Annotated in this window: 48 protein-coding genes; 17 read left to right on the forward strand and 31 right to left on the reverse strand. The window is 70.0% G+C overall.

Features of this window, described 5'->3' with window-relative positions:
* Positions 1-46: 46 nt before the first annotated feature.
* From GTY96_RS34615 to GTY96_RS34625, 3 genes are read left to right on the forward strand one after another with little or no spacing between them, the layout of a single operon-like run.
* Positions 47-664, forward strand: a complete 618-nt coding sequence (locus GTY96_RS34615) for a TetR/AcrR family transcriptional regulator (RefSeq protein ID WP_143908583.1) — start codon at positions 47-49, stop codon at positions 662-664.
* A 4-nt stretch (positions 665-668) separates the two neighbouring features.
* Positions 669-2,300 (forward strand): DHA2 family efflux MFS transporter permease subunit, encoded by a 1,632-nt coding sequence (locus tag GTY96_RS34620; protein ID WP_143908585.1) that lies wholly within the window; start codon positions 669-671, stop codon positions 2,298-2,300.
* 3 nt (positions 2,301-2,303) lie between these two features.
* On the forward strand, positions 2,304-3,536 hold the full coding sequence (locus GTY96_RS34625; protein ID WP_143908587.1) for an HlyD family secretion protein: 1,233 nt from the start codon (positions 2,304-2,306) through the stop codon (positions 3,534-3,536).
* 65 nt (positions 3,537-3,601) lie between these two features.
* On the opposite strand, the gene GTY96_RS34630 is transcribed toward GTY96_RS34625, so the two are convergent.
* The gene (locus tag GTY96_RS34630) at positions 3,602-4,084 is read right to left on the reverse strand and encodes a GNAT family N-acetyltransferase (protein WP_143908589.1); all 483 of its coding nucleotides are present in this window, start codon (positions 4,082-4,084) and stop codon (positions 3,602-3,604) included.
* Between the two features lie 5 nt (positions 4,085-4,089).
* Positions 4,090-5,376 (reverse strand): MFS transporter, encoded by a 1,287-nt coding sequence (locus GTY96_RS34635; protein WP_161666962.1) that lies wholly within the window; start codon positions 5,374-5,376, stop codon positions 4,090-4,092.
* 188 nt (positions 5,377-5,564) lie between these two features.
* Here GTY96_RS34635 and GTY96_RS34640 point away from each other — a divergent pair, with 188 nt between their 5' ends.
* The gene (locus tag GTY96_RS34640; RefSeq protein WP_161666963.1) at positions 5,565-7,130 is read left to right on the forward strand and encodes a glucan 1,4-alpha-maltotetraohydrolase domain-containing protein; all 1,566 of its coding nucleotides are present in this window, start codon (positions 5,565-5,567) and stop codon (positions 7,128-7,130) included.
* Between the two features lie 155 nt (positions 7,131-7,285).
* Positions 7,286-8,260, forward strand: coding sequence for a hypothetical protein (locus tag GTY96_RS34645; RefSeq protein ID WP_235686076.1), 975 nt, complete (start codon positions 7,286-7,288; stop codon positions 8,258-8,260).
* A 92-nt stretch (positions 8,261-8,352) separates the two neighbouring features.
* Here GTY96_RS34645 and GTY96_RS34650 read toward each other — a convergent pair whose 3' ends face one another.
* From GTY96_RS34650 to GTY96_RS34660, 3 genes are read right to left on the reverse strand one after another with little or no spacing between them, the layout of a single operon-like run.
* Complete coding sequence (locus GTY96_RS34650) at positions 8,353-11,511, reverse strand: efflux RND transporter permease subunit (protein WP_143908597.1); 3,159 nt, start codon at positions 11,509-11,511, stop codon at positions 8,353-8,355.
* 27 nt (positions 11,512-11,538) lie between these two features.
* Positions 11,539-12,717 (reverse strand): efflux RND transporter periplasmic adaptor subunit, encoded by a 1,179-nt coding sequence (locus tag GTY96_RS34655; protein WP_235686077.1) that lies wholly within the window; start codon positions 12,715-12,717, stop codon positions 11,539-11,541.
* Between the two features lie 26 nt (positions 12,718-12,743).
* Positions 12,744-14,174: a TolC family protein gene (locus GTY96_RS34660; protein ID WP_143908599.1), complete on the reverse strand. Its 1,431-nt coding sequence runs from the start codon at positions 14,172-14,174 to the stop codon at positions 12,744-12,746.
* A gap of 207 nt (positions 14,175-14,381) precedes the next feature.
* Between GTY96_RS34660 and GTY96_RS34665 the strand changes: the two genes are divergently transcribed.
* The gene (locus GTY96_RS34665; protein ID WP_235686079.1) at positions 14,382-14,768 is read left to right on the forward strand and encodes a MarR family winged helix-turn-helix transcriptional regulator; all 387 of its coding nucleotides are present in this window, start codon (positions 14,382-14,384) and stop codon (positions 14,766-14,768) included.
* A gap of 87 nt (positions 14,769-14,855) precedes the next feature.
* Here GTY96_RS34665 and GTY96_RS34670 read toward each other — a convergent pair whose 3' ends face one another.
* The gene (locus tag GTY96_RS34670; protein ID WP_143908603.1) at positions 14,856-15,149 is read right to left on the reverse strand and encodes an SPFH domain-containing protein; all 294 of its coding nucleotides are present in this window, start codon (positions 15,147-15,149) and stop codon (positions 14,856-14,858) included.
* 237 nt (positions 15,150-15,386) lie between these two features.
* Between GTY96_RS34670 and GTY96_RS34675 the strand changes: the two genes are divergently transcribed.
* Positions 15,387-16,460 carry a type IV pilus twitching motility protein PilT gene (locus GTY96_RS34675; RefSeq protein ID WP_143908605.1) on the forward strand — a complete coding sequence of 358 codons (1,074 nt, stop codon included), beginning with the start codon at positions 15,387-15,389 and terminating at the stop codon, positions 16,458-16,460.
* A gap of 30 nt (positions 16,461-16,490) precedes the next feature.
* On the opposite strand, the gene GTY96_RS34680 is transcribed toward GTY96_RS34675, so the two are convergent.
* The 7 genes from GTY96_RS34680 to GTY96_RS34710 all read right to left on the reverse strand — a co-directional run bounded on the left by GTY96_RS34680 (position 16,491) and on the right by GTY96_RS34710 (position 23,504).
* Positions 16,491-18,122: a fumarate hydratase gene (locus GTY96_RS34680; protein WP_161666965.1), complete on the reverse strand. Its 1,632-nt coding sequence runs from the start codon at positions 18,120-18,122 to the stop codon at positions 16,491-16,493.
* Between the two features lie 42 nt (positions 18,123-18,164).
* Complete coding sequence (locus GTY96_RS34685; protein WP_255442958.1) at positions 18,165-18,731, reverse strand: class I SAM-dependent methyltransferase; 567 nt, start codon at positions 18,729-18,731, stop codon at positions 18,165-18,167.
* Between the two features lie 38 nt (positions 18,732-18,769).
* Positions 18,770-18,943, reverse strand: coding sequence for a hypothetical protein (locus GTY96_RS34690; RefSeq protein ID WP_161666966.1), 174 nt, complete (start codon positions 18,941-18,943; stop codon positions 18,770-18,772).
* A 186-nt stretch (positions 18,944-19,129) separates the two neighbouring features.
* Positions 19,130-20,413, reverse strand: a complete 1,284-nt coding sequence (locus GTY96_RS34695; protein WP_161666967.1) for an MFS transporter — start codon at positions 20,411-20,413, stop codon at positions 19,130-19,132.
* A 72-nt stretch (positions 20,414-20,485) separates the two neighbouring features.
* A complete protein-coding gene (locus tag GTY96_RS34700) occupies positions 20,486-21,592 on the reverse strand; it encodes an isopenicillin N synthase family dioxygenase (RefSeq protein WP_143908611.1) in 1,107 nt (368 codons plus the stop codon).
* A gap of 109 nt (positions 21,593-21,701) precedes the next feature.
* The gene (locus GTY96_RS34705) at positions 21,702-22,331 is read right to left on the reverse strand and encodes a protease (RefSeq protein WP_161666968.1); all 630 of its coding nucleotides are present in this window, start codon (positions 22,329-22,331) and stop codon (positions 21,702-21,704) included.
* Positions 22,332-22,421: 90 nt separating this feature from the next.
* Positions 22,422-23,504, reverse strand: coding sequence for a M35 family metallo-endopeptidase (locus GTY96_RS34710; RefSeq protein WP_161666969.1), 1,083 nt, complete (start codon positions 23,502-23,504; stop codon positions 22,422-22,424).
* A gap of 223 nt (positions 23,505-23,727) precedes the next feature.
* On the opposite strand from GTY96_RS34710, the gene GTY96_RS34715 reads away from it, so the two are divergent.
* Positions 23,728-24,423 (forward strand): glutamine amidotransferase-related protein, encoded by a 696-nt coding sequence (locus GTY96_RS34715; protein WP_161666970.1) that lies wholly within the window; start codon positions 23,728-23,730, stop codon positions 24,421-24,423.
* A gap of 32 nt (positions 24,424-24,455) precedes the next feature.
* Positions 24,456-25,745 (forward strand): ATP-binding protein, encoded by a 1,290-nt coding sequence (locus GTY96_RS34720; RefSeq protein WP_161666971.1) that lies wholly within the window; start codon positions 24,456-24,458, stop codon positions 25,743-25,745.
* A 3-nt stretch (positions 25,746-25,748) separates the two neighbouring features.
* On the opposite strand, the gene GTY96_RS34725 is transcribed toward GTY96_RS34720, so the two are convergent.
* The 3 genes from GTY96_RS34725 to GTY96_RS34735 all read right to left on the reverse strand — a co-directional run bounded on the left by GTY96_RS34725 (position 25,749) and on the right by GTY96_RS34735 (position 29,694).
* Entirely contained in the window at positions 25,749-27,089 is a 1,341-nt protein-coding gene (locus tag GTY96_RS34725) for a hypothetical protein (protein WP_161666972.1), read from the reverse strand.
* 134 nt (positions 27,090-27,223) lie between these two features.
* Positions 27,224-28,243, reverse strand: coding sequence for a hypothetical protein (locus GTY96_RS34730; RefSeq protein WP_161666973.1), 1,020 nt, complete (start codon positions 28,241-28,243; stop codon positions 27,224-27,226).
* 161 nt (positions 28,244-28,404) lie between these two features.
* On the reverse strand, positions 28,405-29,694 hold the full coding sequence (locus tag GTY96_RS34735) for an OprO/OprP family phosphate-selective porin (RefSeq protein ID WP_161666974.1): 1,290 nt from the start codon (positions 29,692-29,694) through the stop codon (positions 28,405-28,407).
* Positions 29,695-29,870: 176 nt separating this feature from the next.
* Here GTY96_RS34735 and coaA point away from each other — a divergent pair, with 176 nt between their 5' ends.
* From coaA to GTY96_RS34750, 3 genes are read left to right on the forward strand one after another with little or no spacing between them, the layout of a single operon-like run.
* The gene (coaA, locus tag GTY96_RS34740; RefSeq protein ID WP_143908627.1) at positions 29,871-30,824 is read left to right on the forward strand and encodes a type I pantothenate kinase; all 954 of its coding nucleotides are present in this window, start codon (positions 29,871-29,873) and stop codon (positions 30,822-30,824) included.
* A 22-nt stretch (positions 30,825-30,846) separates the two neighbouring features.
* Positions 30,847-31,833 carry a cysteine synthase A gene (locus GTY96_RS34745; RefSeq protein WP_143908629.1) on the forward strand — a complete coding sequence of 329 codons (987 nt, stop codon included), beginning with the start codon at positions 30,847-30,849 and terminating at the stop codon, positions 31,831-31,833.
* A 39-nt stretch (positions 31,834-31,872) separates the two neighbouring features.
* Positions 31,873-32,493 carry an SgcJ/EcaC family oxidoreductase gene (locus GTY96_RS34750; protein WP_161666975.1) on the forward strand — a complete coding sequence of 207 codons (621 nt, stop codon included), beginning with the start codon at positions 31,873-31,875 and terminating at the stop codon, positions 32,491-32,493.
* Here GTY96_RS34750 and GTY96_RS34755 read toward each other — a convergent pair.
* From GTY96_RS34755 to GTY96_RS34770, 4 genes are all read right to left on the reverse strand, one after another.
* Positions 32,456-33,763: a DUF418 domain-containing protein gene (locus GTY96_RS34755; protein ID WP_161666976.1), complete on the reverse strand. Its 1,308-nt coding sequence runs from the start codon at positions 33,761-33,763 to the stop codon at positions 32,456-32,458. The two genes, GTY96_RS34750 and GTY96_RS34755, sit on opposite strands and share 38 nt — an antisense overlap.
* Positions 33,764-33,863: 100 nt before the next feature.
* The gene (locus GTY96_RS34760) at positions 33,864-35,321 is read right to left on the reverse strand and encodes a phosphatase PAP2 family protein (protein ID WP_235686080.1); all 1,458 of its coding nucleotides are present in this window, start codon (positions 35,319-35,321) and stop codon (positions 33,864-33,866) included.
* A gap of 32 nt (positions 35,322-35,353) precedes the next feature.
* Complete coding sequence (locus GTY96_RS34765; protein ID WP_143908635.1) at positions 35,354-36,265, reverse strand: fatty acid desaturase; 912 nt, start codon at positions 36,263-36,265, stop codon at positions 35,354-35,356.
* Positions 36,252-37,238, reverse strand: a complete 987-nt coding sequence (locus tag GTY96_RS34770; RefSeq protein WP_161666977.1) for a Rieske (2Fe-2S) protein — start codon at positions 37,236-37,238, stop codon at positions 36,252-36,254. The genes GTY96_RS34765 and GTY96_RS34770 overlap by 14 nt, the downstream gene beginning before the upstream one ends.
* A gap of 150 nt (positions 37,239-37,388) precedes the next feature.
* Between GTY96_RS34770 and GTY96_RS34775 the strand changes: the two genes are divergently transcribed.
* Together GTY96_RS34775 and GTY96_RS34780 are read left to right on the forward strand one after the other, a co-directional pair.
* Positions 37,389-38,576: a cyclic nucleotide-binding domain-containing protein gene (locus GTY96_RS34775; protein WP_143908676.1), complete on the forward strand. Its 1,188-nt coding sequence runs from the start codon at positions 37,389-37,391 to the stop codon at positions 38,574-38,576.
* 430 nt (positions 38,577-39,006) lie between these two features.
* Positions 39,007-39,324: a hypothetical protein gene (locus GTY96_RS34780; RefSeq protein WP_143908639.1), complete on the forward strand. Its 318-nt coding sequence runs from the start codon at positions 39,007-39,009 to the stop codon at positions 39,322-39,324.
* Positions 39,325-39,333: 9 nt separating this feature from the next.
* Here the strand turns inward: GTY96_RS34780 and GTY96_RS34785 are convergent, their stop codons facing one another.
* The 7 genes from GTY96_RS34785 to aspD all read right to left on the reverse strand — a co-directional run bounded on the left by GTY96_RS34785 (position 39,334) and on the right by aspD (position 47,790).
* Positions 39,334-40,695 carry a hypothetical protein gene (locus tag GTY96_RS34785; protein ID WP_161666978.1) on the reverse strand — a complete coding sequence of 454 codons (1,362 nt, stop codon included), beginning with the start codon at positions 40,693-40,695 and terminating at the stop codon, positions 39,334-39,336.
* A gap of 54 nt (positions 40,696-40,749) precedes the next feature.
* Positions 40,750-42,828 carry an ATP-binding protein gene (locus GTY96_RS34790; RefSeq protein WP_407926993.1) on the reverse strand — a complete coding sequence of 693 codons (2,079 nt, stop codon included), beginning with the start codon at positions 42,826-42,828 and terminating at the stop codon, positions 40,750-40,752.
* A 169-nt stretch (positions 42,829-42,997) separates the two neighbouring features.
* Positions 42,998-44,179, reverse strand: a complete 1,182-nt coding sequence (locus tag GTY96_RS34795; RefSeq protein WP_161666980.1) for a hypothetical protein — start codon at positions 44,177-44,179, stop codon at positions 42,998-43,000.
* A 2-nt stretch (positions 44,180-44,181) separates the two neighbouring features.
* Positions 44,182-44,919 carry an ImmA/IrrE family metallo-endopeptidase gene (locus GTY96_RS34800; RefSeq protein WP_161666981.1) on the reverse strand — a complete coding sequence of 246 codons (738 nt, stop codon included), beginning with the start codon at positions 44,917-44,919 and terminating at the stop codon, positions 44,182-44,184.
* Complete coding sequence (locus GTY96_RS34805; protein ID WP_161666982.1) at positions 44,916-45,281, reverse strand: hypothetical protein; 366 nt, start codon at positions 45,279-45,281, stop codon at positions 44,916-44,918. The genes GTY96_RS34800 and GTY96_RS34805 overlap by 4 nt, the downstream gene beginning before the upstream one ends.
* A complete protein-coding gene (locus tag GTY96_RS34810) occupies positions 45,268-45,870 on the reverse strand; it encodes a sigma-70 family RNA polymerase sigma factor (RefSeq protein WP_161666983.1) in 603 nt (200 codons plus the stop codon). The genes GTY96_RS34805 and GTY96_RS34810 overlap by 14 nt, the downstream gene beginning before the upstream one ends.
* 237 nt (positions 45,871-46,107) lie before the next feature.
* Positions 46,108-47,790, reverse strand: a complete 1,683-nt coding sequence (gene aspD, locus GTY96_RS34815) for an aspartate 4-decarboxylase (RefSeq protein WP_161666984.1) — start codon at positions 47,788-47,790, stop codon at positions 46,108-46,110.
* 270 nt (positions 47,791-48,060) lie between these two features.
* Between aspD and hrpA the strand changes: the two genes are divergently transcribed.
* The 3 genes from hrpA (at position 48,061) to GTY96_RS34830 (ending at position 53,508) form a co-directional block, all read left to right on the forward strand.
* The gene (hrpA, locus tag GTY96_RS34820; protein WP_161666985.1) at positions 48,061-51,771 is read left to right on the forward strand and encodes an ATP-dependent RNA helicase HrpA; all 3,711 of its coding nucleotides are present in this window, start codon (positions 48,061-48,063) and stop codon (positions 51,769-51,771) included.
* A gap of 167 nt (positions 51,772-51,938) precedes the next feature.
* Entirely contained in the window at positions 51,939-52,733 is a 795-nt protein-coding gene (locus GTY96_RS34825) for a GNAT family N-acetyltransferase (protein WP_161666986.1), read from the forward strand.
* 85 nt (positions 52,734-52,818) lie between these two features.
* Positions 52,819-53,508, forward strand: a complete 690-nt coding sequence (locus GTY96_RS34830; RefSeq protein ID WP_161666987.1) for an iron-containing redox enzyme family protein — start codon at positions 52,819-52,821, stop codon at positions 53,506-53,508.
* 19 nt (positions 53,509-53,527) lie between these two features.
* Here the strand turns inward: GTY96_RS34830 and GTY96_RS34835 are convergent, their stop codons facing one another.
* The 4 genes from GTY96_RS34835 to GTY96_RS34850 all read right to left on the reverse strand — a co-directional run.
* Positions 53,528-54,613: a helix-turn-helix transcriptional regulator gene (locus tag GTY96_RS34835; RefSeq protein WP_143908662.1), complete on the reverse strand. Its 1,086-nt coding sequence runs from the start codon at positions 54,611-54,613 to the stop codon at positions 53,528-53,530.
* Positions 54,614-54,715: 102 nt separating this feature from the next.
* Positions 54,716-55,555: an alpha/beta fold hydrolase gene (locus tag GTY96_RS34840; protein WP_161666988.1), complete on the reverse strand. Its 840-nt coding sequence runs from the start codon at positions 55,553-55,555 to the stop codon at positions 54,716-54,718.
* On the reverse strand, positions 55,555-56,331 hold the full coding sequence (locus GTY96_RS34845; RefSeq protein WP_161666989.1) for an alpha/beta fold hydrolase: 777 nt from the start codon (positions 56,329-56,331) through the stop codon (positions 55,555-55,557). The genes GTY96_RS34840 and GTY96_RS34845 overlap by 1 nt, the downstream gene beginning before the upstream one ends.
* Before the next feature lie 28 nt (positions 56,332-56,359).
* On the reverse strand, positions 56,360-56,986 hold a 627-nt coding region (locus GTY96_RS34850; RefSeq protein ID WP_235686081.1), incomplete at its 5' end, for an AMP-binding enzyme.

The raw sequence follows: 56,986 nt of genomic DNA on the forward strand, positions 1-56,986 counted from the left end.
TCCGATTTGACTCCGGGCCGCGAAGGGTTAAATCTCCCTTCAGGAAATGAATCGAGATTCAAAAACTGAGGCGCCCGTCAAAAGGCTGCGCTCGCGCCTGAAGGAAGCCACCTCCGACGCCATCCTGTCGGCGGCCGCGGAGGTGTTCGCGCGGGACGGCCTGCACGCGGCGAAGATGGAGACCATCGCCGAGCAGGCAGGCGTGTCGGTGGGGACGCTCTACAACCACTTCACCGACCGCGCGGCGCTGCTGGACGCGCTGAGGGACCGGCGCCGGCAGGTGATGTTGGAGCGGCTGGACACCGCCCTGAAGCCCGCCGAGGGGCTGCCCGCCAGCGCGCAGCTGCGGGCCTTCGTGACGGCGGTGTTCGCCCACGTCTCCAAGCACGACGCCTTCGTGCGCGTGCTGATGCAGCTGCCGGAGGATCCGGCGCGCAAGAGCCGCATCCTGGCGGAGATGCACCGGCGGCTGGCGGTCATCCTGGACCGGGGCATCCAGTCCGGCGAGTTCCGCGCGGAGGGCCGTGCCATCTACCCGGTCCTGCTCATGGGCATGGTGCGCGGCGCGTTGGACCGCCTGCGCGAGGAAGGGACCGCGAACCCTCCGGCCGCCGCCTGGGCGGATGAAATCGTCCGCGTCTTCCTGAAGGGAATCGAGGTCTAGCGACATGGCCACATCCGTCGCATCACCGGAAGTGCTGGCGGCGGCGACGCCCAAGGCGCCCGTCAACAAGTGGCTCGTCACGCTGTCGGTGACGTTCGGCACGCTGATGGGCGCCATCGACTCGTCCATCGTCAACGTGGCGCTGCCGCAGATCCGCGGCGCGGTGGGCGCCACGGTGCAGGAGATCACCTGGGCCACCACCGGCTTCGTCATCGCCACGGTGATGGTGATGCCGCTCACCGGCTTCCTGGGCCGCATGTTCGGCCAGAAGCGCGTGTACCTGGCGTGTCTGGTGCTCTTCGTCGCGGGGTCGTTCCTGTGCGGCCTCGCGTGGAACCTGCCCACGTTGGTGCTCTTCCGCTTCCTCCAGGGACTGGGCGCGGGCGCGCTGCAACCCACCGAGCAGGCCATCCTCCGGCAGACGTTCCCGCCCAAGGAGCAGGGCACCGCGATGGCCATCTTCGGCATGGCCGTGATGGTGGGCCCGGCCATTGGCCCCACGCTGGGCGGCTACATCGTGGACAACTGGCACTGGTCCTGGATCTTCTTCATCAACGTGCCGGTGGGCATCCTGGGCTTCTTCATGGTGGCCCGCTTCGTCCAGGAGGACGAACAGCTTCGCGCCACCGCGCGCGTGGAGGCCGAGCGCCAGCGCAAGCACATGGACTGGGCCGGCATCACGCTGCTCTGCATGGGCCTCGCCGCGCTCCAGTACTTCCTGGAGGAGGGGCAGGCGGATGACTGGTTCCAGTCCCCCGTCATCGTCATCTGCGCGCTCTTCGCGGCCACGTGCCTCATCGCCTTCGTCATCCGCGAGCTGACGGCCGTGGCGCCCGCGGTGAACCTGCGCCTGTTCAAGGACCCGGTGTTCGCCTCCGGCACGATGCTGGGCGCGCTGGTGTTCGCGGTGCTCATGGCCAGCATGTTCCTCCTGCCGGTGTTCATGCAGGAGCTGCTGGGCTTCACCGCGACCCAGTCGGGGTTCGCGCTGATGCCCCGCACGCTGGTCATGATGCTGATGATGCCCATCGTCGGGCGGCTGTACGGCAAGGTGCCGGCGCGGGTCCTGGTGGGCATTGGCATCGTGTTCGCGGGCTTCGGCGCGTTCGAGATGAGCCACTTCTCGCTCGCCACCGGCTCCAGCAACATCATCAGCGCCATCGCGCTTCAGGGCGTGGGCTTCAGCCTGATGTTCGTGCCGCTCAGCGCGACGGCGCTCACCAACATCCCGCGCGAGCGGATGGCGGACGCCACGGGCCTCAACTCGCTGCTGCGCCAGATTGGCGGCTCCATGGGCCTGGCCATCTTCACCACGCTGCTGTCGCGCTACTCCGTGCAGGCCAAGGCCTCCATCGCGGCGCACCTGAACCCGGAGCGGTGGGAGGTGGCCAGCCGCATGGCCGCCACCCAGAAGGGGCTGATGCAGCACGGCCTGGATGCCGCCGGCGCCAACATGGCCAGCCTCCAGATGATGGTCGGCAACGTCACCCGGCAGGCCATGGTGCTCGCCTTCGACAAGCTGTTCGTGCTCGCGGCGCTGATGTTCGTGGTGGTGCTGCCGCTCGTCTACTTCCTCAAGGCCGCCCCTGGCGGCGGGGGCTCCCACGAGAAGCCCCACATCGACGTGGAGATCTGAACCATGGCAACGACAACGACCGCTCCCCAACTCGTCCCCGAAGCGGCGCCCGCGCCCGCGGCCGAGGCACAGGCGAAGCGCGGCAAGCGGGGCTTCCTCGTCCTGGGTGGCATCGTGGCCGGCATCCTGGTCGCCATCGGCGGCTTCAAGATCGTCACCGCCGGCCAGGAGACCACCGACGACGCGCAGGTGGAGGCGGACGTGGTGCCCCTGTCCGCGCGCGTCTCCGGCCCGGTGGTGAAGGTGGGCGTGCTGGACAACGCCACCGTGCACCAGGGCGACGTGCTCCTCCAGGTGGATCCGCGCCCCTATGAGGCGCGGGTGAAGCAGGCGGAGGCGGAGCTGGAGTCCGCGCGTGCCCAGGCTGCCGCGGCGGATGCGCAGGCCACGGTGGCGGCGGCCGGCGCCAAGGGCGGCTTGTCCAGCGCCAAGGCGCAGGTGTCCACCAGCACGTCGGCGGTGAGCGGCGCGCAGGCGCAGGTGGCGGCGGCCCGCGCGGCGCTGACCCGCGCGGAGTCCCAGGCCCGCAAGGCGACGCTGGACCTGGAGCGGGCGCAGAGCCTGCGCGCGCAGAACGTGGTGGCGCAGAGCGCGCTGGATGACGCGCAGACCGGCAACGAGACGGCGCAGGCCGCGCTGGAAGGCGCCCGCGCGCAGCTCGCCCTGGCGGAAGAGGGTCGGCGCACCGCGGAGAGCAAGGTGGCGGAGGCGAAGGGCCAGCTGGACGTGAGCGCCCCCATCGACGAGAAGATCGCCGCGGCCCAGGCCAACGCGTCGCTGGCGCACGCCCGGGTGAAGGGCGCGGAGGCCGCGCTCGACCAGGCGAAGCTCCAGCTGGAGGACACGCGCATCGTCGCCCCGGCGGACGGCCAGGTGTCCAAGCTGTCCGTGCACGCGGGCCAGCTGCTGTCCCCCGGTCAGGCCGTGGCGGAGCTGGTGCCGCTCACCACCTACGTGGTGGCCAACTTCAAGGAGACGCAGGTGGGCCACATGCGGCCCGGCCAGCGCGTGGAGGTGTCGCTGGACGCCTTCTCCGGAGAGAAGCTGGAGGGCGAGGTGGAGAGCCTCTCCGGAGGCACCGGCTCCCGCTTCTCCCTGCTGCCGCCCGACAACGCGTCCGGCAACTTCGTGAAGGTCGTGCAGCGCGTGCCCGTGCGCATCCGGTGGGTGCACCCGCCCGAGGGCCTGACCCTGCGCGCCGGCCTCTCCGCCGACGTCACGGTGCACACGAAGTAGTCCGCCGGAGGGCTCGACCCCCAGGCGCCGCGGCTCCCCAGGGGCCGCGGCGCTTTTTCATGCCCTCACAGCTCGAGGGCCATCTCCACGTCCGCGCGCGAATAGCCCGTCTCCCGGACCAGCTCCGGGCCGCTGCGCGTGGTGACGAAGCCGTGCTTGCGGTACAGGCCCAGGGCGGGCCCGAGCGCGCTGTTCGTCACCAGGTACAGCCGCTTCACGCCCCGCTGGCGGGCCCAGTCCAGCGCGGCCCGCATCAGCGCGTCCCCCAGGTTGCGGCCCCGCGCCTCGGGCGCCACCGCCATCTTGCACAGCTCGAAGGTGTCCGCGTCCTCGCGCCGCAGCGCGCACGTGCCCAGCACCGCTCCCTCCACGAGCGCGAAGAGGACCTCGCCGCCCGGGGCCACGAACACGCCGTGCGGATCCGCCAGCGAGGTCGCGTCCGAGCCCTCGATGTGGAAGTCCTGTTCAATCCACTGCCGGTTGAGCCGCTCGAAGTCCGCGCGGAGCTCCGGCCGGTAGGGGACGACTTGGACGGGGGAGGGGGCCATGGCGCTCACGCGGGGGAGGGGGCCGCCGCGGGCTTCTTGCGCAGGAAGAGCACGAAGATGAGCGCGACGATGGAGATGCCCATGACGGTGATGAGGCCGTCCGCCGCGATGGTGGCCCGCGTGCCGATGCCGCGGAACTCCGACGCGTGGCCGTCCAGCGCGGTGGTGTAGCTGATGGCGAAGTTGGAGGCCGCGACGAAGAGCGAGTACTTCGTCGTCACCGCCGCGCCCTCGCTCACCATCTCCAGCACCATGCCGGCGAAGGCCGCGAAGCCCGCGCCGTTCGCCAGGCTGTACGCGAGCGAGCCCCAGATGTACGTGGTGGTCGTCATCGGGCCCGCGGCCATCGCGAAGGCGCACAGCGCCGTGGCGCCGCCCATCAGCGCGTACGCGAGCTTGCGGTTCATCCGGTCCGACAGCCAGCCGCCCACCAGCGACCCCAGCGCTCCGGTGATGCCCATGCCCAGGCCGTTCACCAGCTCCACCGTGTGCTCCGGTACCTGGTACGCGCCCGCCATCGCGCTGAAGAGGTTGGTGAGCGCGCCGCAGCTCACCGGCGCCAGGCACAGGATGAGCATGATGAGCCCGTCGCGGCTGAAGGCCGTCTTCGCCAGGTCCACCACGATGCTCTTCACCCGCTCCAGCGCCGCCCGGAACAGCGGCCCGGAGGGGATGGCGGACGGGTCGTTGCGCTCGGTGATCCAGAAGATGCCCGCGCCGCTCGCCAGCACCAGCGTGGCCAGCACGATGCCCGCGACCTGCCGGGAGAACTGGCTCGCCAGGAAGATGGCCAGCGCGCCCAGCAGGCTCGTGGAGCCCACGTTGCCCGCCATCTGCCAGCCGCCCGTGCGCCCCTTGTCGGACGGCTTGGACGTCGTGGCCATCAACGCGTTGAGCGCCGCGTGCGCCGTCGTCGCCGACGCCTGCAGCCCGGTGAGCATCAGCGTGAGGACGCCCAGGTGCTGCGCGGGCTCCGGCAACAGCGCGCACGCCAACAGGAGCAGCGCGGTGAGCAGCGTGCTCACGCCGTACCAGACCCGCCGCCACGGCCCCAGGTCGATGAGCGGCACCCACAGCAGCTTCCACGCGTGGGGCGAGAACGCGGTGCCCGACAGCACGCCAATCTCCGCCAGCGGCATGCCGTCCTTCGCCAGCCAGTACGGCACCGCCGTCTGCAGGTAGCCCACGGCGGCGCCGAACTGCACCTCCAGCAAGCCGAACAACGGGGGCCAGGACCAACGCTCTTCGGCGGCGGGGACCGGGGCCGGAAGGGCGGTCTCTTGTTCAATCAAGGTCGACACCTGCGGGGTGGGGGGATGGCGGAGGGGGATTCTAGACACCTCCCGCCTCCTGCACAGCGCGACGCGACGCGCCAAGAGGGCGGGCGCCCGCAGGGCCCGTGGCTCGAACGGGGAGTCCTGGTTCATAAGGGAAGCCAGGATTAGCTTGCCCGGGCTTCCTCCCCAACCCCGAGGTCCCGATGACGTTGAAGACCCGCCTGCTGGTCGCCTCCGCGGCCGGCCTGTTCGCCGCCACGCCCGCCATGGCCAAGCCGCTGGATGGCGCCAGCACCGATGTGATGATCCAGGGCTTCCACTGGAACTCCGCCAGCGCGGGCGGGTGGTGGAACACGGTGAAGAACAACGCGGCCACGCTGAAGGCCGCGGGCTTCACGATGGTGTGGCTGCCGCCGCCGTCCGACGCGGCGTCCATCCAGGGCTACCTGCCCCGGCAGCTCAACGTGCTCAACTCCAGCTATGGCACGGAGGCGGAGCTGGCCGCCGCGCTGGCCGCGCTCAACGCGCAGGGCGTCAAGCCCATCGCGGACATCGTGGTGAACCACCGCGTGGGCACCGCCAACTGGGCGGACTTCACCAACCCCACCTGGCCGGGCTGCAACGCGGTGGTCCAGGGCGACGAGTGGACCAGCGCCTGCGGCAACGCAGACAGCGGCGAGGGCTACGCGGCGGCGCGCGACCTGGACCACTCGCAGGCGTTCGTGCGCGCGGACCTGAAGACGTGGATGAACAGCCGCCTGAAGGGCGTGGGCTTCGCGGGCTGGCGGTTCGACTTCGTGAAGGGCTTCGCGGGCGGGTACGTGAAGGAGTACGTGACGGACACCGCGCCGTGGTTCTGCGTCGGTGAGTACTGGCCCACCAACTCCTTCGACGCGAACAACCCCAACGACTGGAAGCAGCAGATCGTCAACTGGGTGGACGCCACCACCGGCACCTGCGCCGTGTTCGACTTCGCCACCAAGGGCCTGCTCAACGACGCGCTCACCAACAACAACTACGCGCGCCTGAAGGCCTCCGACGGCAAGCCCGCGGGCGTCATGGGCTGGTGGGCCAGCCGCTCCGTCACCTTCGTGGACAACCACGACACCGGCCCCAGCGAGTCCTGCGGCAACGGGCAGAACCACTGGCCGGTGCCGTGCGCCAAGGTGATGCAGGGCTACGCCTACATCCTGACCCACCCGGGCATCCCCACCGTCTACTGGCCGCACTACTTCAACTGGGGCCTGGGGGACGCCATCAAGACCCTCATCGGCATCCGCAAGAGCGCGGGCCTCACCTCCGAGTCCACCGTCAGCATCCAGCGCGCGGAGAGCGGCCTGTACGCGGCCATCATCGGCGGCAAGGTGGCGATGAAGATCGGCGCCACCGCCTGGAGCCCCGGCACCGGCTGGACCCTGGCCGCCTCCGGCACCGACTACGCCGTCTGGACCACCGGCACCACGCCGCCCCCCACCACCGCCAACGTGGAGTTCGTCTGCAACAACGGCACGACCGTGCTCGGCCAGAACGTCTACGTCACCGGCAGCATCGCGGAGCTCTCCAACTGGAGCCCCACCACCCCCAACATCCTCAGCCCCACCGCGTACCCCACCTGGCGCGGCACCTTCGCCCTGCCCGCGAACACCGCCCTCCAGTGGAAGTGCCTGAAGCGCGACGGCAGCGGCAACGTCGTCTGGCAGGGCGGCGCCAACAACACCGTCACCACGCCCGCCGCGGGCGGCAGCATCACCGCCACCGCCACCTTCTAAGACGGCGAGACAGGCGCCCCGGTTGCACGGCTTGCACGGGGCGCCTGTGTTTCACCTGTTACTTGAGTTTCAGTCTTCAAGCTGTCACAGGGGCCGTCTAACCCGGGGCGGCACCCCCGCCCTCCTGACCGAAGGCGGAAGCGATGAAGCGTGGAATGGCTGTGCGGAGCGCGGTGCTGTGGATGTCCGCGGTGGGCCTGCTGGGCGCGTGTGGCGAGGGCCTCGCGCCGGTGGGCGATGAGGCGATGGCGACGGCGAGGCAGTCGCTGGTGTCGCCCCCGCCCACGCCGCTGGGTGGCTTCACCAGCTACCTGCGCACCCTGACGGTGGGGGGCGCCGTGCAGTCGAACACGGGGACGCTGCCCGACTACGAGGGCTACAAGCTCACCGTCGCGGCGCACACGCAGGTGGCGCTGGAGGTGACGCACCTGGGCACCGGCATGGGCGTGGACACCGGCCTGTTCGTGTACGGGCCCAAGGACGCGAGCGGCAGCTACGGCACGCGCGTGCTCTTCCAGGACGACGACTCCGGCTACGGCGAGCTGAGCAAGATCGCGCTCGCCACGTTCGATGACGCGGGCGAGTACCTGGTGGTGGTGGGCTGGAGCAACGGGCTGGGCAAGCAGTACCGCCTCCAGGCGTCCTGCGCGGGCGGCGCGTGCGTGTCCAGCCCCCCGGCCGCCCCGGCGGGCGCCCCGGTGACGCTGGCGCAGTTCCCCACGGAGCCCAGCCTCCAGGCGCAGCTGGCCACGGCCAACGCGTACCGCGAGGACATGTGGTCCTACCTGGACCGGTACGACTTCGCGTGGTCGTACTCCACGCCCGCGACGCTGGACGCGGCCGCCGCGGCGGTGCTGGCCAAGAGCGAGTACAAGGGCTACCGCTCCGACGCCGCGCCCGTCACCTCCACCTACGCGGCCTTCCAGTCGCGGATGTACCTGCAGTACCAGTCGCTGCACCCGGCCATCCTGGCGGCCTACGGCGACAGCGGTGAGAACGTGCAGGTGAAGAGCTACTCGCGTCAGTTCAGCACCGGCCCCAACGGCGACAACTGGCGCACGCTCAACATCATCCTCTTCCCCAGCTCCTTCCACGTCATCGTGTACGAGCAGACCGCGCACGAAATCTGACGCGCGCCGCGGAGCCCGGAAACACCACCGCCCTCCTCTTCGCGGGCCGGAAGGGGAGGGCGGTGTGTTTTTTCCAGGGGGCTCGCCTCAGCTCACGGTGAGTGGGCGGGGGCGGGCTCGTGGGGCGTGGGCGTCTCTTCGTCACCGCTGGCGCGCGTCGCGTTGCCGCGCACCTTCTGCATGAGGACGTAGAGGCCGGGGATGAAGATGAGGTTGACGACGGTGGACACCAGCATGCCGCCGAACACCGCGGTGCCCAGCGAGTTGCGCGCCGCCGCGCCCGCGCCGGACGCCGTCATCAGCGGCACGACGCCCAGGAGGAACGCGATGGACGTCATCAGGATGGGGCGCAGGCGCACTTCCGCCGCCGTCACCACCGCCTCCAGGGCGCTCTTGCCCTGCTCACGCAGCTGCTCCGCGAACTCCACGATGAGGATGGCGTTCTTGGAGGACAGGCCCACCAGCATCACCAGGCCCACCTGGCAGAACACGTCGTTGGCGTAGCCGCGCGCCACCTGCAAGCCGAGCGCGCCCATGATGGCCAGCGGCACGGACAGGATGATGACGAACGGGAGGCTGAAGCTCTCGTACTGCGCCGCCAGCACCAGGAACACGAAGAGGATGCCCAGGGCGAAGATGATCATCGTCTGCCCGCCGGACTCCTTCTGCTCCAGGCTGATGCCCGTCCATTCGGAGGCCATGCCCTGGGGCATCGCCTGCTGGGCCACCTGCTCCATGGCCTCCAGCGCCTGTCCGGACGACACGCCGGGGGCGCCCTGGCCGTTGATCTCCACGGAGCGGAACAGGTTGTAGTGCTTGATGACCTGCGCGGAGACGATGGGCGTCACCTTCACCAGCGACTCCAGCGGGATCATGTCCCCGGTGTCCGTGCGCGCGTAGAACGAGCCGATGTCCTGGGGGCTGTCGCGGAACTGCTGCTCGGCCTGGACGTACACGCGGTAGGTGCGGCTGGCGTAGTTGAAGTCGTTGACGTACTGGCTGCCCATGTAGAGCTGCATCACGCCGAAGATCTGCTCGATGGGCACGCCCAGCGCCTTGGCCTTCTGGCGGTCCACCTCCACGTCCAGGATGGGTGTGTTGGCGTTGAACGGGGTGAAGACGCCGCGCAGCCGCCCCTCCTCGTTGCCCTTCTGCACCATCTCCTGCGTGGCGTTGGCCAGGTCCTCCAGCGAGTGGGTGCCGGCGATGTCCTCCACGATGAACTGGAAGCCGCCCACGCTGCCCACGCCGCGGATGGCCGGGGGCTGGAAGGGGATGACGCGCGCGCTGCCAATCTTGCCCAGCGGGCCGCGAAGCCGCTCCACCAGCGCGGCCACGCTCTGGCCCTTGCCCTTGCGCTCCTCCCACGGCTTCAGCGCCGTGAAGACGGTGGCGTAGTTGGACCCGTTGCCGTTGGGAGAGAAGCCACCGATGGCGAACATCACGTTCACCTCCGGCTGGGCCTTGAGCACGGCCTCCGTCTCCTGGAGCACCTTCTCCGTCTGGGCCAGCGACATGCCCTCGGGCCCCTGCACGGAGATGATGACGTAGCCCTGGTCCTCGTCCGGGATGAAGCCCGTGGGCGCCGCGCGGAAGAGCATCACCGTGGCGCCGATGCAGGCGAGGAACGCCACCAGCACCACCACCGGGTGGTTGAGCAGCTTGCGCAGCCCCTTGCCGTAGACGTCGCGCGTCCAGTCCAGCGCTTGGTCCACCTTGCGGAAGAAGATCCACTTGGTGCCGTGGTGGTGCTTGAGCAGCCGGGCGGACAGGGCGGGCGTCAGCGTCAGCGCGCAGAAGGTGGACAGGGCCACCGACGCGGCGATGGTGAGCGCGAACTGCCGGTAGATGGAGCCCGTGGTGCCAGGGAAGAGCGCCACCGGGACGAACACCGCCACCAGCACCACGGAGATGGCCACCACCGCGCCGGCCACCTCCTTCATGCCTTCCCGCGCCGCCTGGAGCGGGGTGAGGCCCCGCTCCGCCATCAGGCGTTCGATGTTCTCGATGACCACGATGGCGTCGTCCACCACGAGGCCCGTGGCCAGGGTCAGGCCGAACAGGGTGAGCGTGTTGATGGAGAAGCCCATCAGGTAGACGAACGCGAACGTGCCCACCAGCGACACCGGCAGGGTGAGCGCGGTGATGAGGACGCTTCGCCACCCGTGCAGGAACAGGAAGATGACCAGGATGACGAGCGCGATGGCCTCGATGAGGGTGTGGATCACCTCGTTGACGGAGGCGCGCACCGCGAGCGTGGTGTCCGTGCCGGTGCGGTATTCCAGGCCCGGCGGGAACGCCAGCGACAGGCGGTCCAGCTCCTTGATGACGCCGTCGCGCACGTCCAGCGCGTTGGCCGTGGGCAGCTGGAAGATGGCCAGACCCACGCCGGTGCGGCCGTTGAAGCGCAGCAGGGTGCCGTAGTTCTCCGCGCCCAGCTCCACGCGGCCCACGTCCTTCACCGTGACGGCGCGGCCGTCGTTGTTGCGCATGAGGACGATGTCGCCGAACTCCTCCGGCTCCACCAGGCGGCCCCGGGCGCGCACGGCGATCTGATAGGGCTGCTCGTCGCTGGAGGGCGGCTGGCCCACCTGGCCCGCGGCCACCTGGAGGTTCTGCTCCTGGAGCGCGCGCACCACGTCCTGCGGCGTCATCCCGCGCCGGGCCAGCTGCGAGGGGTCCAACCACAGGCGCATGGAGAACTTGCGCTCACCGAAGATGCGCACCTCGCCCACGCCGCGCACGCGCTTGATGGCGTCCTTGAGGTTCACGTCCGCGTAGTTGGAGAGGAACTTCGCGTCGTAGCGGTTGTCCGAGCTGGAGAGGCCCACCGTCAGCAGCATCTGGCTGGAGGCCTTGTTGACCACGATGCCCGTCTGGTTCACCTGCGCGGGCAGGCGGGCGGCGGCGCGGCTGACGCGGTTCTGCACGTCCACCGCCGCCACCTCGATGTTGCGCGTGGGGGCGAAGGTGACGGTGATGGTGCTGGTGCCGTCGTTGCTGCTGGTGGAGGTGATGTAGCGCATGTCCTCCACGCCGTTGAGCTCCTGCTCCAACGGGATGGTGACGGCGGACTCCACCACCTCGGCGCTCGCGCCGACGTAGGTGCTGGTGACGGTCACCTGGGGCGGCGCCAGGTCCGGATACTGCGCGATGGGCAGCGTCGGAATGGCGATGACGCCCACCAGCGTCAGGATGATGGAGCAGACGATGGCGAAGACAGGCCTGCGGATGAAGAAGTCGACGAACACGGTGTGGCGCCTCTCTGGAATCGCCTGCTAGCGGCTGCCGCCGGTGACGCCGCCGGTCGCGCCCCGGGGCGCCTGGGCGCTGGGGGGCACGTCGTCGGCGCTGGCGGTACCCGGCGCCTGGGGGGCTTCGTTGTTCAGGGTGACCTGCTTGGGGATGACGGCCATGCCGTCGCGCAGCATGTGCAGCGACGACACCGCGACGAGGTCGCCCTGCTTCAGGCCGCCCTCCACCACGTAGGACATGTCGCCCAGCGCGCCCAGGGCCACCGGGCGGCGCTCCACCTGCGTCTTGCCCTCCTTCGTCTCCACCACCATCGCGAAGGGCTGCCCGCTCTGGCGCACCACCGCGAGCGCGGGAATCTGGAGCGCGTCGCGGGTGGAGTACACCAGCCGCGCCCGCAGCAGCTCGCTGGGGCGCAGGCCCACGGTGTTGCGGAAGGCGGCCTTCACCTCCACCAGCTGCGTGCGCGGATCCGTCTGCGGCGACACGTAGAAGACGGTGCTGGAGAGGATGACCCGGCCCTGTTGATCCAACAGCTCCAACTGGGTGTCCGGCTTGAGCGACCGGGCCCGGAAGGCCGGCACCGACACGCTGACCTCCAGCGCGTCCGCCTGGGCCACCGACGTGAGCGTCGTGGTGGCGCCCACGAAGTCACCCACGCGCACCAGCACGTCGCCCATGGTGCCCGCGAACGGCGCGCGCACCACGTGGTACTGCAGCTGCACCTGCCGCTGGGCCACCGCCGCGCCCGCCGCGCGCGACGCCGCCTCCGCGGCCTTCACCGCCGCCTGGGCGCGCTCCAGCTCCTGCACGCTCGCCAGTCCCTCGCGGTTGAGGGACTCCGTGCGCGACAGCGTGCGCCGCGCCAGCTCCAGCTCCACCGTGGAGGAGCTCTGCTGGGCCTGGGCGCTGTCCAGCGCCGCCGTCTCCACGCGCGCGTCCACCTCCAGGAGCGGCGCGCCCGCCTCCACCTTCTGGCCCGGCTTCACCAGGATCTTCCGCACGTACCCGTTCACCTGCGGCAGCACCGACACGCTCTGCCGGGACAGGAGCGAGCCCAGGTACTCCCCGGTGTCCCGCACCTCGTGCGGCGCCAGCGCCACCACCTGCACCTCGCGCGGCGGCGGGGCGGCCTTCGCCTCCGGCTTCCCAGAGCACGCGGCCGCGCCGGCCACCAGGGCCGCGCCAAACAGCGTCTTCGTCATCAGCGCCTTCAGGGGGCGTACCCTCGTCACAAGTCGCACCGGGCCTCCGTCAGGAACGCGTCCAGGCGGGCCTGGACGAGCTCGAATTCCCTCAAAACCAACGCGAGCTGGGCCTGCCGGAGCGCGGCTCCGCTCTGCACCAGGTCCAAGCTGCCACCTCGTCCCACCTCGAACGCCCGCCGCGTCAACCGATCCGTCCGGTCCGCGAGCTCCAGGGACTCCGCCGCGGTCTTCAACAGCGCCTCGGCCACTTCCACTCCACGCCGGGCGCGGGAAATCTCCACGCTGACATTCCGGCGGGTGGCCTCCAGTGACTGGGCCGCCTGCTGCTCCACGCCCTCGCGCTCGCGCACGAGGCCGCCGCGGCTCCCACCCTCCCACAGGGGAACGGACAGCACCGCGGACACGTTCCAGGTGGCGAAGCGTCCGAAGCCGGGGTCGGTGGTGAACCCGAAGAGGGTGCTGCTCAGGCCCAGCGTGGGCAGGTAGCCCGCGGACGCCTGTCGCCGGCTCTCCCGGGCCGCGTCCACGTTGGCCCTCAAGGCGACCAGGTCCGAGCGCGCGCCCGGGTCCTGCAACGGGGTGCATTCCCGGTGGGTCTGGTCCACCAGGCCCCCCAGGTTGAACTCCGGGTTGACGCCCACGGCGTGGTCCTCGCCCAGCGACAGGCCCAGCGACTCGCGCGTGCGGCGCAGCTGCTCGTCCCCGGCCACCAGCGACTGCCGGGCCACCGCCACGTCCTGTCCCACCCGCACCACGTCCAGCTGCGTGCCGGCGCCCAGCTCGAACGAGCGCTGGGCCAGGGCGTAGCGCTCCAGGGCCTGGCGCAGGCCCACGCGGTTGATCTCCGCGGCGCGCTCGGCGGCCACCGTGGCCACCAGCACCTGCGCCAGCCCCTGGGTGAGGCGGCGCTGCACGTCCTGGAGGCCGGCCACCGACGCGGACTCCGACGCCTTCGCCGACGACAGGCCCCGCCAGGAGCTCACGTCCACCAGCGTCTGGGTGAGCGACGCGGACAGCGTGCCCAGGGGGGCGCTGGGCACCTTCGCGCCGGTGCCCGTGTTGGAGCCGCCCACGAAGCCGCCGCCCGCGGCGGAGGGCACGTCCGGGTGGAGCACATCCACGCCCAGGCCCGCGGTGGCCCGCGCGTTGGGCAGCAGCAGCCCCAGGGACTGCCGCCACCGTCCCTGGGCCCGCGTCACGCCGGCCTCCGCGGTCCGCAGGTCCGTGGACTGCTGGCGCACCCGGGTGAGCGCCTCATCCCACGTCTTCACCTGCTCCTGCGCGGGTGGGACGGGGGTGAGCATGGGGTCGTCCACCTTCGGCTGGAAGGGGACGGGGGGAAGAGGAGTGGCGGCCGCGGCGGACTCCGCTTGCTGCGGAGCCGCGGGCGTCGCGGGCTGGGACTGCGGCGCGGCGGCGAGGACAAGGACGAGGAGGGCGCTGGGGGAGGCCATACTCTGGAGCGGCAGGGCTTTCTGGCAGGAGCGTGTGGTAGACCCCACCCACCGGTCCCTGCTTGCGGTCAAGATGTAATTGACAACCGTTGTTGAATGCAATCATCTCTTACGCCCATGACCCTTGCTGAGCAAGTGGCATCAACGCGACGCGCAGTGGTCCGCCTCCTCACCCAGAAAGTTGGTGAGCAAACGGATCGTCCGCTCATGCAACTGCTCGTGCTGAAGTACATCGGCGTCCTGGGCATCCACAGCCAGGCGGTCATCGCGGAGCGGCTGCTCACCGACGCCCCCGCGGTGAGCCGGCTGGTGGATCGCCTGGAAGAGGATGGGCTGGTGGAGCGCCGCGCGGGGGAGAACCGCCGCTGCGTGCGGCTGGAGATCACCGAGGCGGGCCGCAAGGAGTACGAGGCCCTGCGGCACGCGGGCGAATGGGTGGACAGCGAGGCGCGCGAGCTGCTGGCGCCCTCCGAATTCGAGGAGCTGTCGCGCCTGCTGGAGAAGCTGCAGACGGGGCTCTTCCAGCGGCTCGCCGCGCCCGCGCGCAAGGACGAACCCGCGTGGCGCCCCGTCCCCCCCAACGACGACGGGTGACGACGGGAGGTGGAGGACGGGACCCTGTCCCGCCCACCACCACCCCGCCGCCACCCGTGGCCCGTGCCCGGGGGGATGGGACGAGGGCTAGCGCTGTCGGGGAATGGTGCGGGCCACGTGCAGGGCCCACGCCTCCGCCGAGTCCAGCTCCGCGCGGGCTTCCGCGAAGCGGTCCTTCGCGGCGTCGCTGCAGTCATTGGCGAAGATGGCGTCGTGCAGCTCCTTCTGCGCTCGCGTCAGCCGCAGGCTGGTCTGCAACCACAGCCGGGCCGCCATGCGCGGCGTGATCACCACCTGGGTGGGATCCCAGACCTCCAACGTGGCGTAGTCAGCGGAAGACAGCTCTTCGGCGTGGGGCGCCTGCTCGGTTCGTGCGTTCATGCCCGGATGTTCGCCATGGATTCCGGGCAGGGCATCCCGGCCCTCCGGGCAGGAAGACAGCCACTGGTGAGCAGTCGAGGACAGTTCCATCATCCCCTTGGGTACGTAGATTCCATGGTTTGCGGGAAGATTCAATACAGTGAGGATGGGGAAATGCTTCCCACACTGCAATCATGGAGGGATTTCGCGTCCTTCTCCTAGAATCCTCCGCTCCATTCGTGACGTGAGAGGGATTCCCTGGACCTGAACACCCTGAACAAGCTGCTGACCGTCGGCGTCCAGAACGGGGCTTCGGACATCCATTTCCGGCCGGGTGACCCGCCCATCTACCGGGTGAACGGGGTGCTGCGGCCGTTGAAGATGGAAAAGCTGCAGGCGGATCACACCAAGCAGGTGGCCCTGCACGTGATGAATGATCCGCTGATGAAGGCGCAGGTGGACAGCGTGCAGGAGTGCGACTCGTCCTACAGCCTGCCGGGCGTGGCGCGTTTCCGGGTGAACATCTACCGGCAGCGCGGCTCGCTGGCGTGCATCCTGCGCATCATCCCGGATGAGATTCCCAGCATCGATGGGCTGGGATTGCCGCAGGTGCTCAAGACCATCGCGGGCAACGAGCGGGGGTTGGTGTTGGTGACGGGCGCGACGGGCTCCGGCAAGAGCTCCACGCTGGCGTCGATGATCAACCACATCAACCACACGGAGAGCCTGCACATCCTCACCATCGAGGACCCCATCGAGTTCATCTACAAGAACGTGAAGTCCTCCATCTCCCAGCGGGAGATTGGCCCGGACACGCAGAACTTCGCCATCGCGCTGCGCGCGGCGCTGCGCCAGGACCCGGACGTCATCCTGGTGGGAGAGATGCGCGACACGGAGACCATCGACATCGCGCTGAAGGCGTCGGAGACGGGGCACCTGGTGCTGTCCACGGTGCACACCACGGACGCGTCGCGCACCATCAACCGCCTGGTGTCGGTGTTCCCCGCGGAGGAGCAGACCATGGTGCGCATGCGCCTGGCGGACTGCCTCAAGGCGACCGTGTCCCAGCGCCTGCTGCCGCGCGCGACGGGCAAGGGGCGCACCGTGGCGCTGGAGATCATGGTGCAGACGAAGACGGTGGAGCAGTACATCCGGGATGACCGCGCCGCGGAGCTGAAGGACGTCATCGAGAAGGGCCGCGACATGTTCGGCATGCAGTCCTTCGATCAGCACCTGACGCAGCTGTACCGCAACGGCGACATCACGCTGGAGACGGCGCAGAGCGCGGCCTCCAACCCGGCGGACTTCCAGCGCGCGCTCGAGTTCGACTGAGCGGCGCGCCGGAAGCGGGCCGGTGGGGCGCTACTTCTTCGCGGACGGCTTGTTGATGTTCGCGAAGAAGTCGTTGCCCTTGTCGTCCACGACGATGAAGGCGGGGAAGTCCACCACGTCGATCTTCCAGACGGCCTCCATGCCCAGCTCGGCGTACTCCAGGACCTCCACCTTCTTGATGCAGTCCTGGGCGAGCCGTGCCGCGGGGCCGCCGATGGAGCCCAGGTAGAAGCCGCCGTGCTTCTTGCACGCCTCCGTGACGGCGGGGGAGCGGTTGCCCTTGGCGAGCATCACGAAGCTGCCGCCCTCCGCCTGGAATTGATCCACGTACGCGTCCATGCGGCCCGCGGTGGTGGGGCCGAAGGAGCCGGACGCGTAGCCCTCCGGCGTCTTCGCCGGGCCCGCGTAGTAGACCATGTGGTCCTTGAGGTACTGGGGCATGCCCTCGCCCTTGTCCAGGCGCTCCTTGATCTTCGCGTGCGCGATGTCGCGCGCCACCACCAGCGACCCCGACAGCGACAGGCGCGTCTTGATGGGGTAGCGGGACAGCTCCGCGCGCAGGTCGCTCATGGGGCGGTTGAGGTCCAGCTTCACCACGTCGCCGGACAGGTCCGTGTCCGTCGTCTCCGGCAGGTACTTCGCGGGGTCCGTCTCCAGCGCCTCCAGGAAGACGCCGTCGCGGGTGATCTTCCCCAGCGCCTGGCGGTCCGCGGAGCAGGAGACGGCGATGGCCACCGGGCACGAGGCGCCGTGGCGCGGCAGGCGGATGACGCGCACGTCGTGGCAGAAGTACTTGCCGCCGAACTGCGCGCCAATGCCGGTGCGCTGGGTGAGCTTGAGCACCTCCTGCTCCAGATCCACGTCGCGGAAGCCCCGGCCCAGCGCGTTGCCAGAGGTGGGCAGCGTGTCCAGGTAGCGCGCGGAGGCGTACTTCGCCGTCTTCAACGCGAACTCCGCGGACGTGCCGCCCACCACGATGGCCAGGTGGTACGGCGGGCACGCGGCGGTGCCCAGCGCGCGGATCTTCGTCTCCAGGAACGCCAGCAGGCTCTGCGGGTTGAGGACCGCCTTGGTCTCCTGGAAGAGGTAGCTCTTGTTCGCGGAGCCGCCCCCCTTGGCCATGAAGAGGAACTTGTAGGCGTCGCCGTCGGTCGCGTAGAGCTCGATCTGCGCGGGCAGGTTGTTGCCCGTGTTGACCTCCTTGTACATGTCCAGCGGCGCCATCTGCGAGTAGCGCAGGTTGGAGGTCAGGTACGTGTCGAACACGCCCCGGGAGATGGCCGCCTCGTCGCCGCCCTGCGTGAGGACGTACTGGCCCTTCTTGCCCATCACGATGGCGGTGCCGGTGTCCTGGCAGGAGGGCAGCACGCCGCCCGCGGCGATGTTGGCGTTCTTGAGCAGCTCCAGCGCCACGAACCGGTCGTTGGCGGACGCCTCCGGGTCCTGGAGGATGAGGGACAGCTGCTTCAGGTGCCCGGGCCGCAAGAGGTGGGAGATGTCCCGCATGGCCTCGCGGGTGAGCAGCGAGAGCGCCTCCGGTTCCACCTGGAGGAAGGACCGGCCGCCGGCCTCGAACGTGGAGACGTGCTCCTTCGTGAGCAGCCGGTAGGGCGTCTCGTCCTTGCCAAGCGGCAGCATGTCCTGGAACTGGAAGTCACTCATCGCGGGCGGATCTCTTGAAGAAGGGGGGGACGGCGGGGAACTCTAACCAGGAGGCGCGCGGGGCGGCACTTCGTAGAGGTAGACGGGCGTGCGGTACAGGTCCGTCAGCCGCACGCTGCGCGCGGGTGGCCACCCCCGGAGTCCGAAGGTGTGGCTCAGGATGCGTGCCCCGGGGGGCAGCTCGGCCGAAAAGCGGGGCGCCAGGCGGGCCATGATGCCCGGCGACAGGTAGCAGACGACGCAGCTTGCGTCCTGGAAGGACGCGCCGAAGAAGTCCCCGCGGCGCAGCGTCAGGTTGGCGCGAGGGAACAGGCGCTGGCGCAGCCGGCTGAAGAGCCAGGGCAGCCAGGACAGCTCGTAGGCGACGACGCGAGCCTGGGGGCAGTGGTCCGCCAGGGCGAAGGCCACGTCCCCCCAGCCCGAGCCCAGGTCCAGCACCGTGCCCTGGGTGTCGCCGGGCAGCATGGCGAGCAGCGCCCGCCGCACCCGGGGCGAGCTGGGCATGGGCGGCGCGCCGGTGCGCAGCGTGGAGACGACGATGGACAGCACCCCCGCGAGGAGCACCGCCCAGAGCAGCAGGAGGAGGAGGGGGCCTGTCGCGCTCGCCACGGCGCGCATCATCGCGCGGGGGCGCCCGGCGGGGGGACCTACTTTCGCGGGTGGTGCCCCGCGTCCATGCGCACCACCCGGGGCGGCGCGGGCTCAGCGGTCGTGGCGGCGCGGACGGGCTCGGGCTCGGTGTCCTCGAAGAGGGCGCGGCCCAACACGAAGCAGAGCGCCACCCCCACGCACAGTGCCACCACGTTCCAGTAGTACCCCATGGGCATCCGGCTGAAGCACGGACCGTACCAACCAGGTCGCCTGCTCTGGGGGTTGGGGTGCGTGGACCCCATTGTGTCCCCAGGCGCTACAACGCGAGGCAACGGCGTGGCCCCCCAGGCAACAGGGCTTCACTGGGAGTTGACCCGGTGGCGGGCCGGGACTTCACGCCGGGCGCGGCGCCCCGGTCAGAGCGAGGGCGCGGATTCGGTGGGGTCCTCCTCGGGCACGGGCGGGCGGTGCGCGGCGGACTCCAGCCGGTCCACGTTTCGCAGCTCGGGGAAGAGCCAGGCCCAGAGCCCCACGACGACGAGCGTTCCCACGGCGCCAATCACCACCGCGTGCACGGCGCCCAGGGCCTGGGCGAGTGAGCCCGCGCGGAACTCGCCCAGCTCGTTGGAGGCGCCGATGCACATCATGTTCACCGCGCCCACGCGGCCGCGCATGTCGTCCGGCGTGGAGACCAGCTCCAGCGTGTGGCGCACCACCACGCTCACCATGTCCGCCGCCCCACCGATGGCGAGCGCGGCGAGCGACAGGGGCAGGGACGTGCTCAGGCCGAACACCAGCGTGGCCGCGCCGAATACGGCCACCGCGCCGAACATCTTCCACCCGGCGTGGCCACCCAGGGGACGGAAGGCGAGCAGCACCGCCACCACCGCGGCGCCCGCGGCCGGAGCGCTGCGCAGCAGGCCCAGGCCCCAGGGGCCGGTGTGCAGCACGTCGCGCGCGTAGATGGGGAGCAGCGCCACCGCGCCGCCCAGCAGCACCGCGAAGAGGTCCAGGGTGAGGCTGCCCAGCAGCAGGCGCTTCTGGCGCACGAAGCGCAGGCCCGCGACGAGCGTGGCCAGGGAGATGGGCTCGCGCGACGCGCTGCCGGTGCGCACCTTGAGCGAGAGGATCCACACCACCGTGAGCGCGCACAGCGACGCGGACGCGATGTAGACGCCCTTGCCGCCCAGCCACCCGTAGAGCAGGCCGCCCACGGCGGGGCCCGCGATGGTGGCCACCTGCCACGTGGTGGAGTTCACCGCCACCGCGCGCGTCAGCTCGTCCGCGGGCACCAGGTACGGCGTGAGCGCGGAGCCAGCGGGCGCGTAGAAGGCCCTCGCGGTGCCGAACAGCACCAGCACGCCATAGACGAACCGCACGTCGGTGATGTGGCCCAGCGTGAAGGTCAACAGCAGCAGGCTGCACACCAGCATCACGCCCTGGCAGATCGCCAGGATGCGGCGGCGGTCGAAGCGGTCCGCCACCTGTCCGCCCAGCAGGCTGAAGGTGAGGAACGGGACGAACTGGGCCAGGCCGGTGTAGCCCAGCGCGAGCGCGCTCCCGGTGAGCTCGTAGACCTGCCAGCCGATGGCGACGGATTCGATCTGCGCCGCGAGCACCGCGCACAGACGGGCGATCTGGTACAGCCGGAAGTCGCGGTGGCGGAAGACGGAGGCGCCGAGGACGGAGGGTGTGGCCATGGAAGTGGCTGCGCTGTAATGCAGCCCGTCCCCCTCCGCCAGCGACAAGGGGCGCGCGGCCCCGGGCCCGTCTTATGACGTCGCGCGCATCCGGTTGAGCCGGTCGTAGTGGCGGTAGCCCAGCTTGTCGAGCGCGGCGGGCGGCGCGAGGCCGATGTCCACCAGCGTCTTGATGTCGTAGGTGCCCGCGAGCACCGGCGGCGCGTAGTTGGCCACCGCCTCCGGCGTGCGGAAGCCCGGCAGCGGGAAGAGCACCTGGCTGGTGTGCACGTGCATGAAGTGCGCGGCGGACTGGCGCTGCCACCCGGGCACGCCCGGCGCGGTGATGACGTGCGGGGTGGCCAGGAACGTGCCGCCCGTGAGGATCTCCAGCTGCTGGCCCACCTGCGCCACGATGCAGCCGGCGGGCGCGGTGCCGCGCACCATCAGGCCATTGGGCGCGTCCGGCGTCGCGCGCGTGCGCAGGTACAGGCCGCTCTGGTCATCTGGCTTGGGCGCCGGGCGGCCCTCGGGGTCGAGGAAGCGGCCCCCGGGCAGGAGCGTGAGCAGGTTGAAGTCGGTGTGCTCCTCGCCCCAGAGGATGCCGGTGTTCACCTGGGACGGACCCAGGGGCAGGTACTGGAGCGCGCGCGTGACGTGGGGCGCCTTCTCGCACGCGTCGGTGAAGGTGGACTCGGGGAGCTTCAGCGCCAGCGCGGCGCCGCGCAGCAGCTTGAGGCCGGCCTCGTGCAGCGCGCGGCCCATGGTGAGCAGGCCCTCCTGGAAGAAGGGCGGCGCGTCGTCCGGCCAGATGTTCTCCGGGTACAGCTCCGGGAACTCCATCGCGGATTGCGCGTCCGTGGGCGTGGGCGCCGCGAAGTAGCACTCCTTGAAGTCCGGCTGGCCGTTGCCGGCGACGGCGACCTCCGTGTTGGGAGGCGTCCAGCCGCGCTGGTACCAGAAGTCCGCGCGGCCCAGGGGGCGCTTCTGCGCGTCCGGCCGGGCGACGAAGCTGGAGAACGCGTCGTAGAAGCGCTCCAGCGCCGGCGCGTCCACGCCGTGGTTCTTCACGAAGACGAGCCCGAAGACGCCAAAGGCCTCGCGAAGGGCCGCCGCGGCGCGCTCGAGACGGGCCGGTTCACCCGACGCGAGGTCCGTGAGGTCGACCGTCGGGATGTGGATCGAGGAGGTGTCCGCCATGATGGGCCCAGGTGTATCGCGCCTGGGCCCGGCTGAGGAGGGGGAGCGTGCCTGTCCGCCCTCCTGTTCCGGGAAAGTCCGGGAGAAGGCCCCTTTCCCGGCGCGGCCCTCAGCGGGCGGCGAGCGTCACGTCCACCGGGGCGCACGTCACCGGGGTGGACTTGAAGTCCCCGCCGGGCGCGGGCACGTCCTCCTTGCGAGTGGCCACGTCCATCAGCTCGTCGCGGAAGGCGATGCGGTAGGTGCCGGGCTTCTGGAAGTCATAGGCCTGCGTCACCTCCACGCGGTTCTCCACCGTGGCCCCCGGAGCGATGGCCACGTAGCTGTCCGCGTTCGGCGCGGCGCGCTTCGCCATGGGGCCCTGGTAGGAGACCTCCTCGCCGTCGCGGGTGACCTGGAACACGGTGCCCAGGAAGCCCTCCAGCGGGGTGTGCCACTTGAGGACCCACACCGGCTGGTCGGAGCGGTTGGTGAGCTTGAAGAGGACCTCCACGGGCTCGCCGACGCGGGCCTTCGCGGGCGCGCTCAGGGCGCACTCCAGGTTCACGGGGTTCTTCACGGCGGTGGGCTCCGGGGCGGCAGGGGGCGGCGTGGACGGCGGGGGCGGGGTGGGCGTCGTCGGCGCCGCGGCCACGGGGGCCTGCTGCTGCGCGGGCGGCTCCGCGGGCTTCGTACAGGCGGTGACACCGGCGGCGGACAGCACCGCGAGCCATGCGAGGTTCCTTCGTCCCAGCCCCATCACGTGTCGCTCCTTGTGTTCGTGCGGCGAAAAGAAAAGGGGACGCGAGGCCCGTGGCCCGCGTCCCCCGGTCAACGACCCGCCGTCACCTTACGGCAGCGAGGGGTTGTTCTCCGCGAAGTATTCGTGGCTGTCCGCGTTGTCACGCGCGTTGGTGGGGTTGGACTTCGCCAGGCTCTTGGCGGCGCTCTGGCCGTAGGCCCAGTCGTCCGTGCCGGCCACGACGGTGAAGTGGCTCATCTCGTGGACCAGCGTGCCGGCCTTGGAGTCCGTGCCCGTGGTGGGGGCGCTCCAGAAGGCGCCGCACACGTAGATCTTGTACGGGGAGCCCGGGTACACGTACGCGTAGGTGCCGCTGTCGGTGCAGCTGCAGTCCACGGTCACGGCCGCGGAGGCGAACGCGTTCTTGATGCTGTTGAAGTGCGTCTTGATGACGTTCCAGTTGGAGCTGGAGTAGGTGCCGAACCAGGTGGTGTAGCGGCTGGTCGCGGACGGCGTGCCGCTCAGGTAGGTGTACGCGTTGTTGGAGTACGTCTGCGCGCCGCTGAACGCGGAGGAGATGGAGCTCTTCTGCGACGTGGTGCAGGCGCCGGAGTACGCCAGGCTCTCGCCCGTCACCTCGCGCATCGCCTCGGCCTCCTCGCGGCTGTTGCGGCGGCCCTCGATGAAGACGGTGACCTCATTGGAGGCCAGCGCCTGCACGCTGGAGCGCGACGCCAGCTCGTAGCGGATGCTGTACGTGCCCGTGCGGGACAGGTCGTACGCGTCCGAGACGACGACCGGGCCGGAGATGCTCTGGCCGGGAGCGAGCGTGATGAGGTCCTCGGCGCGGCCCAGCACGCGCTTGAAGTGCGCGCCCGTGTAGGCCACGGGCGTGCCGTCGCGCAGGACGGACAGACGGCCCTCGGTGAGGCCCGTGCCCGGCGCTTCCCACTTGTAGAGGCTCACCGGCGCGGACGAGGTGTTGGTCAGCGTCACCTCCACCGTCACCGTGTCGCGAGCGGCCATGGAGGCCTTCGCCACGGACACCTGCGCCGTCAGGGCGCCCTGGGCCTGCTCGGAGGCCTCCGTGGGGGACTGCTCACCATCCGCCGGGGCGCCACAGGCACCCAGCAGGGAAACGCCGACCACCGTGCCCACCAGCCACTTGAAACCGCGAAGGCTCTTGCTCACGAGGAACTTCCTTTCGGAAACGACGCGACGAACACCCAAGGGGGGAATACCCTGGTCCACCTGTTTATAGGGGAATTCGGGCCCAAGGATGATAACATAAAATACTTTGAAATGTGCGCTGACTGACAATTCACGTTCGTGCCGCATCTCGGCGGAGTGCGGCTGGGAGCGTTAGTCTGAGTGCGGCACTTAGTACGGGGCTGAACGAAAGGGGTTGCGGGCGATGCGCGCGGTGGTGTTCGAGCATGAGGAGCACGAGGGCCCCGGGCTGCTGGGCCCTGCGCTGGAGGCGGCGGGGTTCACGCTGGTGCGGCGCTTCCGCACGGTGAAGCGCGAGGACGTGGATGCTCCGCTGGTGGTGGTGATGGGGGGCGGCATGGGGGTGTACGAGGCGGACGCCCATCCGTTCCTCAATGAAGAGCTGGCTTTGCTGGGCGAGCGACTGGCCAATGACCGCGCGTGCGTGGGCGTGTGCCTGGGCGCGCAGCTGCTGGCGGCGGCGGCGGGGGCGACGGTGTCTCCGGGCAAGAACGGCTTCGAGGTGGGGGTGGGGCCGGTGCGCTGGACGCAGGACGCGCTGAAGGATCCGGTGGTCGGGGGCGCGAAGGCGCGCACGGCGGTGGCGCACTGGCACGGCGACACCTACACGCCGGTGCCCGGCGCGACGCTGCTGGCGTCCACGGACCGCTACACCCAGCAGGCGTTCCGGTTGGGGCGCTCCTATGGCTTCCAGTTCCACCTGGAGCTGACGGCCCTGGAGCTGGGGCGCTGGCTGGAGCTGGGCGCGGAGGACCTGCTCACGCGGGGCAAGGACCTGGCGGCGCTGAAGGCGCAGCTGCCCAAGCTGAAGGCCTCGGAGGTGGAGAACACGGAGCTGCTCCACCGGCTCGCGCACCAGCTGGCGAAGGGCCTACGCTGAGGGCTGCTTCCTCCGGAGGTCCGGACGCCGCCATGAAGCTGACCCGCCTGCACGTGCACCACTACCGCGGGCTCGCGCCGGATACGGTGCTGACGTTCGGTCCCGCGCTCAACGTGGTGGTGGGCGCGACGGGCAGCGGCCGCACGACGCTGCTGGAGCTGGTGTCGGCGGTGGTGTGCTCGGACTTCTCCGGGCTGCTGCGCGAGCCGTTCGCGCTGGACTACGCGCTGCGCTTCGACGCGTTGACGGTGGACGTGGCCGTGCGCAACGAGCCCCCCGCGGCGCTGCCGGCGACGGCGGGCGAGGGCGGGCCCGGAGACGCGCTGGCGCTGCCTCCCGGGGCGCTGGCGCATGGGCTGATGCCCTCCATCGTGGCGACGGTGCGGTGGGACGCGGCGGAGGACGCGCGGCTCGTCATGCGCGCCAGCGCCACGGGCTTCGCGTGCGAGGTGGCGGGCGCGGCGGGCTTCTCCAAGCGCATGCACTGGTCGGTGCTGGACCGGTCCGTGTGGACGCTGCTCTTCATGGCCGCGCAGTACCTGGAGCCGGGCGTGAAGGCGCGGCTGAAGGACCTGCTGCGGGAGACGTTCCTGCTGGCACCGCCGCGCTTCGACGAGGCGCTGGGCATGTTCGAGCGCATCGGCGCCATCCGCTACGCGATGGAGCAGCGAGGAGAGGAGCTGTTCCCGCTGGGCCTGATGGCGCTGCCCACGTGGATGCCCGGCTGGCTGAGAGATCAGGTGGAGCGCGAGCCCGTGCCTCCGGCGCTGTTGCTGCGGCACGATGCGCGGCCCCAGGGCTTCCTCGCGCGCTTCGTGGCGCTGGCGGGCTTCGCGTCCGGCACGCTCAGCGTGGACGTGACGGAGGGAGGGGCGCCGCTGTCGCAGGGGGGCCGGTTGGGCTTCAGCGGCTTCCGGTTCGCGTTCGTGCGCGCGGACGGCGGCCCGGTGACGCAGGAGCAGCTGGGCTACGGCCAGAAGCGGCTGTTGTCCTTCCTCTACTACCTGGATGTGCACGCGGCGTTCGTCATCGCGGACGAGCTGGCGGACGGGCTGCACGCGGACCTGGTGGGCGCGTGCGTGGGGGACCTGGGCGGACGGCAGGCCTTCGTCACCAGCCAGAGCCCGCTGCTGTTCGAGCACCTGGTATTCCCCAGCGCGGAGGCGCTGCGCACGTCGTTGATCCGCTGCGAGGTCCGCGCGGGCCCGGGCGGCTGGCGTTGGACCCAGCCGACCCCGGAGGAGGCCGCGCGGTGCTTCGCTGCCTACCGTTCGGGCTCCCTGCCGCTGGGCGCGGCGCTGCGCGCCCAGGGCTTCGGGTGAGCCTCAGGGGCCCGTCCGCGTCTTGAAGAGGAAGACGTCCTCGAGGCCTCGCGAGGTGTAGTCGGCGTCGAAGTGGACGGTGCCCGTGAAGGAGCCCAGCGCCACGAACTCCCCCTGCTTGTTCACCGCCAGGTCCGTGAAGGACGGGCGCTGGGTCGCGTCGTAGCGGCGCAGCCAGTGCTGCTGCCCCTGGAGGCGCTCGAGCCTCGCGACGAAGAGCTTGTGGCCAGAGGGGCCCGGCGAGGTGGAGTGGCCTCCCACGACCACGCTGTCATCCTCGCCCATGGCGACCGCGCTGACGACCTGTTCGAAGCTCTGGCCCCAACGCTCCTCGCCAGCGCGGGTCCAGGCGACGAGGAAGCCCCCGTTGCCCGAGGAGGGGTTCGGGACGGTCCGCCCCGCGAACGTGAAGGGGTTGTTGAACTGTCCCCCGGCCACCACGCGGTTGCCGTGCACCGCCACGTCGAGCACGCCGCCGGACGCGCCGTTCAAGGTCCGCTGCCACGCCACGGTCCCCGAGGAGGTCACCTTCCAGAGCTCCGGGTCGGGGTACCAGTGGCCCGCGAGGTAGAGCGCGTCCTCCTCGTCCACCGCGACGCTGGTGCCGCTGCTCAGGTCCCACATCTCCATGACGCTCCATTGGGGCGCGCCCGCCGCGTTGAACTTCGCGAGGAAGGCGACCTGCGCGTCCACGGAGGGCGTGATGGGCCCCTGGCCGAAGTCCACCGTGCGGTAGGCATTGCCCACCATCGCGATGGCGTCCTGCGAGTCGGTCACGAGGCTCCGAGGCCCCAGGTTGCCCGTGAAGTGCCGGGCCCACTGGAACTGCCCCGTCTTGCGCAGCTTCAGGAGGAAGGCGCCCGGCGGCCGCACCCCCGCGCCCAGGTTGATGGGCTGGCTCGCGACCCCTCCGACGAGGACGTTCCGTTCCCGGTCCACGGTGAGCGCCGGCGCGCTGACCCGTGAAATCGGGTCACCGGGCTGGGGCGTGGCCTCGAAGGCGCGGGTCCACAGCAGCGCGCCCGCCGACGTGTACTTCGCCACCGCGAAGCCGTACCGGTTGGGGTCTCCGGAGCCGATGAGACCCCCGCCCAGGTCCACGCTGCCCTGGTATTCAAACAGCATGAGGATGTTGCCATCCCGGTCGAACGCCACCGAGGAGGCGCCATCCTGTCTGGCATTGCCCAGGTGCTTGAGCCAGGTGATGTCACCCCCCGCGAGCCCGGCCTGGAGCGCCGCGCCCTCTCGCGTGACGGATGGCGGCTCGGGGGTTTCCGGCGGGGCGCACCGGCTGAGCGTCACCACCGCCACGACAGCCCAGAGGAACCGCCAACCCGTCGCCATTCGTGTCCAACCCATGTGCACCCCCGCTGTCCACGAAGGCAGACAGCCAGGGCGAGTTAGGGACGACGCGGGGCCGGGGCCACTGCCCCGGAGGGCAGTCTGGGTTTGAGGATTGGACAGTCTTCCGGGGGCGCTCAGCCGCCGGAGAGCAGCTCCGTGCTGAACGAGAACCCGCCCAGCAGGTAGGGCATGGCGCTCGTGCGGTTCTCATGGTTGAGGTACCAGCCCGCGATGAGCAGCACGGTCGGCTTGGTCATCACGCCGCCCGGGTGGGTGTCAAAGGCATACGCGACGAGCGGGCCCACGCGCATGTGCTTGTTGGTGGGCAGGCGCTGGCCGGGCAGCGGCTCCACCGCGTTGGCGTTGTCGTTGTAGCGTGGCCACACCGCGGAGAACCTGGCGCCCAGCGTCCACTTCCCGGCCAGCCACAGCAGATCCGTGTCATTGGCGAGCACCCAGCCCTTGCCGGGCACCAGCGTGTCCAGCGTCGGCTCATAGAAGGTGCTGCGCGGGCCGCCGTCGTGCAGGTCCACGTTCCAGTACTCGATGGCCAGCTTGGTGCGCAGCGCCACCGACTTCACCTTCGCCTGGAGCATGGGCTCCAGGAAGAAGTGGTGTCCGGAGGTGCCGTAGGCCGCGTCCTTGGTCACATCGCGCACGTCATCGGCGTAGTTCTGGAAGGAGTCCGGGTAGGACTGGACGCTGCCGAAGGTGCCGAAGTACTGGACGTATTCGTAGCCGGCGCGGAGGTTGAACACCGCCAGGGGCTGGAGCTCCACCACGGGGCCCAGCTTGAAGAAGGCCGGGCTCACCTTCAGGCTCGCGGCGGCGCTGGCGTACGTGTCGCGCAAGAGCAGCGAGGGGCTGTCGAACAGCCGCTTCTGGTACACGAGCCGGTTCTGCGACTCGAGCCCCAGCGGGTTGTAGCGAATCACGTTGAGCGTGGTGAAGAAGACGCGGCGCTCCGGCATCGGTGGCAGCACCGGGGGCGGCACGTTCTGCTGCACGTTCTCTTGAGGGGGCGCTTCGGGTTGTTGCGCGGCCGCGGGCGTGCCCAGCCCCAGCAGCGCGAGCATCGCGGCGCGAGGAAGCCACTTCGACGAGGCAGGGGGGCGGACAGACGTCGGGCGCTGCGGGAACACGTTCGCGGGCATGCGTCCTCTTCTGCGGGAGTCCGCGACAGGCGGCCCTTGGGAAGGGCGACCCGTCGCGGGCAGCGGGAGCGTCGTGCACCGGGTGTCCCCGCTTCAAGACGCACCAGGACGAAGCCGGGTGACGTGGAGCGTCAAGCAGCCTGTGTTTCAGGTGGCGTGTTTCAGAACGTGAGCTGGAAGCGGGACAACACGACGTTCTCGGGCTTGCGGTCGCCTCCGTTGGGGGCACCGCCCTGGTAGTTCGTGCGGTGGTAGTTCACCGCGAAGCGCACGCGCCGGTTGAAGGCGAAGGTGGTGGCGACGCCGAAGCCCTTCGCCGTGCGCACCGAGCGCGCGGGGTTCGCGAAGCGGGGGAAGGCGGCCTCGTCCAGGTCCAGCGCGTGGTAGCGCGCCGCCACCTCCAGCGCGCCGCCCTGGCCCGTCTTCGGATCAAAGGGCTTCGTTGGCCTCGCGCCCTCGAACGAGGCCCTCCCCCCGAAGACCCACGACGCGGACGCCTGCCACGCGTGGTTCCGCAGCCGGGCGCGCGCGTCCGCCACCTGCACGTCCTGTGTCGAGCGCACGTACTCCGCGAGAACACCCAGCGAGCCCCAGTAGAAGTAGCCCTGGGGCGACACCCGCAGGTGCTGGCCGTGCGCGACCACGGTCTCGCCCGTGTCCGCGTTGCTCAGGTAGCTGAAGATGACCTCCTGGCCCGTGCTGCGCTGGGGCACGAGGCCGGTGTTGGTGGCCGAGCCGAATTGCAGCCCGCGCGTCACCGCGAAGCCCAGGCCCAGCCCCTGGAGGAACGAGGGCTCGTGACCCTTGAAGGGCAGGGCGAAGACGCGGGCGACCAGGTCGAAGCTGTCGTCCCCGTTGAAGTCGGTGCTGGTGCCATCTGGATCGCCGTTGACCACCGCCAGCGAGTACTGCCACCGGCCCCCCTGGCCCTCGCCGTGGAGCTCCAGGCCCTCGTCGCGATTGGGGACCAGGTCCACCGTGAGCGAGCGTTCGATGAAGGGGTTGTCCATGTCCGACTGGAGCAGCTCCAGCCCGAACGGCGTCTTGAAGCGCCCGGCCCGCAGGCGGATCCACTCGCCCGGCCGGAAGTCGATCCACGCATCCTGGATGAGCGGCTGTCCGTTGCCGAAGTCGGGCATGAAGCGGAAGTCGATGAAGCCGAAGAGCGTCCCGTCCAGGATGGGGCGCACGCGCCTCATGACGAACGTGTTGGTGCCGGTGCGGTCCGTGTCGTCGAAGTAGAAGCGCCCGTCGCCCTGGAGCTGTCCGCGCGGCTTGAGCACGAAAGCCTTGTCCGCCGACGACAGCGAGAAGCCGTCCTCCGAGGTCTGGACGACCGGGGGATCCACGGCCCTGGGGGGCTCGGCGGCCTGGGACTGGGCGTGCGCCAGGGGCGCGCCGAACAGCAGCCCCGTGGCGGCGAGGAGGACTGGACCGTGGAGGACGGACACGCGGGACCTCGGAGAAGCGGGGCGCCAGGGGGGGAGCCCCCCGTTCCAGGCGGACCGGGACTGGGCGCGGACCGGCACGTTCCGCGCGTGAATGTCGTGCTGTCAAGGAGCCCGGGGAAGACCTGTTGTCGCCTTCACTTGCGGGAGCCGGGAAGGTCTGGTTCATGCTTGGTGGCATGTCCGTGACCAAGCCCCGCGCCGCCTCCATGTACGTCGACCTCGATCGCGACGCGTGGCGCGAGCTTCGGGCCTCCACGCCGTTGACGTTGACGGCGGAGGAGGTGGAGAAGCTGCGCGGCCTGGGCGAGCGGCTGGACATCGACGAGGTGGTGGACGTCTACCTGCCGCTGTCGCGTCTCTTGCACCTGCAGGTGGCGTCGGCGCAGTCGCTGTGGGCGGCGCAGCAGGCGTTCCTGGGGTATTCGGTGCGCAAGGTGCCGTTCATCATCGCCATCGCGGGCAGCGTGGCGGTGGGCAAGAGCACGACGGCGCGCATCCTCCAGGCGCTCCTGGCGCGTTGGCCGGATCATCCGCGCGTGGCGCTGGTGACGACGGACGGGTTCCTGTTCCCCAACCGGGTGCTCGCCGAGCGCGGCATCATGAACCGCAAGGGCTTCCCGGAGAGCTATGACCGGCGCGGGCTGGTGCGCTTCCTGGCGGAGCTGAAGGCGGGGCGCGAGGTGGTGACGGCGCCGGTGTACTCGCACCTCGTCTACGACATCGTGGAGGGGGAGCCGCAGTCCATCCGGCAGCCGGACATCCTCATCCTGGAGGGGCTGAACGTCCTTCAGACGGGGCCGGTGGAGGGCGGGCGGCTGCCGCAGACGTTCCTGTCGGACTTCTTCGACTTCTCCATCTACGTGGACGCGAACGAGACGGACATCCGCCACTGGTACGTGGAGCGCTTCCTGCATTTGTGGGAGACGGCGTTCCGCGACGAGCGGTCCTTCTTCCGGCGCTTCTCCGAGCTGACGCGGGAGCAGGCGGTGGCGCGGGCCGCGTCGGTGTGGGCGGAGATCAACGGGCCCAACCTGGCGGAGAACATCGCGCCCACGCGTTCGCGCGCGCGGCTCATCCTGGTGAAGGGCAGCGACCACAAGGTTCGCCGCGTGCGGATGCGCAAGCTGTAGGCGGCTTCAGGGAGGGATGGACATGGCGCCACGATTGGGTTCGCTCTGGGATGCGGTGGGGAACACGCCGCTGTTGCGCATTGGGTCGCTCAGCCGGCGGACGGGCTGCGACATCGTCGCCAAGGCGGAGTTCATGAACCCGGGCGGCAGCATCAAGGACCGCGCCGCGAAGGGGATGATCCTCCGCGCGGAGGCCACGGGGCAGCTGAAGCCCGGTGGGACGATTGTCGAAGGCACGGCGGGCAACACCGGCATCGGCCTGGGGCTGCTGGGGCGTGAGCGGGGCTACCGCGTGGTGGTGACGATGCCGGACAACCAGGCGCGCGAGAAGTACGAGTACCTGGAGGCGATGGGCGTGGAGGTGCGGCGCGTGCCGGCGGTGCCCTTCTCCAATCCAATGCACTTCTTCCATCAGGCGCGGGTGCTGGCGGAGGAGCACGGCTGGGCGTGGATGAACCAGTTCGAGAACACGGCCAACGGTGACTACCACTACGAGACGACGGGGCCGGAGATCTGGGAGCAGGCGGAGGGCAGGGTGGACGTGCTGGTGGCGTCGGTGGGCAGCGGCGGCACGCTGTCCGGGACGAGCCGTTACCTGAAGGAGAAGAACCCGGCGCTGCGCGTGGTGTTGGTGGATCCGCCGGGGTCGGGGCTCTACAGCCAGGTGCGCACGGGGAAGATGGAGACGACGGGCAGCTCCATCACGGAGGGCATCGGCATCATGCGGCTGACGGAGAACTTCCGGCAGGCGCGCGTGGACGAGGCGATGCGCCTGGAGGACCAGGACATGCTGGAGATGCTCTACCACCTGGCGCGCGAGGACGCGCTGGTGGTGGGCACCTCCGCGGCCATCAACGTGCGCGCGGCCTGGGAGATCGCTCGCGGGCACCAGGGACAGGGGCTTCGCATCGTCACGTTCCTGTGCGACCACGGCAGTCGCTATGCCTCCAAGGTGTTCAACCCGGAGTTCCTCGCGTCCAAGCAGCTCACGGTGAAGCCGCTGCCGTGAGTTAGGATGCGCGGCTCCTTCTTTCTTCGTGGAGCTTCGATGGTGCGCACCCGGCTCGTAGGTCTCCTGGCGTTGTTGTTCGTCGCGGTGCCCACGGTGGCGGGAGCCCAGGACACTCCCGCCGTGGCGGCTTCGGGCGACGAGGTGACGCATCAGGCGCTGCGCGCCATCAAGCAGGACATGGAGGACGCGCTCAACAGGCAGGACCTGGATCAGCTCCTGTCTCACCTGCACCCGGACGTCGTGTTCACCACCATGAACAACGACGTGCGCGTGGGGAAGGCCGCCATCCGCGCGTACTACGAGGAGATGCTGGGCGGTCCGCACAGCGTCGTGAAGAAGGTGACGGCGAAGTTCGACGTGGATGCGCTCACGCGCCTGTATGGCGATACGGGCGTCGCCTATGGCTCGTCGCGGGACCACTACCAGCTGAGTGATGGCACCGACCTCGTCGTCCACGGGCGGTGGACCTGCACGCTGGTGAAGGAGGGCGACCAGTGGCTCATCGCCGCGTTCCACTATTCCACCAACGTGTTCGACAACGCCCTGCTCACGAAGGTGAAGACCGCCGCCCTGAGCTTTGGTGTCCTGGCCGCCGTCATCGCCCTCGTGGCCGGTTTCTTCATCGGGCGCCGGGGACGCCGACCGGCGACGGCTTGAGCGAGTGGCGCATGGGCTGGCGCTGGCCGTAGGTGAGCGAGCGCCACAGCCACTCCGCCGGACCGAAGCGGAAGCGCGACAGCCACGCGTGGCTCAAGGGAATCTGGAGCGCGAACACCGCCAGCGCGAGCGCCATGCAACTGGAGGGGGGCAGCTTGCCGACGAGGCCCAGCCCCCAGCCGTCGTAGATGCACAGGCTCACCACCGTCTGCATCAGGTAGTTCGTCAACGCCATGCGGCCCACGGGCGCCAGCACCTGCATCCGCTTGCGCCAGGGCTCCCTTTGGAAGAGCAGGGCGAAGACGGCGACGTAGGCCGCGGCCAGCCCCAGGAACCCCAGCTCGTGGATGGCGGACAGGATGACCATCCAGCCGTCCTTCGCCGGGTCCACCAGCCCCAGGATGCGCAGGCGCTGGACCCCCACCATGGCGCCATTGCCCAGCACGCCCAGCACCAATCCCCAGCCGAGCAGCTTCTTGTGCAAGGACCTGTGCCGCTCCAGGTCCTGGAGCAGCAGGTGCCGTCCCGCGAGCAGGCCCAGCAGGAAGCGGCCCAGGATGGTGGCCATCCAGAACAGCCGCTTGAACTGCGGCAGCATGAACGTGAGGAAGTGCGCGTTCGCCGCCTGGGTCGTCCAGAGCGAATCGCTGGAGAGCCCCACGAAGAGCTGCTCCCGGAGCCGGGCCTCCAGGTCGTCGGTGGCCTTCGCGGCCTCGGCGGCTGCCTGCGCGCCGTGCAGCAGGATGGGGCCGTAGTGCTGGAGCGCGGGGACCCCGAGCGGGACGGCCACCAACAGGACACCCACCCACGTCAACAGCGTCCGGTCCGACCGTTGGCGGAAGAGCAGCAGCGCGAAGCCCAGCAGCGCATAGGTGGAGAGGACGTCCCCCACCCAGAGCGCGGTGAGGTGCGTCGCGCCAATGCCCAGCAGGACGAGCAGCCGCCGCGAATACACCGGAACGACGGAGGCCCCTCTTCGCTCCGCGCGCTGGAGCTGGATGGAGAAGCCCAGCCCGAAGAGGAAGGCGAAGAGCGTGACGAACTTCTGGTTCACGAAGAAGTGGTAGAGGGCGCTGACGACGGCCTCGAAGGGCGTCGCGGCCAGCGCCTGGGCCTGCTCGCGCGGCATGAGCACCCTGCCGCTGAACCAGGCGAAGCTGTTCGAGACGAAGACGCCGCACAGCGCGAAGCCGCGCAACACGTCCAGCAGGGGCAGCCGCTCGGACACGTCCACCGGGCTGGCGCTGGAGGAAGGAGTGGGGTCGGACATCGGGCCAGCAGATGCCTCCGTCCTGCTCGCGTCAATGCGTGTCCCAGGCCGTGCGTCCGGGCCACGCTCCAGGCGACTCCGCTTGACGCGCGGGGCCGCTTCAGGAGGGCCGGAGCGCGGAGGCTTCACGCAGGAACGGCATCCGCCGGGGCAGCTTGCGTGCCCAGAACGCCTCCACCGACCGGTGGAAGAGGCGCAGCAGGGCGGTCCCAGGCCTTCCGTCCAGCGAGTCCAGCTCCGCCGCGGAGTGGTCCAGCAGGAGCCGGGCCCGCTGGTATTCGCTGGCCACCCAGGCGCGTCCGGCTTCGGAGGCCAGCAAGGCGTCGAGGTCCGCCGGGTCGTGACCGGTGGCGCGCACTTCGGCGGCGACGTCCGCGGGCACGTTGAAGAGGCCCTGTGCCAGGTCCTCGTGCAGGTCGCGCATCACGGAGCACCAGCCCAGCGCCGCGAGCAGGGACGGGGCCTCCTCCGCGCGCACCTGGGCGTCCGCGACGTGCAGCATCAGGCCCACCGACAGGCGGAACGTGTTCGAGAGCTGGGTCTGGATCCTGCCCGCGTCCCACCAGTGCCTGGCGCGCACTCGCTCGCGGTCCTCGCGCATCGTGCGCACCAGCTCCAACACCTGCTCCCGGGCACCCGGGTTCGTCAGCTCCGCGAGCAGCACCCGGCCCAACGTGGACGCGGTGTCGTGGAAAGCGCTGGAGGGACCGGGGGCGCCGGTCTCCAGGGTGCGAAGCAGCGCGTCGATGTACTCCAGCGGTTCTCCCTCCACGGGGCGGTCTCCATCCAGCACGTCGTCCACGAGCTGGAGGAAGCAGAAGCCCACCCGCGCCCTGCGCGCCTCGCGCCAGCGGCCCAGGGACTGTTGATACAGCACGAGCGCGATGAGCCCGTAGCGTGGGTGTCTGCGCGCGAAGCGGTACAGCTCCCGCGCGCAGATCGACTCCACCCGCACGGCTTCGAGGAACGCCGCCTCCCGGACGCGGGGCGCGACGACGCGCCAGACTCCCCACGCCAGGAGCGCTCCGGCGAGAACATCCACCGCGTGATGTTCGTGGATGAGCAGCGTGGAGGCCGCGATGGCGAGCGCCCAGAGCGTGAACCCCATGCGCGCCACCGGTCCTGCGCGTTCGCGGTAGGCCAGCGCCGCGGTGCAGGCGAAGGCGACGTGGAGCGATGGCAGGTAGTTGCGCTCCAGGTTCATCGTGTCCGCGAACTGGAAGACCTGGGTCCACGCTCCGGTGACCACCCGTCGCGGCCACGCCACTTCGACGGGCAACACGAGGAAGCAGAGCGCCCCCAGCACCGTCTCCGCGCACAGGGCCAGCGCGAAGGGGAGCATCCGCCTCCACGTCCGGAAGATGAACAGGGACAGCAGCAGCAGCAGGTCCATGCTGATGTAGACGGCGGCCCAGCTGGGGACGAACGGGATGTGCCGTTCGAAGGGCAGGTCCACGCGCAGGCCACCGGGATAGAAGCCGGTCACCCAGCTCGCGCCGCCGTACACCACGAGGAAGAACACCGCGAAGCCGGACGCGAGCGCCGCCGTGCGCTTCAACTCCCCAGCCGTGGGCCAACCGAAGAGCGCGCTCAGGGTGCCTTCTCCGGGAACGGTCGGGGCCCACGCCACATCGAAAGCCAGATGCGCAGGAAGGACGGACGGGGGACGCTCTCGTCCACGTAGCGGCCCAGGTGAAGCCACGGCACCTGCGGGTGGCGGTGGTGCGCCCGGTGGTAGTGGTAGTTGAGGAACACCCAGCGCACCGGCGCCGCGACCCGCAGGTCCCATGCACCCTCGCGCACATCCAGCGGCGACCACGCGTGGTCCGCGTACTGGAGCGAACTCCAGTTCACCGCGAACGCCGCGTAGCAGAGGGCCCAGCCCGCGGGTGTCAGCTCCAGCGCGTACGACAGCCCTGCCTGCACGGCCACCATCGCCAGCACCTCCCAGCGGATGGCTGCTCCCGGCGCGTCCTCCAGGCGGCCCAGGTACGCGTCCGCGCCTGTCTGCTCTCCATAGCGAGTGCCCGGACCTCGCAGCCTCCGCAGCAACCCCGGCGCGAGCGCGAACACGAACGCCCCCAGCGGCACGAAGAGCCAATAGACGCCCGTGAGGATGACGTACCACTGCGCGTACTTCAGGAACCGGTGGTCTCCCGGGTGCAGGTAGTCGAACTGCTCGCGCGCCGTGCGGTTGTGCCGGTGATGCGTCAGGTGGAAGGCACGCTGCAACGTGAACGACGTCGGGAAGAAGGTCGCCGCCAGCCGCCCCAAGCCGTCGTTGAGTCTCCGCGACGGGTGCAGCACGCCATGCGTCGCTTCATGCAACAGCGAGAAGACCGTGTTGTTCACGTAGGAGAACGCTCCCGCCGCCACCAGCCGGGCCCACAGCGCCTCCGCGTGCGACGCGGTCCAGAGGCACAGGGCCGCCGCGCCCAGCGCCACGGTGAGCAGCGCCACGTTGAGCGTGGCCGGAATGGGCGGGGTGTCACCGGCGCGCATCGTCAGGGTCCTCGGGCAGGCCGACGGCGAAGTCGAGCAGCTGGCGCATCACGGGATCCGCTGTCGCGGTCGCGACGTTGAAGCGCATGCCGTCCAGCACGGACAGGTCGCGGCGCAGGAACGCCGTGTAGAGCCACCTCGACACCCCGAGCGCCAGCGCCGCCGCACCCGGAAGCCACCCCCGCCGCGCCGCGACGGCGAGCCGCACCGACGTCCCCTCCGGCACGGGCGTCATGCTGGCGAGCAGCAACCCTTGCACTCGGCCCAGGTCGCTCCGCACGGACATCAACGTGCCGCCGTGCAGCGTGAGCGCCACCTGGATGTGGTTGCCCGACAGCGCCTTCATCAGCCGGTCGCTCACCCCGGTGCCGGTGACGCGCGACGTGTAGCGCAGGCGCAGCGTGTACGGATCCGGCGCCTCCACCGTGGGCGTGTCCCACAGCTCGCGGTGGTGCACCGTGCGCAGGTGCTCCAGGTCGAATGAGTTCGCCGCGAGCGGCAACCAGGGACAGCGCACCGTCACGGGAGGTCCCACGTTCCACACATGCTCCCCACCTCCCAGGTCGGGAGGAGGGAAGAGGGCCTCGGGCCCGTTGAAGACGAGCACCCCGCCGAAGCGCTCCTCCACCGGCCAGGCGCGAGGCCCCGGAAGGGAGGACACGTCGCCGCGTCCCGGCACCGCGCGGCAGCGGCCCCCGCCATCGAAGCTCCAGTGGTGGAGCGGACAGCGCAGCAGCTCGCCCTGGACGGTGCCGTGCTTCAGGTGGGCGCCCAGGTGGGGGCAGTGGGCCGACAGCGCGTGGACGCGGCCCGTCTCACTCCGGAACACCACCACCTCGCGCCCGGCCACCTGCACGCCCAGCGCCTGTCCGGTCCGCAGGGCGGCCGACGGGGCCACGAGGTACCAGGAGCGGGGCCGCGAGGGCCCGGGGAGGTGGTCCGGAGCCACCCCGGCTGGTACGGAAACAACCATGGCCCGGACCCTACCGGACCCGGTGTCCCCAGGGCCACGGGGGGACGGACGGAGGCTGGCTTTACGCCCGGGTTCCTGGTTAGTCAGGTGCGGGTGGAACCGGACGCGCGGCCCCGACGGGGCGGGTCTGGGAAGGGATGTGTGACGGACATGGCAGGCGACACGACGGGCAACAGTCGGGGTGGGTCGTTGCGAGGCGGCACGCTCCAGGCGGTGCAGTCCCTGGCGGCGCAGGGCGAGCCGGAGCGCGCGGCGCAGCTCTACGAGGAGCTGGGCGCGGCGCAGCGTGAGCGCCTGCGCAAGGAGGCCGCCCAGGGGTCCGCGAAGGAACGCCACTGGTTGGTGGACGTGCTGCGCCGGGCGCGCGACTTCACCGGGGCGGCGCGGCTGCTGGATGGCAGCGGTGACGACGTGAAGGTGGCGGACCTGTACGCGCAGGGCGGCCAGCACGTGGCGGCGGCGGAGGCCTACCTGCGCGCGGGCGAGGTGGAGCGCGCCGCGGCCGCCTTCGAGCGGGGCGGGGCGCTGGAGCGCGCGCTGGAGGTGTACCGGGGCCTGGGCGCTCGCGAGTCGATGGCGCATTGCCTGGTCCGCCTGGGGCGCCCCTTCGAGGCCGCGGACCTCTACCACGCGCTGGGGCAGTCGCACGCGGAGGCCGAGGCCCTGGGCGGCGTGCTCGTGGAGGACCCCCGCTACGTCGAAGCGGTGCTGCGCACCTGCAAGGTGCTGGACGCGGGCGGCTTCACGCACCGGGCGCTCGCGGTGCTGGCGGACGCGTTGAGCAGCGCCGACCACCTGCGAGTGGATCCGGTGCTGGTGACGGAGAAGGCGCGGCTGCTGCGGCGCATGGGCCTGGACATGGAGGCGGAGGCGCTGCTCGCGCGGCTGGCCGCGGGCGCGTCCGTGCCGGAGGCCAGCGGCTACCGCTTCCTCAAGGCCATTCCCATCTTCGGGGAGCTGCCGCTGGAGGACATGAAGGACCTGTACCGGCTGGCGCGGCCCGTGACGGCGGCGCCGGGCACGGTGCTCTTGGAGAAGGGCGCCCCCGGCACCGGGCTGCTGGTGCTGCTGGAGGGCACGGTGGACGTGTTCGCAGGCAACGAGCCCGCCGCGCGGCACCTCAACACGCTGGGGCCGGGCTCGTTCCTGGGGGAGATCTCCCTGGTGCAGGACGGCCCGGTGTCCGCGAACGTGCGGGCGAAGACCGCGGTGCGCGCGCTGCGCATCACCCGAGAGAGCTTCCAGCACTTCCTCGCCACGCACGACGCGGCCTCGCTGCACATCTACCGGCTCTTCACGCAGAGCCTCGCGGCGCGCGTGCGGGCGCTGAGCGGCTGAACGCCGAGGCAGGGGCGAACTCCTCCAGGCCCACGCGGATGAGCGGCTCCGCGTGGCCCGCGATGTGCTCGCACTCCACAAGGAGCGGCTGGGGAATGCGGAGCGCGCGACGACCCGGCGCTCCGGGCATGCGTGGCAGGTGAAGGCCGCGGCGGAGAACGTGATGGCGAAGCCGCGCGAGGATGGCTTCATCCGGCGCCGAGCAGAATCGCCTGAAGCCGTTCGTCTGGACACTCCCCGAGGCTGTTCGCTTCCCTGGCCTGGGGCCCGCTGACGGAGCGGTCGAGGGGGAAGCACAGGGTTGGGTTCCTGGCTCGGCGACTCCAGCTCCACCCGGAGCGAAGCAGGCGAGCGTGATGCGGGGGCCTTTCATGACCTCCCAGCGGCCCCCATCCTCCTGAACAACCCGCGCGTTCGGAAGGACACCCCCATGGCTTCAAACGAGGCACTGACGAAGCAGGCTCACGCGAACTGGCGCACGTGGCTGCCGTGGGTGGCCGCCCCCATCGCCGCGCTTCCGCTCCTGGGCGTGGGCGGTTCGCGACGGATGGGCTTCTTCAATGAAGTGGCCGCGGGCGTCGTCAGCCTGGGCCTGGTGTCGCTGAGCTTCATCGGGTTGAGCCAGCTTCCCCGGGCGCCCGTCCGCCCGGGGGGCGGGAAGGCGTGGAAGCGGTCTCCGAAGCACTTCCCCATCTCCGGCTCGATGGTGCCGGAGGAGTTCGCCGCGTCGACGGCGTCGGGCCACTGAGGGAGGGCGTCAGGGGCGGCGCTCGATGCCAATGGCGATGGAGGGGCCGGTAAGGGCCTCGCCGCTGCCGTCGGAGAGCGAGACGATGCCCAGGCTGGCGGAGAACACCGTGGTGCCGGAGCCTCCGGTGCCCTTGATGAAGCTGCGTACGCCCAGCTCGCCGAAGTTCCATCCGCTGACGGAGCCTCCTCCCGCGCCGAAGAGGGACAGGCTGGGCGTGAGGGGCACCTGGATCTCTCCGCGCCCGGAGCCGAAGCGGAACTGGTTGTCGCGCGAGAGGATGGAGGAGTTCCACGCGACGTGGAACCCATCGATGGCGCCCAGCCGCAGGACCTGTTGGACGGAGGGGCCGGCGTGGGACTGGCACAGGTTCTCGCCGTCGATGGGCTCGTAGGTGATGGGGTCGTAGGCGAACGTGGGGGCGCAGGACTTCTGGCCGAACAGCGCGCCCGCGCCAATGCCTACCTCGAGGAAGTCGGTGGCGTAGGACACAGCGACATAGGCGGAGCCTGGGGTGTGTCGCAGTCCGGTGCCGAGCCCGAAGCCCACCGGATCGAGCTGGGCGCTCAGGACCAGGGGCAGAGCACCCGGCCGCCACGCGACGAACGCATCCAGCAACAGGCCGCCCGCGCGGGCGGAGTGGCCCAGGCGGGTGGTGGCATCCAGCGCGAGGAAGGGGCGCGCATGGAAGCCATAGCGCAGGCGTGGCACGCCGGGCTCGGGGAAGAAGAGGCGCGCGGTGGTGGGCGCGTCGGTGAGGACGGCGGTGTCGCCCGCGCGCACGCTCTCGCCGCGGCCCAGGCGGGCGCGGGCGCTGTCCTCGCGGGACTCGGCGATTTCCAGCACGACCTCCCGGTCGTCATGCGTGCGGACGCGGACATGGGCGCCTTCGCGGAGTCCCGACGCCTCTCCTCCGGAGAGCGTCACATCGCCGTTCTGCACGGCGGTGACGGTGAGGTGGGCGGTGGCCGCCGGAGGAGGCGCGCGAGGGGAGGGCGGTGCTTCGGTGACGACGGTGAGCGCTGGTGTCGCGCTCAACGCGGAGGCCAGTGAGTCGGGCTGGGGCTGTTCGGGCGTGGCGAGGGAGAAGGCATGGGCCTCCTCGCGCTGCTCGATGGCGAGGAGCGACTGGCCCACGACGACGAGCCGCACGAAGCGCCGGCCTTCTTCGATGCGCCGCACGAGCTGGGGCGTGTCCCCGTCGAGCTTGAGCACGGCGATGCCGCCCCGGACGAGCGCGGCATAGGTCACGCCCTGGTGTGTGACGGAGTCGAGGATGGGGCCCAGGCCCAGGGTCTCCGCGGCGCGGGACGCAGGGGAGCTGGGGGCCTGGGCGATGATGGCGGACGTGATGAGGGCGGGGAGGAGCATCGAGGCCGTTCTATATCGCTCCACCCCCTGCCATTCCTGGACTTTGGGTGACGCTCAATCGACGAGCAGCCGCTTCACGGGCGCCGGATCCACGGCGACCATCAGGGGCCGGGTGAAGTTGCTGAAGGACACCAGCGCCTGACCCGGAGCGAGCCGGGAGACGCGGTTCCACAAGCTCTCGTCGATGCTGCCCACGGTCTTCTGCATCCGGCTGATGACCGCTCCGTCGGTGATCTTGTGGATGATGAAGTTGTTGAGCAGGGCCAGGACCTCATTGGGCAGATGCTGGGGGAGCTGCGTGACGAAGACGAGCCCCAGCCACCGCTTGCGGCCCCGCTTCGCGATGCGCGACACCTGTTCGAACAGCACTGGCATCTGCTTGATGCGGTTGGCGGACAGGAACTCATGGGCCTCTTCGATGATGATGAGGACCGGGGTGACTTCGCCGCCGTCACGGTCGGCCTTCTCGTAGGCGTCCTCCTGTCGCTCCTGGAGCCCGCGCAGGATGTCCGCGATGACCAGGTTGTTGAGCTGAGGCGAGTCCGTGTCTGACAGGTCGATGACGGACACCCGGCCGGGACTGAGCATCGCGTCGTACTTCACGCCCGCGGTGGTGCCTCGGTCGAAGATGTTGAGCCGCTTCAAGCGGTGGAGCTTGCTGGACAGGGCCTTCCAGCTGATCTCCGTGCGACTGCTCGCCGCGTATACGCGTTGCATCACCATTCCAGGATTGCTCTTGAACTCGCTCTGGAGCAGCGGCCCCCTGGGGAGCGGGGGCTGCGCGGCTTCAGGTTCCGCGTCCAGCGGCAGATCGTCCTGGGTGGGCCCACGCCGACGGGAGCGCGTCCTCGTGCCCGTGCTCCGGTCCTCGTTCTTGCCCTCGTCGCTGAGGCTGTAGAGATAGGCGTTCACCACGTCCAGCACGTGCTGGATGGTCATCCGAGGGAAGCCGGTGGACAGCTCGTCCACATCCATCACCAGCCGTTGCTGTTCCGGATCGTTCTTGTCGGTCGGGAAGATCTTGAAGTCCTGAAGCAGCAGCTTGGTGACGTCGTAGGCCTTGATGAAGCGCTCGTGCTGCGCGTCCGATAGCTCCAGGATCTCCGCGATGGCATACGGCGACAGGCTGGAGAAGTTCAGGGAGAAGCGATGCAGCGGACGGTGGCGCGGGTTGCGTGTCTTGCGCCCGTCCAGATGGTGGACGTGCAGGTCCTTCACCCCTTCTTCCTTGTGTCCTCGACGCTTGAGCGCCTCCAGCATCGCGGTGTGGTCGGTGGGCTGGTTGATGTGCGTGTATTCGCCCTCCACGTCGAACACGATGGTGGCGATGCCCGCGAGCTGCGCGCGGTGGATGAGCGTGGCGACGGTGGTGGACTTGCCGCCGCCGGTCGTCCCGATGATCCCCGTGTGCCGGGGCAGGACGGCCTTGTCGCGCGCGTTCAGCCGGGCCTCCATTCCTTCGTAACCCACCACCATCCCCAGGCTCAGGTCTCCGCCCACGCCCAGCACGCGCGCGCTCTCCTCCTCATCCAGGAGGAAGACGGGGCTCTGCGGCCGGGGTCGGAAGCGGGGTGGGTGCAGCGTTCCCTGGATCTCCTCGCCCAGCAGCTCCACTTCGGCGCGGCCATGGTAGTCGAACGTGTAGGTCAGCTTCTTTCCTTGGGTGACCACCCCAATGGCCATGGAGGAACTCGCGGGCACGGCGTTGGGCTCCGCGAAGGGACCGCCGACCACCAGCCCCAGATAGGAGCGGCGGTCCTCGCGTGACTTCACGCGCACCAGCGTCTGTGACGCCAGCCGGGGCAGGTCCTCCTTCGTCGACAGGACGGTGATGTGATTGTCCTGGCTGGTGGGCGTGTCGAAGTGGGTGAAGCCCACCGCGAAGGCCAGTTCGGGGTCGGCCTTCACCGCCGCCTGGGCCTCCTTCTGCGCCGCCGCCAAGGCATGGATGACCTCAGGGGGCGTCTCCTGGATGACGGCGTTGCCGCCCGAAGGACGGGAGGGAGGTCGGTTGCCGGCGGGTGGCGCTGGCGGCGCCTGGACCCGGTTCGGGAGCATGGGCAAGGGCGACGAACGTCCCTGCGTGCCATCCACCCCTCTTGGGCCTGGCTGTTGCGCGGAGACAGGGCGCATTCCGGGCCCGGCCGGAGGAGGCAGTCCAGGACCGGCCGGACGGCTGTGGCCGTTCATCGGATGCGGTGCCTGTCCGTTGAGGCTGGGGCTGCCATTTCGCGGCGGGTACTGCCCCGGGTTCCCAGGGCCTCGGCCATTGTCAGACATGGATGTGTTCCCCTCGGAGGGACTAGCGACGCATCTTTCGTACGTTCAGGTACTGGAGACTGAGATCGGCCTGGGCATAGGCGTCCTGGACGAGGCCCTGGAAGCCGTCCTCGCCGAAGACGCTGTGGCAGGTCATCGCGGCGACATCCAAGAGCATGGGGAAGCCCTGCTCCGGGCGCAGGATGCTGTCCGCCATGGCGATGCGCACCGCGAAGTGGACGTGCTCCTGGTGCGCGTAGAAGAGGCGGGGCGGTGAGTTGTTCGACGCGCGGTACAGCCCCATGACGACCTGGGGGCAGTACTCGCGGACAAAGGCGGTCGCCATCCTCAATCCCTCTTCGTCGTACCGCCAGCCATCCAGGATCTCCTGACCGTACGTCTCCAGCGTCTCGAGGATGGCGTACTCGCCCATGTCGAGCGAATGCCCCAGCGTGAGGAAGCCCCGGTGCTCGAGTCTCTCGGTGACGAAGACGAACTTCTGCTGCCGGTCCACGAGATTCCTGAGCATCTGGATCGATGCCTCCAGCAGCCCCCGGTAGCCAGACCCGGTGACGAGCTCGTAGGGGAGCGGGTTTCCCAGCCCGATGCGCCACTCCGCCTGGAGCCGTTCGACAAGGATGGCCCGCTCCGCGTAGGTGCGGATGCCTCGGGTGGCCAGCCTCGACAGGCTGTCCTTGTTCCGAGGCGCCTTGCGCGAGCGTGTCTCCCGCTGCTCGATGTAGTCCCGGGCCTGCTTGAAGGGGTCGTCCATCTGGAACGTGACCTCCTTGCGGAACAGCCGCTGGGAGAATGTCCCGGAGGAGCCGCCATAGCCGACCGCGGCGATGCCCAGCTGCGTGATGCCCAGCGCCAGCGTGTCGTGGGACACCGCGCGTCCGTTCACCGCCTCCACGTTGCCCCGGAAGAGGTATCCGTCGAGAACCGCCCGCAGCTGGGCCTCGGTCGCGTGGTAGACGCCCGCGCCCTTGGGGGCATGGGGGCCCGTCTTCAGGAGCGGCAGCAGCTTCTCGCGCACGGTGGCGCGGAGCACGTCCTCCTTGCGCATGGCGCCGCCAATGTGCTCCCGGAAGGCACGCAGGATGGCTTCCACGTCAAAGCCATCCGCCCACCGTTCCAGGTCGAGCGTCTGGGCCAGCGTCTCGCCGAAGGACTCGAGGTAGTCCCTGTCGCCCGCGAAATCATTGTCGTCGAGGGGATCCGACATGGCTAACTCGGGCTCCTTTCGCCCAGCACGGATGCCAGGGAGAAGCGAGGGGCACCTGCTCGCCTGCGCAGCACCCGCGCATAGGCTTCGGCCTTCCGGAGTGGCAGGCCGAACGACCGCTGGAGTCGTGCGGCCTGCTCCTCATGGGTGCCTTGCTTCATGAATGGCGATGCGACGGATTCGGGCGCGAGCCATTCAAAGGCGAGGCGGTCCGCGCGTTGCTCGGCGCGGAAGACATCCCCGGTATCGATGGCGCCGGTGTCGTCCCGCTCCATCAGGTGGCTCTGGTCTTTCACCGGGACGCCGTCCAGCGCCGAGGTCAGCAGCTGCTCCTGCGTGGGGCGCTCCTGATTGTCGAGCACGGGAAGGATGCTCTCGCCAAAGAAGCGGAGCGCCCTCCGTCGTGGGGTCAGATGGTCGAGAACGAAGTGTGCGAGCTCGTGCGCGCACGTGAACCGCTGCTCTTCGACGGGGTCGCTGCGAGAGTAGAAGAGGAAGGCCGTCCCTCGCATGGGCACGATGCAGCCATGCATGTCCCGGTCGTCGTTTCCCTTGACGGGAATGGACTTCCATCCGCGCCGGGAGAGGTAGGCGCGGATGGAGTGGGGGCGCACCTCATCAAGGCAGACGAAGCTGACCGGCAGGATCTTCTGCGCGTCCGCGACGATGGCGCGAGGAAACGTGCCTGGCAGGGGGAGCCCCGCCAACTCGAGCGCGTCCCTCAGCCAGCGCTCCCTCATGATTTCTTCTCGCGGTCACGAGCGGCCAGCACGATGTCCCGCTCCCCATGATCAAAAGGGCTGTTCTCCTCGGCGATGAGCGCTGCCGTGGCCTCCATGTCACGCAGGACCTTGGAGAGTTCGAAGGAGTCGATGCCGAAGTGCTCGGCGATCTGGTTCACGTGCTCGGAGAACGTCGCTCCTTCGGGCTTCCGGCACAGGGAGACCCAGTGGAGTGTTTCCACGGTGCAGCCCAGCCGCTGCGCGAGCGCCTGGACCGACAGCTCTTCCAGGTCTCGGTACCAGGCGAACACAGAGCCCAGCATCTCCGGAACACGCGCACCACGTTCGGCCGCTGCTTCCAGCCAGTCAGGATTCGTCATGGGAGTCCTCCTCCTTTCCGAGCCGCCTCAGCTGCTTGAAGAGGCGATCGCGGTTCTGCTTCACCACCCGCTTCCGTTCGGTCTCGGGCAGCGCTTCCATGCCCAGCGGGCGGGCCAATTCCAGGGTTGAGCTCTCTCCCTGAAGGACCAGCCTGAGCATTCCCAAGTCGCTGGGCTTCAGGTTTCGGCGCTCGAGTCTCTTCAGGGCCAGGGCGGTTTCCACGGCTGCCTCCATCACTTCTTTCGGAGGCCTCGCCCGGAGTTCGACGACGTCCGCGTATTTCTGTTCGCGCAGGAGCCGCCGCTGGTTGGAACGCCGTGAGTCCAACACATTCATCTTGGCCGCATGCGTCAGGTAACTGCGCAGGAGCGATTGCTGCCGGTCATAGCGCTCGGGGTCGGTCAGGTAGTCGAAGACCGCCCGGAGCGCGCAATCCCGAGCTTCTTCCGCGTCGCAGTGCATCTCCGTCGTCAGCGTCCTCAGCATGAATGACATGAAGAGCTTGAAGACCTCGGTGTTCGCGACGGGCATCCGCTTCACGACCCGCTCGTGGAGCGCCCACTCCTCTTCTCTTGTTGGGAAGCTCATCCCCCACACCTCGTTGCCATGCACATGCCCGCTTTCAGGTTTGGCGACGGTTCGTCTGGACTTTCGTTACAGCCCTGGGAAGTTCGACGACGAAGCGTCTCCGTCCGAGCCGGGAGGTTGGCGGCATCAAGGACCGGTGTCTGTACCTCTGAGGGGGTACTGCCTTTAAGGACATGGGTCCTTCGCGATCCCCCCCCCGGATCGAAAAGGACCCCGTGATACGTCATTGCGCGTGGCTCAGTGCAGGTCTGGAGGCAGCGCGCCCCCGGCCTCCAGCCATTCATCAATGGCCCGGCGCACGACGTCCTGGAGGTCGCTTCCGATCCGCGGATAGGCCGTCTCATCCAGGTTCGCCAGCGAGACACGGGCGGACCAGGGAGGTCCTTCGAAGCCACTGCCGTTGAGCAACACCACGCCGTGGCGGCGAGCCAGCGTGAACACGATGTCCAGCGGGTCGTGGTGCGCCTCCACGAAACGGATGAAATCCTCGCCAATGTGCTCGCGGCACCAGGCCTCCAGATCCAGCGTCTGATAGTAGGCCGTGCGCAGCGGGTCTTTCTTCAAGTGAAGGCCCATGCCTTCGAACAGCGCCTCGAGCCGTTCGTGGCAGATGCGCTGGCAGCGCTTCTTGTAGACGTCGTGCTTGTCCAGCAGTGAGAACAGCGAGAACAGCGTCATCTGCAGTTGCTGCGGCAGCGACAGGCCCGCGGTGTGGTTCAGCGCCACGGCCCGGCTGTCCGCCACCATCCGGTCGATGAACTTCATCCGGTCCGGGTCCAACGTGATGGAGCCGTAGCGCTTCTCCAGACGAGCGCGCTCCGGCGCGGGCTGCCGCGCGAGGGCTTCATCCAGGATGTTGTCCTCATGCAGGGCCACCACGCCCAGCCGCCAGCCCGTGCAGCCGAAGTGCTTGGAGTACGAGTAGACCAGCAGCGTGTTGCGCGGCAGGTCCGCGGCGAGCGAGCGGAAGCCGTTGACGAACGTGCCGTAGACATCATCCGTGATGATCAACAGGTCCGGCCGACGCGTGCGCACCAGCTCCACCAGACGGTCGATGGACTCCTTCCGGATGGCCACCGCGCCTGGGTTGGAGGGATTGACGACGAAGAAGGCCTTGATGCGCGGATCCTCCAGCTTGCGCAGCTCCGCGTCCGGGTACTGCCACGTGTGCATCCCATCCTTCGTATGGGTGCGCTGCTGGATGTCCACCGTGCGCAGGTCGAACTCCTCCAGGCGGGGAATCTCCAGGTACGGCGTGAAGATGGGGGCCCCCAGGGCGATGGTGTCTCCCTTGCGGAGCAGGCCGTTCACCATCAGCGACCGGAAGAGATAGGTCATCGCCGCGGTGCCCCCCTCGACCGCGAAGAGGTCGAAGCGGCCATGGTGCGGCTTGCCGCCGCACAGCTCCCGCATCAGGTACTCGTGCACGATGCGCTCGGCATGGACGAGCATCCGGTCCGGCACCGGGTAGTTGTCTCCGATGACGGCGTCGGTGAGCTCCCAGACGAACCGGTCGGGGTTGAAGCCGAGCTCCGTCTCTCCGTATGCCAGCGCACCGCGCAGCAACTGCACGGCCTCCGCGTCGTCGCTCGCATCCAGGAAGTCGTGCAGGCGCCGGGCGATGCCCGGCGACCTCGGCATGCCCGCGAGCCCCACGTCTGGCTCATCCCAGGCGCGCCGGCTCTCCGCGAGCGCGAACTGGCCCAGCAGGAAGAAGGCCTCGCGGGGCGTGGTCGCGATCCAGTTGGGGTTGCCTCGGCCCGCGTTGAGCATCACCGCCGCCCGGGTCTTCACGGCCTCGTCGGCGACATGGATGAGCTCGTCCTTCAGCTCGAAGGGGCTGAGCTTGCGCAGCTCACTTTCAGAGGGAGTCTCCTCATCGGAGGGAGACAGCGAGTCCTCGGGCGTCTGCTCGGTCATGGCGGCCACCTCCAGCGTCCGCTCAACAGTGAGTCACCCTCCAGGCGCGAACCATGGGCCACGGGGAAGGGGGAGCGGCACCAGCGAGCGGCGCGACGGTGGAGCGCCGGGGGCGCCGGGGGCGGACCCCTCCCACCGCGCGTGCCTCCCTGGGTCGGCCCTGGTGCCAGCGGGTGTGCGGGGAGCAGTCCCCCAGGAACGCCAGGCGCGCAGGCGAACACACGATTCGTCAGGGGCGGAGCGTGCGCTTCAGTGCTAGGCCATGGTGCCATGTCCGGCGACTCACCCGTTCCCACCTCCGGCGGCTTGCCCACCCTGCACTTCCCCCCCGAGCTCCCCATCTCGAGCCGGGTGGAGGACATCACCGCGGCCATCACCTCCCATCAGGTGGTCATTGTCGCGGGCGCCACCGGCTCCGGGAAGACGACGCAGCTTCCGAAAATCCTGCTCGCCATGGGGCGCGGCCGCCCGCGCCAGATTGGCGTCACCCAGCCCCGGCGCATCGCCGCGACGAGCGTGGCGGCGCGTGTGGCACGCGAGCTCGGCACGGAGCTGGGCACGGACGTCGGCTACCAGATTCGCTTCGAGGACCGCTCGTCACGGCGGACGGCCGTGAAGTTCATGACCGACGGGGTCCTGCTCGCGCAGATTCACAGCGACCCGCTCCTGAGCCGCTACGACACGATCGTGCTCGACGAGGCCCACGAGCGCAGCCTCACCATCGACTTCCTGCTCGGGTGGCTCAAGCGCATCCTCCCCAGGCGCCCCGACCTCAAGGTCGTGGTGAGCTCGGCCACCATCGAGACCGAGCGCTTCTCGCAGTTCTTCGGAGGGGCTCCGGTCATCCAGGTGGAGGGCCGTACCTTCCCGGTGGACGTGCTCTACGAGCCGCCTCCCGAGGACGCGGAGCTCGCCGACGCCGTCGCCGATTCGGTGGCGAACGTGCTCTCGCTCGACCCGGACGGGGACGTCCTCGTGTTCCTCCCCGGGGAGCGCGAGATCCGCGAGGCCGAGAACGCGCTGAACGCGCGCGAACTGCGCGGCACGGTGGTGCAACCCCTGTATTCGCGCCTGTCGGCCTCCGAGCAGTCGCGCGTCTTCGCCACCATCCCTCAGCGCCGGGTCATCCTCTCCACCAACGTCGCGGAGACGTCCGTCACCATCCCGGGGATCGTGTACGTCGTGGACACGGGGGTGGCGCGCCTGTCTCGCTACGAGCCACGCTCGGGCACCACGCGCCTGCACATCGAGCCGGTCTCCCAGGCCAGCGCCGACCAGCGCAAGGGGCGCTGTGGCCGCGTGCGCGAGGGGATCTGCGTGCGCCTCTACGACGAGGTGAGCTTCACCACGCGGCCCGCCTTCACCGACCCGGAGATCAAGCGCACCGGGCTCGCGGGGGTCATCCTGCGGATGAAGTCCCTCGGCCTCGGTGACGTCGAGGACTTCCCCTTCCTCGACCCGCCCCAGCCGAAGGCCATCGCCGAGGGCTGGCGGGTGCTCGAGGAGCTCGGGGCCATCCAGGGCAAGGAGCGCGCCTTGACGCCGCTCGGCCACCAGCTCGCGCGCTTCCCGGTGGACCCGCGCATCGCGCGGATGATCCTCGCCGGCGCCGAGTACGGGTGCCTGGACGAGGTGCTCATCATCGCCGCGGCGCTCAACCTTCAGGACCCGCGCGAGCGGCCTAGGGAGCTCGCGCAGAAGGCGGACGCGCTGCACGCGCGCTTTCGTGACGAGCACTCGGACTTCACGGGGCTCCTCAAGCTGTGGGCGTTCGTGCGCGAGGCCGAGGGCCGGGGGACGTCCCATCTGCGGCGCGTGTGCCGGGACAACTTCCTGTCCTTCCTGCGGGTGCGCGAGTGGCGGGACGTCCAGCGCCAGCTCGAGGAGACCGTCCGCGAGCTGCGCCTGTCGCGCAAGGGCCGGGGCGCCCCGGCGCGCGGGGACGTCCTGCACCAGGCGCTGCTCACCGGGCTGCTGTCCCGCATCGGCCAGTGGAATCCGGAGCAGCGCCACTACACGGGCGCGAAGCAGACGCGCTTCATGGTTCACCCCTCGTCGGCGCTCGCGAAAAAGCCCCCCGCCTGGGGGATGGCGTTCGAGCTCGTGGAGACGTCCCAGTTGTTCGCGCGCACCGTGGCGAAGCTCGACCCGGAGTGGCTCGCGGCGGCGGCCCCCCACCTGCTCAAGCGCAGCTTCTCCGAACCGCACTGGTCGGAGAAGTCCGCGCGCGCCGTCGTGAAGGAGAACGCGACCCTCTTCGGGCTTCAGGTCTTCAAGGAGCGCCCGGTGGCCCTGGCCAGCATGGACCCCGCCCGGGCGCGGCTGATGTTCCTGGAGCACGCCCTGGTGCGCGGCGAGTACCGCACCCGGGGGGCGTTCCAGGAGGAGAACCGCGAGGTGCTCGAGCGCGTGGCGCGCCTGCGGGACAAGGCCCGACGCAGCGAGCTGCTCGACAGCGAGGCGCTGCTGACGTTCTTCGACCAGCGCCTCCCGGCGGACGTGACGGACGGAGCGAGCTTCGAGGCCTGGCGCCGCAAGGCCGAGGCGGCCGACCCCGACGTGCTCGTCCTCTCGATGGAGGATGCCCTCTCGCACGACCCGGGCCTGTCCCCGGCGCACTACCCGGATGCCATCACCCTGCACGGCGCGTCCGTGCCGGTGACGTACACCTTCGACCCCGCGGCCGAGGACGACGGCATCACCCTGAGCGTGCCGCTGCTGCTGCTCGCCCAGCTGGCCCCGGGGGAGCTCGACTGGACCATCCCCGGGTGGCAGCGGGAGAAGCTCACCGCCCTGCTCGAGCAGATCCCCCGCGCCCAGCGCAAGCAGCTGGGGCCGGTGCCGGCCCTGGTCGACCGTCTCGAGAAGGAGCTGGTGCCCTTCCGCGGGCCGCTGATTCCAGCGCTCGCGCGCGCGGTGTCCCGGCTGTGCGGCGTGGACGTGCCCGAGGAGTCCTTCCGGACGGATGTCGTGGCGCCGTACCTGCGCATCACGCTCCGGGTGCTCGACGAGCGGGGGAAGGAGCTCGCGCGGAGCCGCGACGCCGACGCGCTGCTCGAGCAGCACGGGGGACGTGCACGGGCGGTGCTGCGCAGCGTGGCACCGGCTTCGGACTGGGAGCGAAAGGGGCTGACCGCCTGGACCTTCGGCGAGCTGCCCCCCGTGGTCGCCCGGCGGGTCGGCGGGCTCGAGCTCCGCAGCCACCCCGCGCTCGTCGATCGGGGCGCCGCCGTGGACCTGGTGCTGCTCGAGACCTCGGCCGCCGCCGACGCGGCCACGCGCACGGGGGTCCGTCGGTTGCTGATGATCGCCGCGCGCGGGCATGTGGCCGTCAGCGCCGCGCGCATGCCGCCGCCCTTCCCATCCCTGGACGGCGCGCCGCCCGCACGAGGTCAGGCCGACAGCTTCCGGGCGCTCGTCCTCGCACGCAGCGTCGATGATGCGTTCAAGCTCGCACCGGGCGCGCCGCTGCCCCGCACGAAGGCGGCCTTCGAGGCGCTGGTCCAAGAGGGCTCGCCGCGCATCGAGCAGGTGGCCCGGGACTGGGCGAACGCCGTCGTCGCCACCTCCATGGAGCTCTCCGAGACGCTCGCCGCGCTCAAGGCCGCATCCAAGGGGCCGAGCGGCGCGGCGGCCGTGCGGGACATCCGCTCACAGCTCGGGCAGCTGTTCCCCGAGAAGCTCATCGAGTGGATCCCCCTCGTGCGCCTGCTGAGCTACTCGCGCTACCTCCGCGCGGCCCGAGCACGGCTGTCGCGTGCGGTGGCGAACCCCAGCAAGGACGCGGGGAAGGCCGCGCCCTTCACCCCCCTATGGGAGGCCTTCCTCGCCAGGTGCGCCACCGCCCGTGACCAGGAGGCGGCGCAGGAGCTGCGGTGGGCTTTCGAGGAGCTCCGCGTGGCCATCTTCGCTCCGGAGGTGACGACGCCCGTGTCGGTGACGGTGGCGAAGGTCGGCGCGGCCCTCGCGGCCCTGCGCTAGACGCGCGGGGTTGTGCGTCCTCGGAGCACGGGAAGCGGGGGATGAGCTCGGGCCAAGTCTACCGGTGCGGAAAAAAGACAACCCGGGAGCGCACTTGGCCGAGCAGCGGCGAATGAATGGGGGAGTCGGGCACACAGCCCGGCTCGCGCACTGGAAGCGAGCCCCCCATGTCCTCACTGAGTTGCCGTGTCGCAACAGCCCAACGCGACCTGGATGACGCGCTCCGCGTTCGTTATCAGGTCTTCGGAGAAGAGCTGCGGATGCTGGGGCCCAAGCGCCCCCGCGCGCCGCGCGAGGCCGACTGCTTCGACACCCTGCGGACCACCGCGCACGTCGTCGTCTACGCGGACGCCGAGCCCGTGGCCACCACCCGCCTGCTGACGCCCAACGCGGAGGTGGCCACCTTCGCGGACACGCTCGTGGGGTTGGACATCGAGAAGAAGCTGGACCTCACGGAGCTCGCCGCGCCGGGCCGCGTGTTCGCGGAGACGACGCGCTACTGCGTCACCCGGCGCTACCGCAACTCCGCGGTGCTGCGCCTCCAGGCGGGCCTCTACCGCGAGAGCCGCCGCCGAGGCGTCACGCATTGGATCGCCGCCGCCAACATGGAGACGGACTGTCAGGAGGAGGCGGCCCTCTACTTTCAAGCCGCCGAGCGTCGGGGCTGGGTGAGCGACCGCTTCCGGGCGCGCACCCGCGAGTTTCCGGCGCCTCCGCGGGAACCCCTCGCGGCCCGCCTCACCGCGGAGCAGCGGGCCCACGCCCGCCGGGGGCAGCTGGACACTCTGCGCATGCCCCCCGTGCTGTCGCTGTTCGCGGACAAGATGGGCGCGCGCTTCATTGGCCCGCCGCACTTCGATCCCACCTTCAACCGCTTCACGGTGCCGCTCGTCGCGGCGCTGGATGAGATTCCCCAGAAGACGCTGAACCTCTTCGACGCGATGGACGCCGACGCCGCCTGAACCCAGGCCGGCGCGCTCCTTCCTCCCCCTTCACCCTCAACGCCACACCCACCGGGCCTCCAGGGGCCCCTGACAGGAGACGTGTATGTGCAAGCAGCCCCGGAATGAGCAGACGACGAAGACGGACTGGATGGACTCCCTGCGGCACGAGGCGCGGATGCTCGTGCGGGAGCTGGACACGGCGCCCGGCGCCCGGCGCCTCTTCGAGGGTCGCATCCACCAAGACGACTACGTGTACTACCTGGTGCAGACGTACCAGTACGTGCGCTGGAGCACGGAGTTCCTGACGGAGTCCGGCGAGCGCATGAAGCGCGAGGGCCAGAACACCGCGCTCGCGGACCTGCTGCTCCAGAAGTCCGCCGAGGAGGAGGGCCACGAGCGCTGGCTCCTGGCGGACCTGAAGAACCTGGGCTGGACGCAGGAGCGCGTGGAGCGGGCGCCCATCTGCCCCGCGGTCAGCGCCTACGTGGAATGGAACCGCTTCACCACGCGGTCGGGCACGCCCACCGCGTTCCTCGGGACGGCCTACGTGCTGGAGTACCTCTCCGTGAACCGCGCGCCGGACTCCGTGGACCGGCTGATCGCGGACAGCGGCATCGCCAACATCCACAAGGCCGTCACCTTCCTGCGCGGCCACGGCAACGCGGACGGCGACCACGTGGCCGAGCTGGAGTCGGTGCTGCGCACGCTCACGTCTCCGGAGGAGCAGGCCGCGCTGCTGATGTCCGCCCGCATGACGCGCGCCGTGTTCCCGCACTTCTTCCGGGACCGCTGAGCCGCCTTCCGGACCCGCGCTACCCCGGCTTCTGCCTCCAGGCCGCGTGGTAGAGCAGGTCCGTGCGGCTCTCCATTCCCAGCTTGGGGAAGATGTTGCGCAGGTGCGTCTTCACCGTGTTGAGCGTCAGGCCCAGGTCCTCGGCGATGGTCTCGTTCGTCCAATTGCTGAGGACCCCCTGGACCACCTCGGCCTCCCGCTTGGAGAGCTTCAAGCGCCAGAGGTCCGGCATCGGGATGGCGCGCGAGCACTCCTGCAACACCACCACCCAGGGGCGGCTGCCGTGCTGCTCGGGCAACTCCACGAACGTCACCTTCAGGTCGTGCTTCTCCCCCGAGCGCATCCACGTGTCCATGCCCAGCGTCTTGCGCGTCGTGGGGTCGCCGCGCAGCCGGCGCAGGTGCTCGCGCAGCTCCACGGGCAGTTCCGCGTCGTTCGCCTCCAGGGCGGGATACCAGCGCTTGAGTAGCTCCGTCGCGCCCGGTGTCCGCAGCTTCTCCCGCTCCGGGGGATCCATCACGACGCACTCGGCCCCCTGGTGACGGAAGAGCGCGTCCAGCAGGTCGCCGCGCCGCGCTTCGTTCCCGAACAGCCGGCAGTTGCGCACCGTGTTCACCAGGTAGGGCGTCAGGTCATCCAGGAGGGCCTGCTCCCGCGCGGAGAAGGGCAGGGCGTGCTGCCGGTACACCGTGAAGCCCGCGTGCCAGTCCTGCCGCAGGTCCAGGAGCACCGCCATCACGTGCTCCAACGGCAGCCCCAGCTCCCGGCACCGCAGGTACAACAGGCTGCGCTTCAACTCCTTGCGCGACAGCATGTCCGAGTCCCGGAGCGGCACGTTCGGCTGCTTCATCACCGACTCCCGCACGAAGTCCACGGCGGCCAGCTCCGGGTAGTGCGCGAAGAGGATTCCGGGGGCGCCCAGGCCCATCCATTCGTATTCACCCGGGCGCTCCGGCCTCGACACGCAGAGGGCCGCGTAGTCGCAGGGCAACAGCTGCGCGATGGCGCCCTGCGCGTGCGCCAGGACCTCCGTCAGGTCCAGCGAACTGGAGAGGGCCTGGGTCAGCTCGAGCAGGAGCGCTTGTTCGCGCGCGGTCAGGTTCAACGGGGCCTCCCTTCATCCGGTGCACGCACGGACATAGCGGCCGGGAGGCGGAGGGGTCTGTACCCCGGAAGAGGGATGGACGGGCCCCGCCGCGGGCCGGCTTCAGCCCGTCAGCGCCCGAGGGGGGACGCTGCCCACGGCCCACGCGGTCAGCTTGCGCAGCAGCTCCGCGCGGTCCTCCGGCACGGAGAAGAGGTGGTCCGCGCGCGGATAGAAGGCGTAGGTGACGCGGCCCTCCAGCTTCAGCGGCGAGAGCATCTCGAAGAACTGGCGCTCGTAGTTGTAGGAGAGCCCCATGCCTCCGGAGAACACGAAGCACAGGCTGACGCCGCGGTCCAACAGGCGCTGGTAGTCGTCCGTCAGCCGCGCGCGCTCGGGGTACTCGCGCGTGTAGACCTCGTCCGCCTCACCGGCCTCGCGCAGCCTGGAGGGCAGCTTCCGCTTGCGCAGGAAGCGGGTCCAGCGGCGGGGGCTCAGGTAGCGCAGGTGGAAGCGCAGGTGGTAGCCCAGCGTGCGGTATGTGTACCCGTCGATGAAGGCCGCGCCCGTCACGCGCGGATCCTCCACCGTCACCGCGTGCGCGCTGTCCACGCCAGAGCACAGGCCGATGAGCGCGAAGCGCTGGTGGCCCTTCTTCTGCTCCAGGTAGTCGAGCGCCGCGCGCGTCTCCTCCCGCGCCCGCTGGAACTCGTCCGCGCCGCCCTCGCGGCGGGGGGGGCTGTCGCCCAGGCCGGACAGGTCGAAGCGCAGCGTGGTGACGCCGCGTCCCGCCAGCTGTCGCGCCAGCTCCACCCACAGCCGGTACGGCCCCACGTGGTGGTTGAGGCCCACGTTGGAGAGCACCACCACGGGCGCCCCCGGCAGCACCTTCGTGGGCTCCGGCTCCGTGAGGATGCCCACGAGGCTCTGCTCGGGGCCGAAGGAACAGACGCGCTCGCGCATCACGCGACCTCCTTCAGGAGCGAGGTGATGGTCTGGAGGATGCGGTTGGACAGGAGCGCGGACTCCTGGCCTCCCGTGCCTTCCTCCGGCACCAGGTGGTGCTGGAAGGGCAGGCCCGTCGCCTCCAGGCGCGCCTGGAGGCGCTGATATTCAGGCTTGGGCGCGGCGGCCACCAGGTGCGTGCGCGTCGTGGGCCACGCGGACAGCGCGGCCAGGTCCACCGCGAGGACGTCGTCGCGCAGGGGGCGGGGAAAGGCGAAGCCCAGCAACTCCTCGCGCATCTCCAGCGGGCTGTCGGGCTGCGGGAAGAGGGTGCGGGCGGCGCGGCGCGCCTGGAGCAGCTCCAGCTCCCGCAGGTACGCATCCCCCTTCACCACCGGCTCCCAGAGGACGAGCGCGGCGGTGGACAGTCCCTCCAGTGCGGCACGCACCGCGAGCGTCGCGCCCATCCGCAGGCCCACGAGCGCCACGCGCTGCACGCCCGTCACGTCCTGCAACTCCGTGGCGGCCTGGCGGATGTCCTGCGCCCAGGTGGCCAGTCGGCCCTCTTGCATCTCTCCGGCGGAGTCTCCCGTGCCGTAGTAGTCGAAGCGGAAGACGTGGAACCCCTCGCGCGTGAGCATGCCCGCCAGCTTCCGGAAGGCCCAGTGCGTCAGCATGTACTCCTGGGCGGCCGGATAGCAGAGGACCACCCCGGTGGAGCGCTCGGAGCCCTGCGCGGGGTGGTGGACTCCGAAGAGCTGTCTTTCGGAGGTGCCGAAGAAGCAAGGCGTCACGGTCTGACCCATCTCCTCGAAGGGTCGCTCAGTCCGAGCGTCCCGGCAGGTTCCGCTTCAGCTTATTGAACAAGCGTTGCGCCAGGGGAACAGAAGTCTCCTGGGTGGCGGCCTTTGTCGACGCGACCGGTTGCGTCGTGGTCGGGGCCGCCACGGGCACCGGGGGCGCGATCTGCGAGGCCACCTGCTCCAGCGTGTTGAGCAGGAGCGTGCGTGGGTGCAGCTCCTGGTTCAGCTCCTTCCGGACGCGCATCACGACCTGGAAGGACAGGAGCGAGTGCCCGCCGATGTTGAAGAAGTTGTCGTGCACGCCCACCTGCGCGATGCCGAGCACTTCCCTCCAGATGCGCGCCAGGTGCTTCTCCGTCTCCGTGCGCGGCGCGACGAAGGCGTCCTCGACGGGCCGCGCGGTGCCCGCCGGAGGCGGCAGGGCTTTGCGGTCCACCTTGCCGTTGGGCGTGAGCGGCAGGGCCTCCAGCTCCACGAAGTGCTGCGGCACCATGTACTGCGGCAGCTGCGAGCGCAGGTGCTTGCGCAGCTCCGTGTCCGTGTAGGCCTCTCCCGGCTTCGTCACCAGATACGCGACGAGGCGGCGGTCTCCGGGGCGGTCCTCGCGGACGAGGGAGACGGCCTGGGCGAGAGAGGGGTGGGAGGC

The sequence above is a fragment of the Corallococcus silvisoli genome, assembly GCF_009909145.1.
Taxonomy (GTDB): domain Bacteria; phylum Myxococcota; class Myxococcia; order Myxococcales; family Myxococcaceae; genus Corallococcus; species Corallococcus silvisoli.

Coding starts and splice junctions, on each gene's coding strand:
- GTY96_RS34615 (WP_143908583.1), top strand. CDS start 47: ATGAATCGAGATTCAAAAACTGAGGCGCCCGTCAAAAGGCTGCGCTCG.
- GTY96_RS34620 (WP_143908585.1), top strand. CDS start 669: ATGGCCACATCCGTCGCATCACCGGAAGTGCTGGCGGCGGCGACGCCC.
- GTY96_RS34625 (WP_143908587.1), top strand. CDS start 2,304: ATGGCAACGACAACGACCGCTCCCCAACTCGTCCCCGAAGCGGCGCCC.
- GTY96_RS34630 (WP_143908589.1), bottom strand. CDS start 4,084: ATGGCCCCCTCCCCCGTCCAAGTCGTCCCCTACCGGCCGGAGCTCCGC.
- GTY96_RS34640 (WP_161666963.1), top strand. CDS start 5,565: ATGACGTTGAAGACCCGCCTGCTGGTCGCCTCCGCGGCCGGCCTGTTC.
- GTY96_RS34645 (WP_235686076.1), top strand. CDS start 7,286: ATGGCTGTGCGGAGCGCGGTGCTGTGGATGTCCGCGGTGGGCCTGCTG.
- GTY96_RS34655 (WP_235686077.1), bottom strand. CDS start 12,717: ATGACGAAGACGCTGTTTGGCGCGGCCCTGGTGGCCGGCGCGGCCGCG.
- GTY96_RS34660 (WP_143908599.1), bottom strand. CDS start 14,174: ATGGCCTCCCCCAGCGCCCTCCTCGTCCTTGTCCTCGCCGCCGCGCCG.
- GTY96_RS34665 (WP_235686079.1), top strand. CDS start 14,382: ATGCAACTGCTCGTGCTGAAGTACATCGGCGTCCTGGGCATCCACAGC.
- GTY96_RS34670 (WP_143908603.1), bottom strand. CDS start 15,149: ATGAACGCACGAACCGAGCAGGCGCCCCACGCCGAAGAGCTGTCTTCC.
- GTY96_RS34680 (WP_161666965.1), bottom strand. CDS start 18,122: ATGAGTGACTTCCAGTTCCAGGACATGCTGCCGCTTGGCAAGGACGAG.
- GTY96_RS34690 (WP_161666966.1), bottom strand. CDS start 18,943: ATGGGGTACTACTGGAACGTGGTGGCACTGTGCGTGGGGGTGGCGCTC.
- GTY96_RS34695 (WP_161666967.1), bottom strand. CDS start 20,413: ATGGCCACACCCTCCGTCCTCGGCGCCTCCGTCTTCCGCCACCGCGAC.
- GTY96_RS34700 (WP_143908611.1), bottom strand. CDS start 21,592: ATGGCGGACACCTCCTCGATCCACATCCCGACGGTCGACCTCACGGAC.
- GTY96_RS34705 (WP_161666968.1), bottom strand. CDS start 22,331: ATGGGGCTGGGACGAAGGAACCTCGCATGGCTCGCGGTGCTGTCCGCC.
- GTY96_RS34715 (WP_161666970.1), top strand. CDS start 23,728: ATGCGCGCGGTGGTGTTCGAGCATGAGGAGCACGAGGGCCCCGGGCTG.
- GTY96_RS34720 (WP_161666971.1), top strand. CDS start 24,456: ATGAAGCTGACCCGCCTGCACGTGCACCACTACCGCGGGCTCGCGCCG.
- GTY96_RS34725 (WP_161666972.1), bottom strand. CDS start 27,089: ATGGCGACGGGTTGGCGGTTCCTCTGGGCTGTCGTGGCGGTGGTGACG.
- GTY96_RS34730 (WP_161666973.1), bottom strand. CDS start 28,243: ATGCCCGCGAACGTGTTCCCGCAGCGCCCGACGTCTGTCCGCCCCCCT.
- coaA (WP_143908627.1), top strand. CDS start 29,871: ATGTCCGTGACCAAGCCCCGCGCCGCCTCCATGTACGTCGACCTCGAT.
- GTY96_RS34745 (WP_143908629.1), top strand. CDS start 30,847: ATGGCGCCACGATTGGGTTCGCTCTGGGATGCGGTGGGGAACACGCCG.
- GTY96_RS34750 (WP_161666975.1), top strand. CDS start 31,873: ATGGTGCGCACCCGGCTCGTAGGTCTCCTGGCGTTGTTGTTCGTCGCG.
- GTY96_RS34755 (WP_161666976.1), bottom strand. CDS start 33,763: ATGTCCGACCCCACTCCTTCCTCCAGCGCCAGCCCGGTGGACGTGTCC.
- GTY96_RS34765 (WP_143908635.1), bottom strand. CDS start 36,265: ATGCGCGCCGGTGACACCCCGCCCATTCCGGCCACGCTCAACGTGGCG.
- GTY96_RS34770 (WP_161666977.1), bottom strand. CDS start 37,238: ATGGTTGTTTCCGTACCAGCCGGGGTGGCTCCGGACCACCTCCCCGGG.
- GTY96_RS34775 (WP_143908676.1), top strand. CDS start 37,389: ATGGCAGGCGACACGACGGGCAACAGTCGGGGTGGGTCGTTGCGAGGC.
- GTY96_RS34780 (WP_143908639.1), top strand. CDS start 39,007: ATGGCTTCAAACGAGGCACTGACGAAGCAGGCTCACGCGAACTGGCGC.
- GTY96_RS34785 (WP_161666978.1), bottom strand. CDS start 40,695: ATGCTCCTCCCCGCCCTCATCACGTCCGCCATCATCGCCCAGGCCCCC.
- GTY96_RS34790 (WP_407926993.1), bottom strand. CDS start 42,828: ATGCGCCCTGTCTCCGCGCAACAGCCAGGCCCAAGAGGGGTGGATGGC.
- GTY96_RS34795 (WP_161666980.1), bottom strand. CDS start 44,179: ATGTCGGATCCCCTCGACGACAATGATTTCGCGGGCGACAGGGACTAC.
- GTY96_RS34800 (WP_161666981.1), bottom strand. CDS start 44,919: ATGAGGGAGCGCTGGCTGAGGGACGCGCTCGAGTTGGCGGGGCTCCCC.
- GTY96_RS34805 (WP_161666982.1), bottom strand. CDS start 45,281: ATGACGAATCCTGACTGGCTGGAAGCAGCGGCCGAACGTGGTGCGCGT.
- GTY96_RS34810 (WP_161666983.1), bottom strand. CDS start 45,870: ATGAGCTTCCCAACAAGAGAAGAGGAGTGGGCGCTCCACGAGCGGGTC.
- aspD (WP_161666984.1), bottom strand. CDS start 47,790: ATGACCGAGCAGACGCCCGAGGACTCGCTGTCTCCCTCCGATGAGGAG.
- hrpA (WP_161666985.1), top strand. CDS start 48,061: ATGTCCGGCGACTCACCCGTTCCCACCTCCGGCGGCTTGCCCACCCTG.
- GTY96_RS34825 (WP_161666986.1), top strand. CDS start 51,939: ATGTCCTCACTGAGTTGCCGTGTCGCAACAGCCCAACGCGACCTGGAT.
- GTY96_RS34830 (WP_161666987.1), top strand. CDS start 52,819: ATGTGCAAGCAGCCCCGGAATGAGCAGACGACGAAGACGGACTGGATG.
- GTY96_RS34840 (WP_161666988.1), bottom strand. CDS start 55,555: ATGCGCGAGCGCGTCTGTTCCTTCGGCCCCGAGCAGAGCCTCGTGGGC.